The sequence below is a fragment of the Avibacterium paragallinarum genome (assembly GCF_900450705.1).
Taxonomy (GTDB): domain Bacteria; phylum Pseudomonadota; class Gammaproteobacteria; order Enterobacterales; family Pasteurellaceae; genus Avibacterium; species Avibacterium paragallinarum.
Map to the genome: position 1 here is coordinate 338,264 of NZ_UGHK01000001.1, position 57,671 is coordinate 395,934.

Sequence of the window (57,671 nt, forward strand, 5' to 3'; positions counted from 1 at the left end):
ATTATGGGCTTTCAAATGTGGCTTTTCCTTTGGGCACCCAATAACGGCGGGGCGTTAAGCGTTTCTCTTGGCTATTTGCTGCTCCCTCTTGTAATGGTGGCAGTGGGGCGATTTTTCTTTAATGAGCAAATTTCGCGATTGAAATTCAGTGCAATCCTGATCGCTGGTATTGGCATTCTCACCACGATTATTCTCAACGGCGGCTTTTCTTGGGAAAGCCTCGCGGTATGCACTTATGCCATTTATTTTATGTCGCGGAAATGGTTTGGCTTCAATGACATTACCAGCTTCGCCATTGAAATGGTGATGACGCTACCCGTCTGTTTCTATTTTGCCAGCCAAGTTGATTTGGCAGCAGTGCGGTTACAAAACCCGAATATTCTCACCTTGCTACTTTTGTTGGGCTTAATTAGCGGTGTTGCCTTTAACGCCTATATTGCCGCCAGTAGTTTATTACCTATCAATGTGTTGGGGATATTGGGCTACGCTGAACCTATAATGATGCTAGTGGTCTCTTTTGTCATTGGGGAAAAAATCGATCCTGACAACGCCCCTTTATTGATCTCTCTAATACTGGGAATGGGGTTGATTATTTTAGACGGCGTGCAATCGCTCAAGAAAAAAACACCCGCAAAAAACAGAGAAAGCTAAGGGGAAAATGCCCCTTTGTACGCATAAAAATTCACATTTAAAAGTGCTTTGATCTGCACCCCAAAAGTTGGACTAAATAACCAACTGATTAAGGTGCAGATTTTTTATGACTAAATATACTCAACGTTTCAAACAACAAGTGCTCGACTTTTATCATCAAAATGGAAAAAACCGTTCGCTTACTCGCCAGTATTTTCAGCTTCCCCAAAGCACGTTAGCACGTTGGATTGCGAAATTTAATCATAATGGAATCAATGGATTAGCTGTGTTAGGTAAAAAACGATGTTATTCTGTTGAGTTTAAATTAAAGGTTATTCAAGCTATCAAAAAAGGCCAGTGCTCCGCTGAAGCCGCCTGCTTTCGCTTTGATATCCCCAGTTCAGGGATAATTAGTCAATGGTTGCAACGCTTTGAAAAACAAGGTATAGATGGGTTATTACTCAAACCTAAAGGTCGTCCAAGTATGAAACTCAACTCACCTAAAATGCCACCAACGCCCAAAACAGAAGAAGAACGCTTGCGTTACCGAATTTTGGAATTAGAAGCGGAGAATGCAATGCTAAAAAAGTTGCAGGAACTCAACCAACAAAAAATGCAGAAAAAGCCGTCATCGTAAATGCCTTACGCTTGCGTTTCCCGTTGGAATTGTTACTCAGGCTAATCGGATTGGCACGCAGTTCGTTCTTTTATCATCTCAAGCCAAAGTCGGATAAAAATGTAGCGATTTCACAGAAAATAGAGGAAATTTATCGCAAAAATGACGAAAATTATGGTTATCGTCGAATTACCTTGGAATTAAGGAAATACTTGATTATCAACCACAAAAGGGGGCAAGCGATAATGCAACGTTTGGGGTTAAAAGGAAAAAGTAAGCAGAAAAAATATCGTTCTTACCAAGGCAAAGTGGGACACATTGCCGATAATCTGTTGCAACGGGATTTTACGGCAACGATGCCGAATGAGAAGTGGGTAACGGATATCACCGAGTTCAAATGTGCGGAAGGCAAAGTGTATTTATCGCCGATTAAAGACTTGTTTAATAACGAAATTATTGCTTATGATGTGGCGAGAAGTCCGAATTTTGAGCAGATAACCAGAATGTTGACCCAGGCGGTGAACCGATTAGCGGGGGAAAAACCGATACTGCATTCCGACCAAGGGTGGCAGTATCAAATGATGGGTTATCGGGAGATATTGAAAAAACACGGTATTACGCAAAGTATGTCGAGAAAAGGCAATTGCCTTGATAATGGTGCGATGGAAAGCTTTTTCGGGCGATTGAAGACGGAATGTTACTTTGGCAAGCGGTTTGAAACCTTTGAACAGCTTGAAAAAGTGATTCACGAGTACATTCATTACTACAACAATGAGCGTATTCAAGTGAAGCTCAAAGGACTAAGCCCTGTGGAATACAGAACTCAGTCCTTGAATGAAATTAGAATATAGTCTAACTTTTTGGGGGCAGATCATTTTTTAACCGCACTTTTATATTTAACTACAAAGGTTTAGCAATATTATTTTTCAATTTGCTCTTTGCTATGGAAGCCATCTTTAATAATGGTTTCTTCAACGTTATCTTTAGTCACTGCAATTGGTGCTAATAAATAGGCAGGCACATCTTTTAGTCCGTTATTTAATACTGCATTAGATTCTGGCTTTTCATTTTTACCAAGCTGTACTGCAATTTCAGCGGCCTTATCCGCTAATTTTGTAATTGGCTTATACACCGTCATCGTTTGTGTGCCTTGTATAATACGCTTAATTGCGGCGAGATCGGCGTCTTGCCCTGAAATGGCAACCTTACCAGACAACCCTTGTGCGCTTAATGCTTGAATAGCACCACCCGCAGTTGCGTCATTAGATGCAACAACGGCATCAATATTGTTTTTATTTGCGGTTAAAGCATTTTCCATAATTTGTAAGGCTTTCTCAGCTAACCAAGAATCTACCCATTGATCGCCAACCACTTTAATTTTTCCACTATCAATTAAAGGTTGAAGCACTTTCATTTGTCCTTTTCGGAATAATTTCGCATTATTATCAACAGGAGAACCTCCCATTAAAAAATAATTTCCTTCAGGCTTCACATCAACAATACTTTGTGCTTGTAATTCTCCTACTTTTTCATTATCAAAAGAAACATAAAAATCTAAATCTGCATTATTAATTAATCGATCATAAGCTAATACTTTGATCCCTTCACGTTTTGCTTCACCAATAATATTCCCTAACACTTCACCATTAAATGGAATAATCACCAAAACATCCACATTACGGTTAATCATATTTTCTATTTGTGAAATTTGTGCAGTGGCATCTCCATTTGCAGATTGAACAAATACTTTTGCACCTAAACTTTCTGCTTTTTTCACAAAAATATCACGATCTTTTTGCCAGCGTTCTAAACGTAAATCATCGATAGACATTCCTATGGTGAGATCTTTAGCGAAGACAGGATTAGCTAATAAGGTTAAAGAAGCCGCAAGAGAAAGAAAAAGATGTTTAATTTTCATAATAGCACCTCATACTAGGTTAAATTAATGATATTTAAGAGCAACAACTTATTCACTCATCTCTAGTTTGCTTAGATTAATTGAGGAATTCAATTAGGGGCTGTCCTAGATAACTAGACTAAACTCCCTTTAACTAATTGTTTTAAAATAGAAATTTGACTTTTTATGTTGCTGTAATTAAAACGCCATTCACATTCCTTTAAATAAAGCTCAAAATGCGCTTTTGGGATACCATTAAATTTGCGTAAATGGCGTTTTGCTTGGCTCCAAAAATTCTCAATTCCGTTAATGTGGTTATGATTTTCAGCAAAATGTGTGCTGTGATTGATACGAAAATGACTAAATTCACTCACATCAAGCACGTCATAACTACGATAATTATCGGTGTAAACAATACTATCAGGCTTTACCTGCTCCCGAATAATGGGTAACAAGGTGGCAGATTGCGTATTTGGAACCGCAACGGTATAAACCTTGCCATTGTGCTTGAGAAGCCCGAATACCGCAATTTTCCCTGCCGCACCACGACCACGTTTGCCTTTGCGAGCACCGCCAAAATAACTTTCATCGGCTTCAATTTCACCTTCAAACATCTCTAAGTGAAGGCTGTTTTGATAGATGAGTTGGCGTAAACGATGAAAGTAATATGCGGCAGTCGTTTTGTTTACATTGACTAACTCTGCTGCTGTCCTTGCAGTAACACCTGCAACAAATAGCTCAATGAGTTTATTTTGTTTGTGCTGACTTAGACGACTTTTTCTCATTGGTTCATTCTAACCTAAATAGATTTTTTAGTTGTTATCTAGGACAGCCCCTTCAATTATCAGATTTATTAATGCTATTATGTTTTTTCTTTTTTGTGATGAAGAACACAATAATAAAAAATTATCCGTATTATATAGAACTATTTCCTTTATCTATTTTAGGGCTGTCCTAGATAACTAGACTAAACTCCCTTTAACCAATTGTTTTAAAATAGAAATTTGACTTTTTATGTTGCTGTAATTAAAACGCCATTCACATTCCTTTAAATAAAGCTCAAAATGCGCTTTTGGGATACCATTAAATTTGCGTAAATGGCGTTTTGCTTGGCTCCAAAAATTCTCAATTCCGTTAATGTGGTTATGATTTTCAGCAAAATGTGTGCTGTGATTGATACGAAAATGACTAAATTCACTCACATCAAGCACGTCATAACTACGATAATTATCGGTGTAAACAATACTATCAGGCTTTACCTGCTCCCGAATAATGGGTAACAAGGTGGCAGATTGCGTATTTGGAACCGCAACGGTATAAACCTTGCCATTGCGCTTGAGAAGCCCGAATACCGCAATTTTCCCTGCCGCACCACGACCACGTTTGCCTTTGCGAGCACCGCCAAAATAACTTTCATCGGCTTCAATTTCACCTTCAAACATCTCTAAGTGAAGGCTGTTTTGATAGATGAGTTGGCATAAACGATGAAAGTAATATGCGGCAGTCGTTTTGTTTACATTGACTAACTCTGCTGCTGTCCTTGCAGTAACACCTGCAACAAATAGCTCAATGAGTTTATTTTGTTTGTGCTGACTTAGACGACTTTTTCTCATTGGTTCATTCTAACCTAAATAGATTTTTTAGTTGTTATCTAGGACAGCCCCATTCAAAATTATCTCTCGATCTAGATCGCAAAAAAATATAATAACTCTTTTCTTTATTACTTATTGCATTATCTTACAGAGCTATTCCATAAATCAAAAATAGTATCAATGTCATTAGCTATCGTTTACAGTCGTGCGTCAATGGGGGTTCAAGCTCCCTTAGTTACCATTGAGGTGCATTTAAGCAACGGAAAGCCAGGTTTTACCCTTGTGGGATTACCAGAAAAAACGGTGAAAGAAGCACAAGATCGCGTGCGAAGTGCGTTATTAAATGCCAATTTCAAATATCCTGCCAAGCGAATTACCGTGAATCTTGCCCCTGCGGATTTACCTAAGGACGGTGGACGGTTTGATTTGCCCATTGCAATTGGCATTTTAGCCGCTTCCGATCAAGTAAATCCTCAAGTGCTCAAACAATTTGAGTTATTAGGCGAGTTGGCTTTAACGGGACATCTGCGTGGCGTACACGGCATTATTCCTGCGATTTTAGCTGCAAGAAAGGTAAAGCGTCGTACCATAATTGCGAAATCCAACGCAAATGAAGCCGCCCTAGTCGCTGATCAAGAGAGTTACATCGCTCAAAATTTGCTTGAAGTGGTACAGTTTCTTAATGATACATTAAAACTCCCCCTTGCCTCAGATTTCACGACACCAAGTGCGGTAGATTTTTCTTGCAAAAATCCCCAAGATCTCACAGATATTATCGGACAACAGCACGCTAAACGAGCCTTAACCATTGCCGCAGCAGGGCAACATAATTTGCTCCTACTCGGCCCACCTGGCACGGGCAAAACAATGCTCGCCAGCCGTTTAACCACGCTGTTGCCTGAGATGACGGAACAAGAAGCCATTGAAACCGCTTCCATAACCAGTTTAGTGCAAAATGAGCTGAATTTTCATAATTGGAAACAACGCCCTTTCCGTTCGCCACACCATAGTGCCTCCTTACCTGCTTTAGTGGGTGGGGGAACAATCCCAAGACCAGGCGAAATTTCCCTAGCACATAATGGCGTACTATTTTTAGATGAACTGCCCGAATTTGATCGCAAAGTGCTTGACGCATTACGTCAGCCGTTAGAAAGTGGGGAAATTATTATTTCGCGTGCCAATGCAAAAATTTGTTTTCCCGCTAGATTTCAGCTTATTGCCGCAATGAACCCTAGCCCCACAGGGCATTACACGGGCGTACATAATCGCACCTCCCCCCAGCAGGTAATGCGTTATTTAAATCGCCTTTCGGGACCATTTTTAGATCGCTTTGATTTATCCATTGAAGTACCATTGCTTCCCAAAGGCACGCTACAACAAATTGAAAATAAAGGGGAAACCAGCGAACAGGTGAGAGCAAAGATTTTACAGGTTCGTGAACAACAATTCGCTCGTGCAGGAAAAATTAACGCCCATCTCACCAGTAAAGAAATCGCACGGGATTGTGCAATCTCCGCACAAGATGGGGCTTTTTTAGAAAACACCTTAACCCAATTAGGGCTTTCAGTGCGTGCTTACCACCGCATTTTAAAAGTCGCACGCACCATCGCCGATCTAAATAATGAAGCACAAATTCAACGCCCCCACTTAGCCGAAGCCCTCTCTTATCGAGCAATGGATCGACTACTACAAAAGCTATCTCGTAATCTAGGTTAAGTTTTCCTATAAAGGCTGAATAGGTTTCATTCTATACAGCCTTTGCATCAAAGCATTGCTCTAAAAGTCCCCTTTTATGGCAACAAAATCAATTTTGTCGATTATGATCAATCAATCGCTGGCACATAATTGCCGGCCACGATCGCATCTTTGATGTTATCGGCAGTTTCCAGCACTTGAGCGAGCAAGGCTTGCACGTTTTCAAGGGTGGCAATTGGGCTAAGGGTGGTCATTTTTAAGGCTTGTACGCCATTGACTTTCGTTACCCCAATATTAGCTTCACCACGGGCGAACAATTCATCTGCGATATTTTGATTGAGATTATCAATAAATTCCGCTGGGTAGTTCGCAGGATTGACACGGAATAACACCGAAGCGAACTGCGGTTCAACTAATAATTCAAGGCCTTCTGTGGCTTTGATGTAATCCGCCACTTCACGTGTGAGTTTTACCCCGTGGTCGATCATTGAGCCGTAAAGTTCTTCGCCAAGGGCTTCTACGGTGAACCATAATTTTAATGCGTCAAAACGGCGTGTGGTTTGCAGTGATTTTGCCACCAAGTTTAGTACGCCGTGTTCTTCGTCATATTCTGAATTTAGGTAGTCCGCTTTGTAATCAATAAAACGATAATTTTGCGGATCTTTAAGCAAAAACGCACCGCAAGAAATGCTTTGGAAAAAGTGTTTGTGGAAATCAAGGGTAACGGAATCTGCCAGTTCTAAGCCGTCTAACCAATGGCGATATTCATTGGAAAGCAGTAATGCCCCGCCCCACGCGGCATCAACGTGTAGCCACGCATCATACTGATCAGCCAATTTACGAATGTCTTTGAGTGGATCGATTGCCCCTGCGTCCGTTGTACCTGCGGTTGCCACAATGCACGCCACTAATTTTCCTTCCGCTTTGAGATTTGCCAAAATTTCCGCCAAGGCATTGACGTCCATTTGTGCATTTTCATTACAAGGCACGCTCACAACAGATTGGAATCCCATTCCCATCATTGCCATATTTTTTTGCACTGAAAAATGTGCATTTTCTGAACATAGCACTTTGACCCGTTGCAAGGCTTCGGCTGGCAAGCCATCTTGTTGCACCGACCATTCTTTGCCTTCGGCATTTTTCCAGTGTTTTGCTACGCAAGCATCTCGTGCCAGTAGCACACCCATTAGGTTCGATTGTGTGCCGCCAGAGGTGAACACGCCCGCATCGCCTTTGCCGTAGCCCACTTTTTCACGCAACCATTCGATCAATTGCACTTCCATTAATGAACCTGCTGGGCTTTGATCCCAAGAGTCCATTGATTGGTTGGTGGCGTTAATAAACACTTCTGCCACTTGGCTTGCCACCATAGTTGGGCAATGTAAGTGCGCTAAAGAATGAGGGTGATGCACTTTTAGGCTTTTATTTAAGAATAATTCCGTTAAGCGATCTAAGGATTTTTCTAAGCCAAAACCTTGTTCAGAAGGTTGAAAAGCTATTTCTTCGCGTAGCTGTTTAATGCTGCCGCCAGTGTACATTTTGTTATTTTTGAGCCAATTTCCTACCGCACTTATTGCTGTTGCCATATTTTTTTCATAATCAGCGATAGATTGTGGATCATTGCAAAGAAGGGATTGTTTGTGTTTTGCGAAATCGACCATTGAGAATTTCCTGAAAGATAATTGAGAGAAAAATAGCTAAAAGGGGCGTTACACACCCCAGTTAGCTAAATGAACAATTAGCCACGCACGGCTTTTAACGCGTCAGCAACAGATTGCGTAAAGCGTTTGATTAATTCTTCACATTCCGCTTGGGTGATGATGAGTGGGCAAAGCAGACGCACCACGTTACCACCACGACCGCCACGTTCTAACAATAACTTATTGTTAAAGCAGGCTTTTTGGATTGCCGCAGCCAGTTCGCCATCTGCTGGATAAGCACCAATGCGATCTTGTGGTTTACGCTCATCAACAATCTCAATCCCGATCATTAAACCACGGCCACGCACGTTGCCGATACAAGGATATTGCTGAGCGAGTTTTTTCAATTCAGTTTGTAAGAAATCCCCACGTTCCACCGCATTTTGTGCGAGGTTTTGCTCACGCATAATTTTGAGTGAAGCATAGCCTGTTGCCATTGCCATTTGGTTACCGCGGAAAGTTCCTGTGTGTCCTGCTGGCTGCCACGCGTCAAATTCTTTGCGAATGGCTAGCACGGCTAATGGTAAACTTCCACCTACCGCTTTTGACATCACCACGATGTCAGGCTCAATGCCCGCGTGTTCAAAGGCAAACATTTTACCTGAACGGCAGAAGCCCGCTTGTACTTCATCTAGAATTAACACAATGCCGTGTTTTTTAGTCACTTCACGGATTTTTTGTAACCATTTCACTGGCGCAGTAACCACACCGCCTTCCCCTTGAATGGCTTCAAGAATCACGGCTGCAGGTTTTACCACACCGCTTTCAACGTCTTCAATAAAGTTTTCAAAATAATAGGTTAAAGCATCAACACCTGCTTCACCACCTAAGCCTAATGGACAACGATATTCGTGCGGATAAGGCATAAATTGCACGCCTGCCATTAAGTTTTGTACCGCGTTTTTCGCGTTTAAGTTGCCTGTCATCGCCAATGAACCGTGGGTCATTCCGTGGTAACCACCAGAGAATGCGATAACATTACCACGCCCCGTGTAAGTTTTAGCAAGTTTTACCGCTGCTTCTGTGCCATCAGCACCAGAAGGGCCACAGAATTGCAAGCGATACTGATCTTTCGGGAAGAAAGAAAGCAGTTCTTCGGTAAATGCGTCTTTTAATGGCGTGGTTAAATCTAATGTATGAAGCGGTAAACCACTGCTTAATACGTCTTGAATAGCTTGGATCACCGCTGGGTGATTATGCCCGAGGGCTAATGTTCCTGCACCAGCTAAGCAATCTAAATATTCATTCCCTTCCACATCCGTTACCCAGCAGCCTTTGGCTTTGGCAATGGCGAGAGGGAGTTTGCGAGGATAACTACGAACGTTTGATTCCATCGCATTTTGACGGTTGAGATAATAATCGTTAGTTGCGTTGTTGATTGGATTTACAGGCGTGTTTGTCATTTAATCTATACCTTCAATAGGAGGTTAAAAAAATAAGTCGGGTGCCTTGCGGGAAGCCTAAGCTTTCTTATTCTCAAAATAAGATGCCATGGGGCATTTTGACTCGCTACTTATTAAAAAAAGCGTTTCAGCTTTTTTATTTTTTCCAATTTGGAAAACAGAGATTTCGTAAAGCCGAAGCCCTACAAAAGACGGCATATAGTACCCTTTTTTGCTAGAAAGAAAAGCAATTTTTGTGAGTTTGGGGAAAATAATCAAAAATTACACCGCACTTTCTCTTTTCCAGTAAGTTTTCTGGGCAAAAACGAATTTATTGCTGGTATGTTTGATTTCATCAAGCTCAATTTTCCATAAATCCGTGTTCATTAAACGTGCAAAGGGGTAACGCTCATAATAGCGTTTAAGGGCAGATTTTCAGGTATCTTCATTAAGCAAAATGGCACGCCCTTTAAATTGCACGCCTTCAATCTCGCTCACTTGATCCGTTTGAGTAGCGATCGTGCCAACAACCAGATCACTTTGCCGCATAATTTGTGCATGTTGGGTGGAAAGGGAAGAAAAGAAGATCAAGCTGATATTGCTGTCATCAAACACATAAAAGCAGTTGGCTGCCCAAAAGCCTTGTACGCTATGTACGGCAATGCTCATCACTGTTTGTTGTTGCAAAAATTGTTGGATATTATCTAGAAGTTTTATCATAAAGAAAAATGCCCCGAAAGACAGGGCATTGGGTTTACCTTAAGGATTTTTAGCTTCTGTGGTTTGTGCAAGTGCGGTGGAATTTTCTGGCGTTTTTTCCTTTTCTTCAGGGGCTAAGTTTTGCACCGACATAGCAGATTTCAAACTTTCTTGCTGAAGTTGTTTAGCCAATTCATTTTCACCGTTTTGCTCAAACACATAGGTTGCCATTGTCATATCATTTGGTTCAAGCTGTGATTTATTTTCCAGCACTTTCTTAAATGCGTCACTCGCTTTAGCAAATTCACCATTACGCACATACAAATAGCCTAAAGCACGGTTTGTACAACAACAGCCTTGATCTTTACTTTGTTTCGCCCGTTTTTCCATAATTTTCAGCAATTTACTGTTATCTACTGGTTGAACACGGGTAATTTGCGTGCAAAGTTGTTGTGCCAGTGGGCTGTTGTCGTCCACTTTTTTCAAGACTTCTAAGATCAATTTATAGGCGGTTTCGTGATCATCACTGTCAATTAAACGGCGAATTAATCCCACTTTCACATAAAGATCATTTTGACGTTTACGCGGTTGATCGTCCCACCATTTAAGCAAGCCGTCCACGCCTTCTTCATTCATTTTTTCATCAAGTAAGCCATCTTCAACACGATGTTGTAAGGTGGTAAATTCTTTGTCGGAATAAAGCCCTGATTTTTCCACTTGATCCAAAATTTTATCCAAGGCTTCGAAAGCGTGAGATTTTAAATAAATATTTACTGCTAGTTTTAACACTTCCTTATTACGGCTTGTCATCTCAAGCAAGCTGTCAATAGCACTGCGTGCGGCAGGTAATTTATTTTGCTGTAACAAAATTCGCGTGCGTGCAATCTCGACAAGCAGATTATCCGTGCCAGCCAGTTCGGTCGCTTTGATAAGGTAACGGTTAGCACTAAATTCATCACCACGCTGTTGGGCAGCTTCGGCGGCTTTAATAAAGTTCAACACCGGCTCATCAGAATGTTTGGCGTTCTTACCAATCAATTTCTCGGCTTTAAAATATTGCCCTTCGTCCATTAGCATTAAACCTTCAAGAGTTTGTTTTTGTGCTTTAAGACGTTTACGGCGAGAGAACCAACCATAAGTGCTGTTGCTTAAACGGCCGAATTTGGTAATGATCCACTCAATACCATACACCACCGCCATTGCGATCACAAAGAAAATCACAAGGGTGGTGATGGACATTTCAATGCTGTAGCTATTAGTTTCAATCAACACATAGCCTTGTTTGCCCGATAAATAAGGGCCTGCGATTAAGCCGGCAAGTAACACCAGCATTAAAAATAGGGTTCTAAACATTGCTATTTCCTCTACTGTTGTGGGGCTTCAGATTCTGGTGATTTTTCTACCGCACTTTTGTTTTCGTTGTTTGGTGTTTCGTTGCTTGAGCTGTCGCTATTTTGTTCCGCACTATTCGCTTCTGCCGCGGCGTTCACTGATTCGGCTGGGCTTTCAGTTTTGATTTCTTCTGTATTTTCTTTTGCGACCTCTTTATCAACAGAAAGCTCAATTTTTTGTACTTCTTGCGATGGTTTGTTTAGCAATTTATCAAGTAAATTCAAGCTGTTAAGATGGTTTGGCACATCAACATAGATAGATTGATCTGCCAATTCATCAATTTCATTTAAGAAATTTTGTGCGACTTCGGTATTGGTATCAAAATAACTTCTCACCCAAGAGGCAACCATTTCTAAAGACTGCTTATAAAGGTCATTTTGCTGACGAGGCACAGCCATAATTGCGAGCTGTAAACGCAGACGAATGTTCTCACGCAAATAAATATCTTGGTTTGGTGCAAGCAAGGCACGGCTATCGGCATTTTTTGGTGTAATGCGGATAAAATGATTCAAAAAAGACACCGCACTTTTTTCTGCATTTTCTTTCCAATCGTCCCAAGAACCACTTAATTTTTCGTTAGCGGGATTTGGATCATCAAAATTTACATTTAGCACGGTTAATTCATCCACGTTGTTCGCAAGCTGTGAAAGACGCTGCATAATGGCATTTTGATCGATGTTATTAACGGATAAGAGTTGCTTTAAATCGCTATTAATGGCAGTACGCACATTGATAACGCGAGGATCAGACACTTTACTCAGAGTTTCATCTGCTACTTTTAATAGCGAAACCGCGGTATCCACATCATTATCCAGCACTAATTTACGTAACGCATTGTTTAATAAGAAATCCGCTTCAGACAGTAACCAATCATTCGGCTGAGCAGCTTTTTGGGCGTTGCTCAACGTGCTGACTTGGCTTTGCAGAGCGGTGATTTGTTGCTCTTTAATGGCAACCATTTTTTCTAACGCGATGAGTTTTTCATTAGTGGCTTGGCTGGTTTCCGTCAGTTGTGCGATTTTCGATTGAGCTTGTTTCAATGTCGCCAACTCGCTATCCATCAAACCTTGCACATTAGCAGGCACAGCACGCTGTTCTAAGGCGGTGAGTCTGCCTTGCACTTGTGTTAAATGCTGTTCAGCAAAATAATAGCCCGCCCCGCCTAAACCTAAGGCGACGAGTAAAGCCCAAATAGCAATACCTTTGCCCCCTTTTTTGACGATCACCCTTTCAGCTTGAACAGGTGGTTCATTGATTATATTCGTTTGTTTTTCTTGCATTGGCTGTTCCTTTGTATTGTCTTGGGTTTGGGCATTGTCTATTGCGTTGTTTTCTTGCATCTCAGTTTGCGTCTCAGTGTTTTCCTCTATTTTTGCATCTACTGTTGCTTCTGCCTCAGTATCGGGCTGAGCGTTATCCGCTGTGCTATGTTGCGTATTCTCCGTAACGGGATTCTGCCCCGCTTTTTTTGCCTGATATTTAGCCATAATGTATTCCTTATGATTGTCAAAACGAATTAGGTTGCAATAAGGTGGCGAGCAAGGTGGGATTGTCGGCTCGAGGGGAAACAATCACCTTTTCCCAGCCCATTGCGTGAGCAAGATGTTTCAGACGTTTGCTCACGGTAATTACACTGCAAGAGGTTAGCCAATTATGTTCATTTTTTGGCACAAAATCCAGCAATGACGATAAAATTTCTGCACTGGTGACAATAATTCGGTTGATTCCTGCCCGTTTCAGCATACTGGTTTGTTCCGCCTTGTCATAGCTGATCGGCTCACGGCGATAACATTCTAAGGTATGAATGGTCGCTCCTCGTAGAATAGCTTGCTCAGCGAAAAACGCTCGCCCGCCATTGCCACGCAAAATCAGCACATTTTTCCCTTGTAAATCTGCCATTGCGGGCAAGGCTAGCACCCCCTCGCTGGTTTCTTGTGCAAAGGGATAGGCAATGCTCCGTTCTGTTTGACTGGCAAATGCCAACGCGGTTCGCCGTCCAACGGTAAAATAATGTAAATCCTCCCGCCAGGGAAAGCCCGCTTGTTGCAAGGTTTGATCACTATAACGAATGGCATTTTGCGACACAATGAACACATAATCCCCTGCGTTGAGCTGGTTTAACTGGCGGGGAAGCTGGTTGAGTTCCGCCCCTGCTTGAATGGAAAACAGCGGCATATACAAGGCGGCAATGCCCGCTTTGTTAAGCATTGCGAGAAGCTGTGTGCCTTTTTCATCAGGACGGGTAATTAACACTGCCATTTGCCTTTTCCCATAAAAATAAGGTGAAAAACCGACCGCACTTTTACACGCCGAGCGTGCGTAAAATGTCATCTGCCCCTTGTTGTAAGAGGCGTTCTGCCACTTGCACGCCTAATTGGTGCGAATTTTGCACCGCACTTTGTGCTTCGGCACGAATAATTTGGCTACCATCAACCTTGCCCACTAAGGCTTTAAGATACAGTTGATCGCCACGAACCACCGCATAGCCGCCAATCGGCACTTGGCAACCGCCTTGTAAGTGGTGATTCATTGCTCGCTCAGCCAAAACGCATGCGGTGGTTTCGGGGTCAGCAAGGGGGGCTAGCAATTGTTGTACCGCGACATCATCAAAACGGCACTCAATTCCCACTGCACCTTGCCCCGCTGCGGGGAGCGAGGTTTCGGTATCAATAAAAGAGGCGATGCGATCTGCCATTTCGAGCCGAATTAAGCCCGCCGCGGCGAGGATAATCGCGTCATAATCGCCGTTATCTAATTTGCTTAAACGCGTCCCCACATTGCCGCGTAACGATTGAATTTTTAAATCAGGGCGTAAGGCTTTGAGCTGGCATTGACGGCGTAGGCTTGATGTGCCAACCACCGCTCCCGCAGGGAGTTCTGCTAAAGTGCGATAAGTGTTAGACACAAAAGCATCTCGCGGCTCTTCGCGTTTGCAAATCACGCTTAATCCTAAACCAGCGGGAAAGGTCATCGGCACATCTTTCATTGAATGTACCGCAATGTCGGCTTCGCCTGTTAATAACGCATTTTCTAATTCTTTGACAAATAAGCCTTTTCCACCAATTTTTGCCAGTGGCGTATCTAAAATTACATCGCCTTTGGTTACCATTGGAACCAGTTCCACTTGCAGGTTCGGATAAAGCTGGGTTAAACGATCTTTAATGTAATTTGCTTGCCATAAGGCTAAGGGGCTACGGCGAGTTGCAATTTTGAGCAAAGTTTTTGTTGTCATTATGCCAAAAATCAGATTAGAAATAGTTGGCTTATCCTATCACTGTTACTGAAAAATGTCAGTTTTCATTTAATTTTTTTGCTTTCAGACGGGGCAAGTGATAGAGTAATACTTCGGTTTTTCCTGCACAATTGTGAGGAAATTCTTCAATTATCATTCTCTTTTTCCTAGGATATAAATTGAATTACGACATCAATAGTGCAAAAAAGCAAGTTGAATATTTGGATAAACGTCGCATTGAGCGAGCAATTTCAGGCAGCTCGCCACAATTTAATCAAGTTTTCCAAACCATTTCATTGTTGTTGCACTTAAATCACAGTGCATTGCCGGGCTATATTGAAAACGCCCCAGCAGGGATTGCTGATTTTGTGTTATCGGATTACCAACAGGATTTTCTCGCTCGTCAATTTAATTTAACCTTAGCGGAAGCGGAAAACTCGCCGTTTTCGCACCGCACTTTTTTCCCTATTCTTGGCGTGTATGTGATGGGCAGTATCGCCTCCATTAGCCAAACGTCCGCATCAGATCTGGATATTTGGGTGTGTCATCATCAGCAAATCAGCCCAACAGATCGCGATATGCTACGCCAAAAATTATTGGCATTGCAGGAATGGGCGATCTCACTTGGGGTTGAAATCAGCTTATATTTAATCGATCAGCAACGCTTCCGCTGTATCCGCTATGCCGATCCGCTCACCGCTGAAAATTGTGGCTCAGCTCAATATATGCTGCTGCTTGATGAATTTTATCGTTCTGCCATTCGCTTAGCGGGCAAGCCCTTGTTGTGGCTTCATTTAGCCGTGGAAAAGGAAAAAGAGTATGAAAATGAAGTACATCGCTTAATTGAAGAAAAGATCATTGATCCCAATGATTGGGTGGATTTTGGTGGCTTGGGGGCGTTGTCTGCTAATGAATATTTCGGGGCAAGTCTATGGCAACTCTATAAAGGGATCGATTCACCTTATAAATCAGTGTTGAAAATTTTGCTTTTGGAAACCTATTCCGTTGATTATCCCGACACTTATTTAATTGCTCAAGAATTTAAAGCTCGTTTATTGAGTGGGGATAAAAAACATCATTTTGATCCTTACCTCACAATGTTGGAACGAGTAACTAATTATTTAATTCACACTAACGACCTCCGCCGCTTGGAATTTGTTCGTCGTTGTTTTTACATTAAAGCCAATGAATACAACGTCAAAGTGAATAGACAAACGTGGCGATTAGCCCAGTTGCAAAACCTCGCTCAAACTTGGGGCTGGTCAAATGCCTTAGTACAGGAACTTAATCAGCGACCTTATTGGAAAATAAAACGAGTAAAAGAAAGCCATAATAATCTGATTAAATTTTTAATGTTTAGCTATCGGCATTTAATGCAATTTGCCCGCAAATATAAGGTCAATTCCAGCATAATGCCGCAAGATATTAGCATTCTAACCCGCAAACTTTACACTGCCTTTGAAGAATTACCGGGCAAAATTACTTTGCTCAATACGATGATTTCTTCTGATCTCTCAGAAAATACCATCACATTTATTGAGGTCAAAAACAACCGCACTTTTAAAGACGGCTGGTATTTGGTGAATCAAACCCCAGACATTCGTGGTTTTGAGCAACAACGCTATGTAGAATACAGTGAAAATCTCAACAAATTAGTGGCGTGGGCGTATTTCAACCGATTGCTCACGCCGAAAACGGAGCTGTACATTTTCAGCCCGAACGTGGATTTAGCCAAGCTCCGCCAATTTGTTACCAATTTGCGTTTATCCCTACCTGCCACCGTGCCAGTAGCAAGTAATGAGGAATTAAACCACAGTTGCGAGATCAAAAATTTGGTGGTGTCGATTAATCTTACCCGTGATCCAACTCGCCATTTGTCTGAAGCCAAAGCTACCATTGTTGCCAGCGATCTGTTCAGCTTTGGACCTGATGAAGAAAGTTTAGTGGGCAGCATTGATCTCACCTATCGCAATTTATGGAATGAAATCCGCACCTTGCATTTTGAAGGTCCAAATGCCATTTTATTGGCATTAAAAGTCCTCTCGAATAAAATTTATCGCGGAGCAACTTCACCACAAAGCGTGAATGTCTTTTGTTACAGCAAATATTATCAAAAAACCTTACGCAATATTGTTACAGCTCTGATTAATAAATGTATTAATATTCAAGTAGGTATTAGCGATATACCGCAAAATAATCTATTACGTGTTGCTGGAAAAAACTGGCAATTCTTCTTTGAAGAGCGAGGTATTAGCCTACAGGAAGTGCAAAATATTTCATTAATCGATAATGCCGATTTTGATGTGGAACCACAAGATATTATTGATAATACCGTGCTTCCTCAAACACGTCATCAATATCCTTATGAAATTGATACCTTTGCTAGTGAAGGTTTTTTACAGTTTTTCTTTGAAAATAATTTAGATAAAACCTTTAATGTTTATATTTTAGATGAAAAAAATCATATCGAAATTTATCGCAATTGTGAGGGGGAAAAAGAGCAAAAAATTCAAGAGATAAATTATATTTATCAATCAGCGGGGTTGGATGGAAACGAAAATCCGTATAAAATTGTGCCAAAAAATTTCAACTATCCACAGTTTTATCAAATATTACCTAGTGCAAATGGAATAAAAATTGTGCCGTTTTTTAGTCATTTGGTGTCATCATAAACAGGGGAAAATGAGAAAAATGTCAGATACAATGAAAGTTTTACTTATTGACGATCATCCATTAATACGTCGAGGCATAAAGCAACTATTAGAGTTAGACGATACGTTTAAAGTTATCGGAGATGCCAGTAATGGTACTGAAGGGATAAATATTGCATTAGCCACCTCTCCCGATTTAATTATTCTTGATTTAAATATGAAAGGTCTCTCTGGATTAGATACCTTAAAAGTATTGCGTGAAGAAGGCATTGATGCACGAATTATTATTTTAACCGTTTCAGATGCTAAAAGTGATGTTTTTGCTCTGGTCGATGCTGGTGCTGATGGTTATCTACTAAAAGATACAGAACCTGATGTACTCCTTCAGCAAATTAAGCTAATTGCACAAGGTGAAATAATTTTGAGTGATTCAATAAAAGATTTACTCTTAGAGCAACGTCCAGAACAAAACCCAATCGAAACATTAACAGAACGAGAAATGGAAGTGCTTAAACTTATTGCAACTGGTTTATCTAATAAACAGATTGCTACACGCCTCTTCATTTCCGAAGAAACAGTGAAGGTCCATATCCGAAATCTATTAAGAAAATTAAACGTACATTCCCGTGTTGCCGCAACAGTGCTTTACTTTGAGTATCTTGGGGGGGGGGGGAAGAATAACTCTTTCTAATTAAGAAAACAAGACGTTAAACAAAAAGAGTGTGGTAATATTCCATACTCTTTTTTATTGTTACTTCCATTTTCAGTCAGATTAAGTTTATCGAATCAATAGTAAAATATTGTCATTTATTTTATGAATGAAAAGCAGAGATATCGTTTTTCAAAAAATCGTCGTTCAAAACTACCGCACTTTTATACTTGCAACCAAAAAGTGACAGGTCCGTCATTGGTGAGGCTAACTTGCATATCAGCGGTGAATTTGCCAGTGGAGGTTGGGATTTTTTCACCGCACTTTTGCACAAAATAATTATAGAGCCGTTCCGCCTTTTCGGGCGTTGCCCCTTTGGAGAAACTTGGGCGTAGCCCTTTTTGCGTGTCGGCGGCGAGGGTGAATTGCGAAACCACGAGCAGTTCGCCTTGAATTTGTTGCAGGTTTAAATTCATTTTGCCTTGTTCATCGCTGAACACACGGTAATTCAGCATCTTTTCCATCAGGCGATCGGCGTGGCTCTCTTCGTCTTCTTTTTCGACTCCGAGCAACACCAGTAGCCCTTGCTGGATTTGTCCTGTGATTTCGCCATCGACTTCCACTTTAGCTTGGCGAACCCGTTGAATTAATGCGATCATTATTGCTCCTTAATTTGTTGTAATTCCAGTTTTCCTGTTTTCAGCAGCCGCATATCGCCGAGTACAGCGGCAAGTTGTGCACCAAGCAAAATGGCAATCCAGCTCAGTTGAATCCACAACAGCATAATCGGTAAAGTTGCCATTGCCCCGTAAATAAGCTGGTAAGATGGGAAATTGGTGATGTACCAAGTAAAGGCTTGCTTGCCGAGGGTGAAAAAAATCGCTGCCACCAACGCCCCTGCCGCGGAGTGTTTAATGCTCACTTTTTTATTCGGTACGACACTATAAATCAGGGTGAAAATAAACCAAGTGAGCATAAAGGGAATAAAGGAAAGCAATTTTAAGCCAAAGGGCAAGCCCATATCCGACTGTAGAAAATCCCTCGCCAACGCAGTTACATAGGAGCTGATCCCGATGCTGGTGGCAATGATAATCGGCCCTAAGGTTAAAATCAGCCAGTAAATGGCAAAGGAAAAAAGCGTTGGGCGAATGCTGCTATCTTGCCAAATAGAGTTGAGCGTGCGGTCAATGGTGTTGATGAGCATTAAGGCGACCACAATTAAGCTAACGATCCCAACAGCACTCATTTGCTTGGAATTATCCACAAACTGGTCAATATATTCCCCCACCATATTACTGGCATTCGGGGCGAAGTTATCAAAGATGAATTGTTTCAGCTCGCCCGTTACTTCATTGAAAACGGGAAAGGCGGAGAAAATGGAAAACACCACCATAATGAGCGGGACGAGGGCAAGCATCGTGCTATAAGTAAGGTAGCCCGCCGCTTGGTTGAGTTTATTTTGATTAAATCGCAACCAAAATACGTTAAAAAATAAACTTAGGTTTCGCCATAGAACTGACATAACATTACTCCACAACAATGTTTAAATTTTTTCCCCGAACCGCAAATGCAGGCTTGTTTCATCGCGGGCAAACCCACGGTGGGATCGGCAAAATACCAATGTTGCCCGATCTTCACAAATAAGGATTTCTCGTGGTGAATTTGCTCCCCTTGCTCAGTGGCAAATTTGGCTTTAAATTCCACCGCACTATGGTTTTTATCCAGAGCGGGCTGATGTGCTACAATCTCCAAACCTTGCCATTGGGTTTGAGCTGCCCATTGTTGCAAGGCGGCGATATCGAGCAGATTTTGCTGGCTCGGCACGGTGGTTTTTACAATATAATCAATCTGTTGCAGCACAAACGCCACATAACGGGAACGCATTAATTGCTCCGCTGTGTCTGCCACTTTTTGTCCGCAATGCAAGGGCTGACAGCAATCTTGATAACGCTGTCCCGACTGACAAGGGCAAAGTGCAACGGGAGCAAATGCGGTGGGATTAAATGCCGTTTTCAATCCAGTGTCCTTTTGTTCGTTGGATAATTTGGCTCAAGCATACCATATCAACGGTGAGATTTCATTTTCAGACATCAATCATTCATCTTAGCTGTTCAATAAGATAAATAGCAAAACTATTGACTAAAAAATGCATTTCCCCCATACCCCAACTCCTTTGAAATCGCCAAGGCGGTTTGTTGGATTTCACCTAAAAGGTAAGGAATGCCCATTTGTTTTAGTTTGTAGGAAGACATTGAAACGGATACGGCATATTCCACATTGCCTTGATAGTTAAAAATCGGGCAGGCAAGACAGACAACGCCGATTTCATTTTCTTCGCGATCCATCGCAAATTGTTCTTGGCGAATGTCGTTAAGCTCTTTTTCCATTAAGTGCAGATCCGTTACCGTATTGGCAGTAAGCGGTTTGATGTTTGCTTGCTGGCTGTGCCAGTAATGGGTGAGGTAATCGCTATTTTTCTCATAGGCGAGATAGAGTTTTCCCATCGCGGAGCAATAAAGAGGCAACCGTTGCCCGATATAGGCTTGGGTGCGGAGCATTCCTGTGGTGGGCTCTAGCTTATAAATCATTATCGCGTGTTCGTGTTCACGCTTGGAAAAATTAACCGTTTCGCCAATTTTAAGGTTCAATGCTTCTAAATAAGGGGCGGCGACGTTAATAATATTCAGGGAAACCAAAATTTTTTGCCCAATACTCAAACACTTGGTGGTTAAGCGGTAATTTCCTGCTGTGGAAGCAGGCTGTACATAGCCTTCACTTTGTAGCCCTTGCAGTAAACGGTGTACTGTACTTTTATTAAGCTGTGCCAGCTCTGAGAGCTTCGCCAAAGGGCAGCCGTTCGGATAATGGCTTAACATTTCGAGCAGTTTTAAACCACGAATTAAGCTTTGATTTCCATTTGTACGATCATCAGTCATCGTTTTTTCCCCCTCATTTTTTGTTCGTAAGTATAGCGAAATTTTCCCGTTATCTCCATTTCACATTGTGAAATATTATTTTGACAAATTGCGAAGTAGATCACAAATTCAGAAAAAAGATTTTAATCTATTGATTATAAAGAGTTTTTTATTTCGCCGTAAGATTGACTTTATTAGCTTCAATAATGTAATTTATGGAATATGGTTTCAAAATATGAAATAAGAGGGCATTATGTTAGTTTCCTATGAAGATCTAAAAGCCGAATTTAAACGCGTTTTACTTGCACGCAATGTGTGTGAAGAAATAGCAGAAGAATGTGCCTCTGCTTTTGCTGATACTACGCAGGCAGGGGCTTATTCCCACGGGGTGAACCGCTTTCCCCGTTTTATTCAACAGCTAGAAAATGGTGATATTGTGCCAGAAGCCGTGCCAACTAAAGCTTTGTCTTTGGGAGCGATCGAGCAGTGGGACGCTCATCAAGCTATCGGTAACTTAACGGCGAAAAAAATGATGGATCGGGCGATGGAAATTGCCTCGCAATATGGTATTGGGGTTGTTGCATTGCGAAATGCCAATCATTGGATGCGGGGCGGAAGTTATGGCTGGCAAGCAGCGGAGAAAGGCTATATCGGCATTTGTTGGACGAATGCTCTTGCGGTAATGCCACCTTGGGGGGCGAAAGAGTGCCGTATCGGGACAAACCCGCTTATTGTCGCCGTGCCGACCAATCCGATCACAATGGTGGATATGTCTTGTTCAATGTATTCCTACGGAATGTTGGAAGTGCATCGTTTAGCGGGACGACAAACCTTTGTTGATGCGGGCTTTGACGATGAGGGCAATTTAACCCGCGATCCTGCCACCGTAGAACAAAACCGCCGTTTGTTGCCAATGGGCTTCTGGAAAGGCTCGGGGCTATCCATTGTGTTAGATATGATCGCCACCTTGCTTTCTAACGGCTTATCCACTGCCGCCGTAACCGAAGACAAAGATGATGAATATTGCGTTTCGCAAGTGTTTATCGCCATTGAGGTGGATCGCTTGATTGATGGCAAAACGAAAGAAGAAAAACTCAATCGCATTATGGATTATGTGCGAACCGCAGAGCGTGCCGATCCTGAGGTGCCAGTGCGTTTGCCGGGACACGAATTCACCACCATTCTGGCTGAAAATAAAGCTAATGGCATTCCTGTTGATGATAGTGTGTGGGCGAAATTGAAATCCCTGTAATGTTGTGCCTGAACGGTGGATAAAAGAGGAGAGAGCGATGTATTTTGGACATATTCATAACGTGAATGACACGCAGTTTCCCAAAGCGATCCAAATCGCATTGGCTTATTTAAAACAAACGGATTTTGATCGGCTACCTGCGGGGACGTATGAAATCAAAGAGCGGTCTATTTTTGCTCAGGTTTTGGATTTACACACCAAACCCAAAGCCGATATTTTGCCTGAAGTGCATCGCCGTTATCTTGATGTGCAATATTTGCATTCAGGGCAAGAGCGGATTGGGGTCGCCGCTGATTTGGGCGAAAACCCCATCGCACAAGATTACAACACTGAGCGGGATATTTTGTTTTATCAATCGGCGAACAATGAAAGCGAATTGGTAATGCGAAAAGGCAATTTCGCCATTTTCTTTCCTGAAGATATTCATCGCCCTGCTTGTATTGATGACAAACCCTGCCAAATTCGCAAAGTGGTAGTGAAAATTGCACTCAGTGAGCTGTGAGGTGAAAGATGAAATCCCTAATCCAAATGATTGGAAAACTACTCAGTATCGCGGTAGTGGCGATTTTAGCCACGATGTCGTGTTTAGTTTTCCTCAATGTGATATTACGCTACGGCTTTAATAGTAGCATTAATATCAGCGAAGAAGTGTCGCGTTATTTGTTTGTATGGTTGACCTTTCTCGGTGCAATCCTTGCCTTTAATGAAAATCAGCACGTCAGCGTAACCCTTTTAACCAGCAAATTATCCCCTCTAGGTCGTCATCTTTTAAGCCTTATCACTGATAGCTTAATGCTCTTTTGTTGCTATTTAATGACCGCTGGCGGGTGGGTGCAATTTGAGCTAAACCTCAATAATTACGCCCCGATCTCAGGGCTTCCGCAGGGGATCACTTATCTCGCTTGCGTAGTCGCAGGCGGCTTCATCGGGCTGTTGTTGCTCGTTCGCCTCTGCACCAACTTCACTTTACTGATGAGAGGAGAAATTCAATGACCGTCGTGCTTTTCCTTTCCGTCTTACTTGGAGCGATTATTCTCGGCATTCCCGTTGCCTTTTCCCTCTTGATTTGTGGGCTGGCGTTAATGATCCATTTGGATTTATTCGACGCCCAAATTCTCGCTCAACAAATTGTTGGTGGGGCAGACAGCTTTTCGCTCATGGCAATTCCGTTCTTTATTCTCGCAGGGGAGATTATGAACGAAGGCGGGTTATCAAAACGCATTATTGATTTGCCGATGAAATTGGTAGGGCATAAACGCGGTGGTCTAGGTTTTGTAGCGATTTTAGCGGCGATGATTATGGCGAGCTTATCAGGTTCTGCCGTGGCTGATACCGCCGCCGTTGCCGCAATGTTATTACCAATGATGAAAACCACAGGCTACCCCATCGGACGTTCAGCGGGCTTAATCGGCACAGCGGGGATCATCGCCCCAATTATTCCGCCTTCTATTCCGTTCATTGTGTTTGGGGTTGCCAGTGGTGTATCCATTACCAAGCTTTTCCTCGCAGGCATTTTTCCCGGTGTATTAATGGGCTGTTGTTTGGCAGCACTTTGGTGGTGGCAAGCTAAACGGTTGAATTTGATGACCTTTTCTAAAGCGAGCAAAGAGGAATTATGTCTTTCTTTCAAAAATAGTATATGGGCGTTGTTGTTGCCTGTCATTATTATCGGTGGCTTCCGTTTAGGCATTTTCACCCCAACAGAAGCGGGAGCAGTTGCCACCTTTTACGCATTGTTCGTTTCGCTGTTTATTTATCGTGAGCTAAAAATCACCGCACTTTACAAAGTGTTACTTTCCGCCGCGAAAACCACGGGCGTGGTGATGTTTTTGGTCGCTGCTGCCAACGTAACAGGCTGGCTTATTACAATCGCCGAATTACCGCAAATGATGACGGAATTACTTGAGCCATTGATTGAATCTCCAACCCTATTATTAATGGTGATTATGCTTGTGGTGTTTGTAATCGGAATGGTGATGGATCTCACCCCTACCGTGCTGATTCTCACCCCTGTCCTAATGCCATTGGTGGAAGAAGCAGGGATTGATCCCGTGTATTTTGGCGTACTCTTTATTTTGAACACTTCCATTGGCTTAATCACCCCGCCCGTTGGCAACGTGTTAAACGTGATTACGGGCGTGTCTAAACTGCCTTTTGACGAAGCGGCCAAAGGCATTCTGCCTTATATGCTGATGATGATCATTCTATTGTTCACATTCATCTTTGTACCATCATTGATTCTTACACCACTCTCGTGGTTACAACCTTAGTAAATTCAAGGAGATTGCTATGAAATTATTGACAATGAAAACCTTAGCTACTGTTATCGCCAGTGCGGTAATGTTCAGTGCCGCAGCCAACGCGGCGACAACCTTACGTTTTGGCTACGAAGCACCACGCAGCGACACCCAACACATCGCTGCGAAAAAATTCAATGAATTACTCAAAGAAAAAACCAACGGCGAATTAAAATTAAGCCTCTTCCCAGACAGCACCTTAGGTAATGCCCAAACGATGATCAGTGCGGTGCGTGGCGGCACGATCGATCTCGAAATGTCAGGCTCACCGAATTTCACGGGCTTAGAACCCAAATTAAACGTGATCGACATTCCCTTTATTTTCAAAGATCGCCAACACGTTTACAAAGTGTTAGACGGCGAGATCGGGCAGGGGCTATTAAAAGATCTGGAAGCTAAAGGGCTGAAAGGCTTAGCATTTTGGGACGTAGGGTTCCGTGCCTTTTCCAACTCAAAACGCCCTGTAACCAAGCCTGAAGACATCAAAGGCTTAAAAGTGCGAACCAACCAAAATCCAATGTATATTCAAGCCTTTACCTTGCTTGGAGCAAACCCCGTGCCAATGCCACTTTCAGAACTTTATACCGCGTTGGAAACCCGTGCCGTTGATGCACAAGAACACCCGATTGGCATTTTTGGGTCGGCGAAATTGTATGAAGTGCAAAAATACTTAAGCCAAACCAACCACGGCTACACGCCGTTAATTGTGGTGATGAACAAAGCGAAATTTGACAGCTTAGCCCCAGAACTGCAACAAGCCATTGTCGAAGCCGCCAAAGAAGCAGGGCAATATCAACGGGATCTTAACGAGAAAAACGAACAAGACATCATCGCTAATTTACGCAAATCGGGCGTTGAAGTCATCGAAAAAGTGGATACCGCCCCATTCAAAGCCATTATTGAAGCGGATGTGCGTAAATCCTTTATCGAAAAACACGGCGACACCTTAGTGAAAGAGATTGATGCGTTAGCACAGTAATCAAAGTGCGGTCGAATTTTTCAAGATTTTTCGACCGCCTTTTATCTTTGGGAGAGCATAAATGACTTACTATCTTGGCATTGACTGCGGCGGGACGTTTATCAAAGCCGCATTATTCGATGCAAAAGGGACAATGCGGGCTTGCGTGCGGGAGGCGGTGGCATTAATCAGCGAGCAATCGGGCTACGCGGAGCGAGATATGCCGCAGCTTTGGCAATGCTGTGCGGCGGTGATTAAAACGGCAATTGAGCAAAGTGGCATTGCCGCAAAAGAAATTAAAGGCGTGGGGATTTCTGCACAGGGCAAAGGGGCGTTTTTGTTGGATAAGCAAAATCAACCCCTTGGGCGAGCGATTTTGTCTTCTGATCAGCGCGCCTTATCCATTGTGAAGCAATGGCAACAACAGGGCATTCCTGAGCGGCTTTATCCCCTCACAAAGCAAACCCTGTGGACGGGACATCCTGTTTCTATTTTGCGTTGGATTAAAGACTACGAGCCTGAACGCTACGCTCAAATTGGGGCGGTGCTGATGTCGCACGACTATTTGCGATTTTGCCTCACAGGCGAGCTGGGCTGCGAAGAAACCAATATTTCGGAATCCAATTTATACAACATCAACACCGCACAATATGATCCTCAACTCGCGGAGTTACTCGGCTTATCTGGCATTACGGAGAAGCTCCCGCCTATTATCAAACCGAACCAAATCGCAGGCTATGTTACAGCGGAGGCTGCACAATTCACGGGGCTAGCCAAAGGCACGCCCGTAGTCGGCGGGCTGTTTGATGTAGTTTCCACCGCCCTTTGTGCAGGCTTAGATGATGAACGTAAATTAAACGTGGTGCTTGGCACTTGGTCGGTGGTGAGCGGTGTTACGGATCGCATTGAAGACCACCCCGACATTCCCTTTGTTTATGGGCGTTATGCTCAAGCGGGCAAATTTATTATTCACGAAGCCAGCCCGACCTCGGCGGGGAATTTGGAATGGTTCGTGAAAGAATTTGGCGATCTCAGCTACCAAGCCATTAATGACGGCGTGGCAGCGTTGCCGATAAGCGAAAGTGCGGTACTTTTTGTGCCGTTTTTATACGGCTCGAATGCGGGGCTAGGAATGAAAGCGGGCTTTTACGGCATTCAGGCTCATCACAGCAAAATGCACCTATTTCAAGCCATTTACGAGGGCGTGCTGTTCAGTATGAAAACCCACCTCGACCGAATGTTGCAACGCTTCCCGCACACGGAAATTTTACGCGTTACGGGCGGACCTGCGAAATCGACTGTGTGGATACAAATGCTCGCTGATCTCACGGGAATGCGGGTGGAAGTGCCACAAATTGAAGAAACAGGCTGTTTTGGAGCGGCAATGATGGCAATGGAGGCTGACCTTGCTTCACAAGGCAAAACCACCAGCCAGCTAGCCCAATCCCTAAATTTACAATGCGTAATGCCAAACCCGCAACATTTTGCGGTGTATCAGGAAAAATTTAAACGTTATCAACAATTTATTCAATCACTTAAATCCCTGATATAACAAAAGTGCGGTATGAATTTTTAATGATTTTTAGGATAACAAGATGAGAAAACACAAACTCGGCATTTATGAAAAAGCCTTACCGAAAAATCTTAGCTGGCAAGACAGGCTGTCTATCGCGAAAGCCTGTGGCTTTGATTTTGTGGAGATGTCCATTGATGAAACCGATGAACGTCTAAGCCGTCTTGATTGGACGAAAGCCCAACGCCTCGAGCTGGTACAAGCGGTTCTCAACACAGGCATCACCATTCCTTCAATGTGCCTTTCGGGGCATCGCCGTTTTCCTTTTGGCAGCCACGATGAAGCCACTCGGCAAAAAGCCTATGAAATCATGGAAAAAGCCATTCAGTTGGCGGTAGATTTAGGCATTCGCACCATTCAACTGGCGGGCTATGATGTGTATTACGAAGAGCAAGACGCCGGCACAATCGAACGCTTCCAACAAGGGCTAGAATGGGCGGTAGAACTCGCCGCCAGCAATCAAGTTACCCTCGCTGTGGAAATTATGGACACCCAATTTATGAGTTCCATCACCCGTTGGAAAAAATGGGACGACTTGCTTCGTTCCCCTTGGTTCACCGTTTATCCCGACCTTGGCAATCTCAGTGCGTGGAATGACAACGTAGCAGAAGAGCTGAAACTTGGCATTGACAAAATTTCTGCTATTCACTTGAAAGATACCTTCAAAGTTACCCCAAGCTGTGCAGGGCAGTTCCGTGATGTGCCATTTGGCGAGGGCTGCGTGGATTTTGTCGCCTGTTTTAAAACCTTAGCAGAGCTGAATTATCGCGGTGCATTTTTGATTGAAATGTGGACAGAAAAAGCCGATGAACCGATTGCTGAAATTATCAACGCACGCCGTTGGATAGAACAAAAAATGTTAGAAGGAGGATTTCAATGTTAGCCGAATTACGCGAAAAAGTCTTGCAAGCCAACTTAGCCTTGCCAACACATCATTTGGTTACCTTTACTTGGGGAAATGTGAGCGAAATTGACCGCACTTTAGGGCTGGTCGCCATCAAGCCCTCTGGCGTGGATTATGAAACAATGACTGCAGACGACATCGTGATTGTGGACGTGAACACGGGCGAGCGAGTGTGGGGAACGAAAAAGCCCTCTTCCGACACAGCCACCCACCTTGAGTTATATCGCCAATTCCCCGAAATCGGCGGCATTGTGCATACTCATTCTCGCCATGCCACCCTATGGGCGCAAGCGGGACTTGATTTGCTCCCTCTCGGCACAACCCACGCCGATTATTTCTACGGCAGCATTCCTTGTACCAGACAAATGACCCCACAAGAAATCGCAGGTGACTATGAACTGGAAACGGGCAAAGTGATTGTGGAAACCTTCCGCACTCGTCAAATCGAAGCGAAAGATGTGCCAGCGGTGTTAGTCAATTCGCACGGGCCTTTTGCTTGGGGAACGGATGCCGATAATGCGGTGCATAATGCCGTGGTGTTGGAAGAAATTGCTTATATGAACCTTTTCAGCCGTCAACTCAACCCAAACCTCGCCCCAATGCAACAGGAATTATTAGACAAACATTATTTGCGTAAACACGGCAAAAATGCGTATTATGGGCAGTAAATAAACTAATAGAAACACTCAAGATAGTGCATAGCCTCCAAGAAGAGCTGGGGGTAAAGTGCGGTCGTTTTTGGCGATTATTTTTATACAACGACGATTTTTAAGGAAACGTGGAATATCTTTCATAAGAAACACAAAACCTATAAAAAACTAATTAAATTAATTGCTATTTTTTCACAATAAATGGAGTAGAATAGCCCAAATCCCTTTTACATTTGATAACTTTATAATTAGGAGAACAAAAATGTCGAATCGAAAAGAGTTAGCGAATGCTATTCGTTTTTTAAGTATGGACGCGGTGCAAAAAGCCAAGTCAGGCCACCCTGGTGCACCAATGGGAATGGCGGACATTGCGGAAGTGTTGTGGCGTGAGTTTTTAGTGCATAATCCAACCAATCCAAAATGGGCAAACCGCGATAGATTCGTGTTATCAAATGGCCATGGTTCAATGTTGATTTACAGCCTTTTACATTTAACAGGCTATGATTTATCCATCGAAGATTTAAAACAATTCCGCCAATTACATTCTAAAACCCCGGGCCACCCTGAATATGGCTATGCACCGGGTGTGGAAACCACCACGGGGCCATTGGGTCAAGGGATCACCAACGCAGTAGGTATGGCGATTGCGGAGAAAACTCTCGCGGCACAATTTAATCGCCCAGGCCACGAGGTTATCGACCACTACACTTACGCTTTTTTAGGTGATGGCTGTTTAATGGAAGGAATTTCCCACGAAGCTTGCTCATTAGCAGGAACGTTGGGCTTAGGCAAATTAATCGCCTTCTATGACGACAACAATATTTCTATTGATGGTGAAGTGGACGGCTGGTTCACCGATAACACCAAAGAGCGTTTTGAAGCCTATAACTGGCAAGTGATCGGGCAAATTGACGGGCATAACCCTGAAGCTATTGCAGAAGCTATTAAACAAGCGCAAGCGGAAAAAGCGCGTCCAACCTTGATTATTTGTAAAACCACTATCGGCTATGGCTCGCCAAATAAAGCAGGCTCGCACGATAGTCACGGCGCGCCATTAGGCGATGAAGAAATCGCATTAACCCGCCAAAATCTCGGTTGGAACTATGCCCCATTTGAAATTCCCGCGGACATTTATAGCCAATGGGACGCAAAAGAGAAAGGCAAACAAGCAGAAGCGGTGTGGAATGAAAAATGGACAGCATATAGCCAAGCTTATCCAGAATTAAGCGCAGAGCTTGCACGCCGTTTAAGTGGCGAATTGCCCGCAAACTGGGCGGCAGAAAGTCAAGCGTTTATTGAAAAATTACAAGCCAACCCTGCGAGCATTGCAAGCCGTAAAGCATCACAAAATGCCATTGAAGCCTATGCACCGTTACTCCCTGAATTTTTAGGTGGTTCGGCAGACTTAGCGGGGTCAAACTTAACCTTATGGTCAGGCTCACGCCCTATTCGTGCCACAGAAAATCAAGATGGTAACTACATCAACTACGGCGTGCGTGAGTTCGGAATGTCAGCCATTATGAACGGTATCGCACTCCACGGCGGCTTCATTCCTTATGGTGCAACCTTCTTAATGTTTATGGAATATGCCCATAATGCAGTGAGAATGGCAGCCTTAATGAAACAACGTGTGCTTTTTGTGTACACCCACGATTCTATCGGCTTAGGTGAAGACGGCCCAACCCACCAACCTGTGGAACAAACCGCTTCTTTACGTTTAATTCCGAACCTAGAAACTTGGCGTCCGTGTGACCAAGTGGAATCTGCCATTGCGTGGAAAGCAGCGATTGAGCGTAAAGATGGCCCAAGTGCGATGATTTTCAGTCGTCAAAATCTTACTCAAATGGACAGAACGCCTGCGCAATTGGCTGATGTGGCGTGCGGTGGTTATATCTTAACCGATAGCGAAGGCACACCTGATTTAATCTTTATTGCGACAGGTTCTGAAGTGGAATTAGTGGTGAAAGCGGCGGAGCAACTTCGTCAAGAAGGCAAAAAAATCCGTGTGGTATCAATGCCTTCCACTAACGTGTTCGATAAGCAAGATGAAGCCTATCGCGAAAGCGTATTGCCAAGCAGCGTAACCAAACGTGTTGCAGTTGAAGCGGGCATTAGCGAGTTCTGGTACAAATACGTTGGCTTCGGCGGACGCATTGTGGGAATGAACACCTTTGGTGAATCCGCCCCAGCAGGTGAATTATTCAAACTCTTCGGCTTCACCGTAGAAAACGTAGTGGCTAAAGCGAAAGAAATTTTATAATTACTACTTATCCTAAACAATCATAGGCACTTTGTTCAGAAAGGATTTTGCGGACTCCGATCTTCTTGATGAACTAGTGCCTAAGTTTTTCGCCAAATCAATCAAAACCTGTAATCAATATATTCACCTTAATAAGACAAAAATCGCCTTCTTCTTTTTAATTATAATAATCAGATAAATTTTATTGCTTAGAGAATAATAATATTAGATATAATTATGATGTTAATATAAAAAATGAGATTGTATAAATGATACGCTTTGACAATATCAGTAAAGCTTATTTAGGTGGGAAACAAGCTTTACAAGGAATCAGTTTTCATCTTCCCGTAGGAAGTATGACTTATTTATTAGGTCATTCTGGTGCCGGGAAAAGCACATTATTAAAATTAATTATGGGAGCTGAACGAGCTAATGGCGGACAAATTTGGTTCAATGGTTATAATATTACGCGTTTATCCACACACGAACTACCTTTCTTACGAAGACAAATTGGTATGGTACATCAAGACTATCAATTATTAACAGATCGCTCAGTGGTCGATAATGTTACACTCCCCTTAATCATCTCTGGGTTCAGACCTAAAGAGGCGTTATCGCGTGCTTTAGCAGCTCTGGACCGTGTAGGATTACGCGAAAAAGCAAATTATTTACCAGTACATTTATCCGGAGGAGAGCAACAAGGCGTAGCTATCGCACGTGCAATAGTACATAAACCTCTATTATTACTTGCCGACGAACCAACCGGAAATTTAGATAATATAATCTCTAGGAATATTTTTAATCTCTTTGAAGAATTTAATCACTTAGGAATGACAGTACTCATCGCAACTCACGATACCAACATTATCCATCAAAAACCAAAACCTTGTTTAGTTCTAGAACAAGGCTATTTACGTTGAGGAAACATCAATGCATTCTCGTTCTATAACTCGCTCTTGGACAAGACAAACCTGCTATCTATTAAAAATGGTGCTTAAAGATTTAATTAAAAAAAAATACGCCACATTATTTACGGTATTAGCTATTGCTTCATCCTTGACTTTACCTTCTGTGAGTTACTTACTATGGAAAAATATTTATTTAGCTAAAATACAATTTTATCCCAAAACTGAACTGACTATTTATTTACACAAAAATCTTTCTGAATCAGATTCTCACTTAATTGTTGATAAAATTCGTAAGCAAGAAGGTATAGAAGACCTAAAATATATTTCTAGACAAGAAAGTTTAGAGGAATTCAAACATTGGTCAGGTTTTGGAGAACATTTAGATATTTTAGATGGCAACCCACTACCAGCCATAATTATTATTAAACTAGCAGACACCTATAATGAAAGAGAAAAAATCAATGAACTACAAAAACAATTAATCAAAATAAAAGGAATAGAAGACATTCAATTAGATAATAATACATTAGAAAAACTTACCGCTCTTTCTTGGCTAGTCGCACATATTGCCTTAATTTGTACAATTTTAATGATCATTTCCGTATGTTTAGTTATTGGTAACAGCATACGTTCAGATGTATATAGTCAGAGATATAGTATTGATATAATGAAATTACTCGGAGCTACAGAGCAATTTATCATCCAACCTTTCATTTACACAGGTATAATTTACGCTGTACTTGGAGGATTTATCGCCTCCATCTTTAGTGCCGTAATTACCAACTATCTTGCAAATTCAATACAATATATCACAACTATTTTTTCTGTAAATTTTGAGTTACAGGGTATAGAATTCAGCGAATTATTGTGCCTACTTATAATATGTACTTTCATCGGTTATATTTCTGCGTGGTTTTCTGCCAAAAAATATAGCTAAGACTAAACTTATAAAATTACTTATACCTTCATCACAATAATGCCATTAGGACATTCGGAATAATTCTAGGAGAAATAATCAATATTTGTTTATGCCGATTGAGTTCGCCTTTTTCAAGAACAATGTGGCTTTTCGGTACTTTAAAAATTTTGCTTAGGAATTTGAGCAAGTGTGCGTTAGCCTTTCCATCAATTGGCGGAGCGGTGATGGTGATTTTTAGCTCGCTATCGTGCAGCCCAACCAACTGATCTTTGCTAGCTTTCGGTTGCAGTATAATCCTCAACCGAAGCCCTTGTGGGGTTTGTTCAACAGCCTTCATTAGGCAAATTGCCATAAAATTGGGGCGATGTCATACATTACTCGATTACCGTAAAACAGGATAAACGCTAAAAGCATTGGGGAAAAATCAATCATTCCTGTGTTAGGCAAAATGCGGCGAATTGGGTTGAGCAGTGGCTCAGTAAGCTGATAAAGCGTGTATTGTAAAGGGTTTTGTCCGCGATTAAACCAGCTTAAAATGGCTTGGATAAACAGCACATAGATAATAGTTTCGCCTAAGGTTCTCAAACTGTGTAGCAATCCGATAAAAACATAAGTCAGTGGGGCGGCGGCGATTTGTTCTGAGCCGAGCAAGCTGATTAATGGATATTTTGCCGTGCCAAGTAGGATACAAAGGACAAGGGCAGCGGTGTTAATGCCCTTGAAAGTAGGCAACATTTTTTGCATTGGAGCAAGGATCGGCTGAGTAAATTTGACAATACTCTGTGAAAGCGGGTTGTAAAAATCTACGCGGCTAAACTGAAACCACGCACGCAAAATTACGACAAAACTGTACACATTAATCAGAGTGTACAACAAAAATTGAAGGGAATTTAAGCCCATTGTGTTCTCCTTAAAACTATAACCAGCCTTTGCGTTTAAAATAAATATAAGGCGTGAGAGCGGCGACAATCATTAAGCCAATCGCCATTGGGTAGCCATATTTTAAATGCAATTCTGGCATAAACTCAAAGTTCATTCCATAGGTAGAGGCAACCAGCGTAGCTGGCAGGAACATTACCGACACCACCGAGAAGAACTTCATAATTTTATTCTGTTCGATATTAATATAACCCATCGCCGCTTGCATTAAGAAATTCACCTTTTGGAATAGGGATTCATTGTGCGGTTGGAGGGATTCAATATCGCGTAAAATATCCCGTGCTTGCTCTAATTGGTTGGTTGGCAAGCGGGTTTTTCGCACTAAAAAGCTCAACGCACGCTGAGTATCCATCAAACATAAACGCACTTTGGAGCTGGCATCTTCTTGCTCTGTGAGCGTGGCGAGGGCTTCGTCAAAAGCTTCCCCTTGCTTACCTTCTAAAATAACGTGACTTAATTTTTCCAAATCCGCATAAACATTTTCGATTACATCTGCTAATTGCTCGATTTTAGTTTCAAATAAATCTAATAGCACTTCATAGGCGTTACATTCCACCAATCGTTGGCTACGCGAACGCATTCGATAAAGGCGGAATGCAGGCAATTCACGATCACGCAGGGTGAATAAACGCCCATCACGCAAAGTAAACGCCACACTGGCAATATCAGCATAATCATTTTCATCTTCACAATAAAAAAAAGAGTGCAGATGCAAGCCATCTTCATCTTCGAAAAAACGTGCAGATGCTTCAATATCTTCCAGTTCAAGAAATGATGCTAAACTCTGCCCGAGTCCCTGCTGCAACATTTCACGTTCTTCACTTGAAGGTTCTAATAAATCAATCCAAATAGCGGCATTGAGATTTTCATCGCCGTCATCAAGCCGAATTAAACGTGCTTTCTCTAATGCAAAAGCATTAATCATTTTGTCATACTCCTTGGGGGATTATGAACAAACCCGATGAACAAAAGAAAACTAAATAATCGATATAAAAGTGCGGTGTAAATTTTGATTATTTAATTAAAGATACCTAATATTGGTAATGAAACTTACCTGCGAAATCCCGCCGATAAGTTGAGGACGAGATTTATATTAAAGATATTGGTATCGACTATGACTGTCCAAAGTGTGTGTCCTCTTGTTGCTAAATCGTGCGGAATGTTACGCTTCAATCGCTTATTCGTCAAGGGGATAGATAATAAAAACAGAAAGAAAAAGACGAGATAAAATGCGGTATTATATAGAGAAAGAATATAAAACTAATTATTCCCTCAAGTGGCAAGATGAGCAAATTACTGACTAAGTAGAACCAGATGTATGCCTTATATAAGCTCTACTACTTACTTCTGCTCTTCTATCTAGGCAAACTCAATCTTATCATTAAATTTTCGTAAAAAAACCGCTGATTTTCATCAGCGGCCTAAAATTTGGCTCCTCCTGCTGGACTTGAACCAGCGACATATGGATTAACAGTCCACCGTTCTACCGACTGAACTAAGGAGGAGTAGTGGTGCCTCGAGGCGGAATCGAACCACCGACACGGGGATTTTCAATCCCCTGCTCTACCGACTGAGCTATCGAGGCAACTCATCAGTGGTGCGTATTAAACGATTTTTCCCGTTTTAAGTCAATCATTAATTTCAACTTTTTTGCATTTTTTTATTCGTTTGAATATTTAACATTCGAAACGCGTAGAAATAAAACAAAAATCGCCTAAAAAACACAACCGCCGAAAAAAAGCTAACGTCTTACACGATAACTTTTTTGTGCTTTATCCACTTTGATCAGATAATTTCTTGCCTGTGCCGATGGGTGTGATGTGGTTAAAATACGGTACACTTGCTCAGGATATAAGCGGTTGATTTGGGCAATCGCCCTCTCTTTATCTTCGTGGAAAACTCGCAATACCGCACCCGCCCCACTGTTATAGGCTGAAATCATTGCAAAACGTTTTGAGGTTGGGTTGGTAATGCCATCTAAATATTTATTTTGTAACAGCCATAAATATGAAGCTCCTGCATCAATATTTTTTTCAGGATCAAATAAATAGCTTTTTGATGGCTGGCCACCACGCCCTTTCATTTGGAACACATCACGTCCTGCGGTATGTGGCACAACTTGCATTAAGCCGATGGCATTTGCATAGCTAATCGCATAAGGGTTAAAGCTTGATTCTGTTTGCATAATGCCAAGAATAAGGCTTTCATCAAGGTTATATTTTCTGGCGGCACGGCGTACCATTGGAATGTATTTTTGTGCCCGCACAGCAACGTGGTTGGCAATCATTGGGATTACCACGAATTGCACTAATCGCCCATTACTTAAACGGCGAGATTGAAGTTTATTACTAATTAAATAATCAGCGAAGTTGCCCGCGACAAATTCATTAGTAATTTGCTGCCCGAAATTATCTACCACCTGCCCCGCTAAGAAAGGACGAGAGCTAATCGGCACATCGCCAGAAGCAAATAAATCAATGCCTTTAGCATCAGACCCCATTAGTAGCGTATGCACAATCGCATTATGCAAACGTGAGGTATCCTGCTGAGATTCAACGGTAATCACGCCCTCATCAAAACTAACGTGGCTACGGGTGTAATAACTATCGGTATATTTCACATAATCCTTACGGCTCGCCACCAACAGTTCGTTTACCCCCCAAATCTGATCGATATTATGGGAAAACTGTCCCGTTAAAATATCCAGACCCTGCGTGTCTTTGGAAAAGGGTTCATCGTAATCCGTTCCTTTATGGTTCGACCCTCCACAGGCAAACAAAAAAGGAATAATCAAAGCAACAACGTATTTTTTCATAAATTATTTTTCTGCGGGTGGAACATAGCCATCAATCTGAACCTCTTTGCCTTCAAAAAGAAAATTCACCATTTCTTGCTCTAATAATTGGCGATGTTCAGCATTCATCATATTTAATTTTTTCTCATTCACCAGCATTGTTTGTTTTTTGAGCCACTCGCCCCAAGCCTGCTTGCTGATATGATCGAAAATACGCTTGCCTAATTCCCCAGGGTAAAGCTGAAAATCAAGCCCATCCGCTTCTTGTTTTAAATAAGCACAAAATACCGTTCTTGCCATTATGTGTTTCCTTTTGGTAATTGTAATAAAAGATTTTTGACTGGCGTTGCCAGCCCGATTTGATCTGGATTGTGCGGATCATACCAATATTTGACCGCACTTTGTATAGAAGATTCATACTTCGCGTGATTTTCCCCAACCTTCTGCCAATCCGTGCGATCGCAATCTTCGGGCTGTTCATCACCTCGCACATAAATCGGGTGAATCATCAAATGAAAATGGCTAAAGGTATGGCGGAACGCTGTCCATTCTTGGTAAAACTTCACGCCTCGGCTCGCTAAAAAATCCAGCAACGCCGATTTATTTTCAAATTGAGGGAAGCAATATAGCCCGCCCCACAGCCCCGCGTTTTCCCGCTGTTCCAGAATCACTTTCCCCTTTTCCTGCCAAATTAAAAAATAACTTTGTCGCTCAGGAAGGGCTTTCTTCGGTTTCTTTGCGGGATAATCCTGCCAATTTTGCTGTAAATTTGCACCGCACTTTGTAGCTAAAGGGCAAAGCTCGCATTTCGGCTTACTTCGTGTACACACCATCGCCCCAATATCCATCATCGCTTGGTTAAAATCCGCCACCCGTTCTTTTGGCGTAACCTCCGCACTCAACTGCCACAGTTGATTTTCCACCTTTTTCTCACCCGCCCAGCCTTGCACAGTGAAATAACGAGATAACACACGCTTCACATTGCCGTCTAAAATCGGATAGGGGGCATTCAAACAAGAAGATAAAATCGCCCCCGCCGTGCTTCGCCCAATGCCTTTCAACGCCTGCACCTGCTCAAATTCCGTAGGAAAATTGCCTTGATACTGATCGCGAATCACTTGTGCGGATTGATGCAAATTCCTCGCCCGAGCATAATAGCCTAAGCCTGTCCACAGGTGCAAAACCTCATCAAGCGGGGCATTCGCAAGGGCGGTGATGGTGGGAAAGGTTTGCATAAAACGCTCGAAATAAGGAATCACCGTCGCCACTTGGGTTTGTTGCAACATCACCTCCGACAGCCATACGCCATACAAGGTTTTATTCTGCTGCCAAGGCAACTGCTTACGCCCAAATTTATCATACCAAGCAAGAACAGATTGAGCGAAAGGGGCGTTTTTTGAAGATTGGGCTAATTGCATAATGATGATAGATTAAAAAATTAAAAAACGAAGTGTATCATAGGCAAAATTTACCTTGCAAAATAATTGTAATCTAAAAGATAACGTTATTTTTTTAGTTAAAATAACATTTTTAAATTTTCTGATATTCTAAAAAACTAAAGTAACTATAGTGCTATATATAACTCTCTTCTAATAACAAAGACTCACTTCTATCTACAACTACTATAAATTGATTTTCTAAATCTAATGCAATCCGGAAATAAAAAATAGAGGGGCTGTCCTAGATAACAACTAAAAAATCTATTTAGGTTAGAATGAACCAATGAGAAAAAGTCGTCTAAGTCAGCACAAACAAAATAAACTCATTGAGCTATTTGTTGCAGGTGTTACTGCAAGGACAGCAGCAGAGTTAGTCAATGTAAACAAAACGACTGCCGCATATTACTTTCATCGTTTACGCCAACTCATCTATCAAAACAGCCTTCACTTAGAGATGTTTGAAGGTGAAATTGAAGCCGATGAAAGTTATTTTGGCGGTGCTCGCAAAGGCAAACGTGGTCGTGGTGCGGCAGGGAAAATTGCGGTATTCGGGCTTCTCAAGCGCAATGGCAAGGTTTATACCGTTGCGGTTCCAAATACGCAATCTGCCACCTTGTTACCCATTATTCGGGAGCAGGTAAAGCCTGATAGTATTGTTTACACCGATAATTATCGTAGTTATGACGTGCTTGATGTGAGTGAATTTAGTCATTTTCGTATCAATCACAGCACACATTTTGCTGAAAATCATAACCACATTAACGGAATTGAGAATTTTTGGAGCCAAGCAAAACGCCATTTACGCAAATTTAATGGTATCCCAAAAGCGCATTTTGAGCTTTATTTAAAGGAATGTGAATGGCGTTTTAATTACAGCAACATAAAAAGTCAAATTTCTATTTTAAAACAATTGGTTAAAGGGAGTTTAGTCTAGTTATCTAGGACAGCCCCTATTTTTTATATACTAAAGGACAAGGCAGAAACTGACGATTATTTAACGTAATAGCATTAATAATTGGCGAATAGGAAGGGGTAAATACACAGATTTTCTCGCCTATTTGGGTAAATTCACGCAAATAAATTGAAATAGCTTGAATAATTCGTGGACAAAAAACAATTTCATCATTTTTCACCTTATAACTATAGTGTCTTTCAAGATAGTTTCGTACTACATCAAAATAATTTTCTGGTAATTGCGTATAACCGTAAATACCCATATGATTAAACGTCGCAAGCTGTTCAATCAATGCTTCTGGTGCTGGTAAATCCATATCGGCCACTGACATAGAAATAAAATCAGGATGTATTGAAGATTGGTTTTGCCATTTAGCAGAAAAAGTGCCCGCACGATCAATTATTTTATCAAATATGAACATTTCCATAGCGCTCTCCCTCATTAAAATAAAACAAAATTTAGAACAGACTACAACAATTTACTATTATCAAATCTAATATTCCCATTATGTTTTTTCTTTTTTGTGATACAGCACACAATAAACAATAATCTTAATTGGTAAATAAAATAACGTAATTGCGCCTCCCTTCTTTTTGGTTAATGATTTCTACAAATTTTATGCCATAAGGAGAAACGATGATGACAAACTATTTTGATAAAATCACAAAAGTTCGCTATGAGGGCGTTAATTCCACCAATCCATTTGCTTTTCGTTATTACAATGCCGATGAGGTCATTTTAGGCAAAACAATGGCAGAACATCTACGTTTGGCGGTATGTTATTGGCACACATTCTGTTGGAATGGTAATGATATGTTTGGAGTTGGTTCACTTAATCGCCATTGGCAAAAAAATAACGATCCATTAGCTGGTGCTAAACAAAAAGCGGATATTGCTTTTGAATTTTTTACAAAATTAGGTGTTCCTTATTATTGTTTTCACGATGTTGATATTGCCCCCGAAGGAAATTCTTTTAAAGAATATCTCTACAATTTCCATACACTTATCGATGTCTTAGCACAAAAACAAGCAGAAACAGGCGTTAAGCTCTTGTGGGGAACAGCAAATTGCTTTAGCAATCCTCGTTATATGTCTGGTGCTTCAACCAATCCCAACCCAGAGATTTTTGCTTGGGCGGCAGCACAAGTTACTAATGCAATGAATGCAACACAAAAATTAGGCGGAGAAAACTATGTTTTATGGGGAGGACGTGAAGGCTATGAAACCTTGCTGAATACGGATCTAAAACGTGAACGTGAACAAATCGGTCGTTTTATGCAAATGGTCGTTGAACATAAACATAAAATTGGCTTCAAAGGAACATTACTGATTGAACCTAAACCACAAGAGCCAACTAAACATCAATATGATTATGATGTAGCAACGGTTTATGGCTTTTTAAAACAATTTGGTTTAGAAAATGAAATTAAAGTGAACATTGAAGCAAATCATGCAACGCTTGCAGGACATTCGTTCCATCACGAAATTGCAACTGCTTACGCCCTAGGCATTTTCGGCTCAATTGATGCAAATCGAGGAGATCCACAATCAGGTTGGGATACAGATCAGTTCCCAAATAGTGTGGAAGAAAATACGCTCGTGATGTATGAAATTCTCAAAAATGGTGGTTTTGCTACAGGCGGATTTAATTTTGATGCCAAAATTCGTCGCCAAAGTATTGATCCTTACGATTTATTCTATGGACACATTGGGGCAATCGATGTCCTCGCTCTATCATTAAGACGTGCCGCCGATATGATTCAAGATCAACAACTACAAAAACTTGTTGAACAACGCTATTCTGGCTGGGACAGCTAGTTAGGAAAAGCGATTTTATCTGGCAATACGTCATTAGAAGACTTGACACAGTTAGTGGAAACACAAAATCTGAATCCACAGCCTGTATCTGGTCAGCAAGAATATTTAGAAAATCTCATTAATCGTTATATCTATCGTTAATTTTTCTAACAAAAAGGCTTAGAGAACAATCTACAAGCCTTTGCTCATACAACAAGGAGCAAAATTATGTATATTGGTATCGATCTCGGCACATCTGGTGTAAAAGTGGTATTACTTGATGAAGAGCAACATATCCTTGCTACTAGCCATAAGGAATTATCTATTTCTCGTCCGCAAAACCTGTGGTCAGAACAAGATCCTGAAGATTGGTGGAATGCCACTCATTACGCGATGCTTGAATTATCACAACACCACGATTTAAAATCGGTCGAAGCTGTTGGTTTAACTGGGCAAATGCACGGTGCAACCTTACTAGATAAAGCAGATCACATCTTACGCCCTGCTATTTTATGGAATGATGGTCGTAGTGGAATAGAATGTTCTGAGCTAGAAAATCTTGTTCCCCAATCTCGTCAAATTACGGGCAATTTAATGATGCCAGGCTTCACCGCCCCCAAATTAAAATGGGTGCAAAGAAATGAACCTCATCTCTTCAATCAAATTCATAAAGTGTTATTACCTAAAGATTATTTACGTCTAAAGATGACGGGTGAATACGCTTCTGATATGTCAGACGCTTCTGGCACAATGTGGCTTGATGTGGAAAAACGGCAGTGGGATAACACAATACTTGAGGCAACAGGCTTAGAGCTAGATAAAATGCCGAAATTATTTGAAGGCAATCAAATCACAGGCTATTTACGTCAAGAAATTGCACAACAATGGGGAATGAATTCTGTTCCTATTGTCGCAGGTGGCGGGGATAATGCCGCTGGTGCTATTGGTATTGGTCTATATCAAGCAGGGCAAGCAATGCTATCCTTAGGCACTTCTGGCGTCTATTTTGTCGTAACCGATAGGTTCACCGCCAATCCACAAAAAGCCGTGCATAGTTTCTGCCACGCCTTACCTGAACGCTGGCATTTAATGTCTGTCATTTTAAGTGCTGCCTCTGCAATAGACTGGGTAAAAAATATTATAGGGAACAACGATATTAGCCAGTTATTTCAACAAATGGCACATTGTACAACATCATCTCAAGCCCTGTTTTTACCTTATCTCTCTGGAGAGCGAACCCCACATAATGATCCTTATGCCACAGGTGTATTCTGGGGGCTAAGCCATAATGACAGCAATATTACATTAGCTAAAGCGGTACTTGAAGGGGTAAGTTTTGCACTTGCTGATGGGATTGATGTATTACATGAAACAGGGGCAACGGCTGAAAGTATAAGCCTCATTGGTGGTGGCACAAAAAGTGCTTACTGGCGACAATTATTAGCAGATATTACAGGCAGAACACTTGAATACCGCACAGGTGGTGATGTTGGCCCTGCATTAGGTGCGGCAAAATTAGCACAAATTGCATTAAACCCGAAAGAAGAGATTTCCACCTATTGTCGTAATCTACCATTGGAAGAAGTTTATACACCAAACGCTCAAGTCTACGAACAATACCAACAAAAACGAGAACGCTATCATCAACTTTATCAGCGATTAAAAGGATTTTAACTAGATAAACATTAAGTGCGGTATAAAAATTCAAAAAATTTACACCGCACTTTAACAGAAACAAGGTTTAAATTTTTCTAAATTCCGTTATGCTATTAATGTGGTTTGAGCGACAGGAACGAATAATATGCAAAACATAGGAAAGTTTTACCGCATTGCTTTGCTTTTTAATGCAAATAAAGTTTATGATCGTCAAGTTGTAGAAGGTGTTGGACAATATCTACAAGCCTCGCAATGTACCTAGGATATTTTTATGGAAGATGATTTTGTGTACCATAAAAAAACTATCCAAAGTCTTTCTATTGATGGCATTATTGCTGATTTTGATGATCCTGAAACAGTGGAACTACTTGAAAATATTAATGTGCCAATTATTGCAGTTGGAGGTTCCTACCAAAATCCTGATTTTTATCCACATTTTCCCTATGTAGCCACAGATAATTACGCTTTAATTGAAACCGCCTTTTTACATCTTAAACAAAAAGGGTTAAATCACTTTGCTTTTTATGGATTACCCACAGAAAATCGCCAAAAACATTGGTCTATAGAACGACAAAATGCTTTTGTTGATTTAATGAATAAATATGCTTACCCAATACATATTTACCAAGGTGAACAAACAAATTCTCAAAATTGGCGTCAAGCTCAAACTAATCTAATTCAATGGATTCAATCCTTACCACAGCATACAGGCATCATTGCGGTAACAGACGCAAGAGCAAGACATCTACTACAAGCCTGTGAAACAGCTAAAATTGCCGTTCCTGAGCAATATTGCGTTATTGGCATTGATAATGAAGAACTTATCCAATATCTTTCTCGCATTTCTCTTTCATCTGTAGCCCAAGGCACGAAACAAATTGGTTATCAGGCCGCAAAATTATTACATCGCCAATTAAATGGCATTACCCTTAATAATAAAACCATATTAATTCAACCTTTAAAAGTTGAGGCTCGAAGCTCGACAGATTATCTTTCCCTTAGCGATCCATTAGTAATGCAAGCTATGCACTATATTCGCCAACGAGCCTGCCAAGGTATTAAAGTAGAACAAGTGTTAGATCACTTAAGAATCTCACGCAGCAATTTAGAATTACGCTTTAAAGCAGAAATGAATAAAACGATTCATCAGGTCATTCATCAGCAAAAAATGGCACGAGCAATTTCACTTTTAAAATACTCAGATATTTCAATTCAAGAAATTGCAGATGTTTGTGGTTACCCTTCCCTGCAATATTTTTATTCTGTATTTAAGAAAGAACAAAAGCAGACACCAAAAGAATTTCGTTATTTTTGGAAAAAAGAATAACTTTTTTTACTTTATACGCTATTTTTCAATCGTTACTTTGACTTTTATAAGGTATGCTACGCATAATATTAAACTACTGAAAAATAAAAAATGAATAATTTCAAATTAAACTACCATAAAGCACATTTTCTCACTAGTGCCCCTAATATAAAAATGCTTCCTGAAGACAGTGGTATAGAAATTGCATTTGTTGGACGCTCTAATGCTGGAAAATCTACCGCTCTAAATGCGTTAACTAATCAAAAAAACTTAGCTCGTACATCTAAAACTCCAGGAAGAACACAATTAATTAATGTATTTGAAATTGAGCCTCTCTGCAAATTGGTTGATTTACCGGGTTATGGCTATGCTGCTGTACCTGAACAAATGAAAATTCAATGGCAAAAAGCACTTGGAGAATACCTACAAAAACGAGAATGCCTTGCTGGCGTAGTGATTTTGATGGATATTCGCCATCCACTGAAAGATTTAGATCAGAAAATGATTGAATGGGCAGTTTCTGCCAATTTACCTGTATTATTACTTCTCACGAAAGCAGATAAACTGAGCCAAAATGTTACAAATAAACAGGTAAAAATAGTACGAGAAGCCATATTGCCTTTCCAAGGAGATATTCAGGTTGAAGCTTTCTCAGCATTAAAAAAACAAGGTATCGATCGTCTCTCTACTAAATTAAATAATTGGTTTAATCCCATATTCTCTAGCTCAAACTTACAAATAAAGAATTCTGAATGTACAGAATTTAGCGAATAAACCAAGCTATTTATTAGGCATAGAGAATGTAGCTTAATCCTTATAATACAAGAATTAAGCTACAGACCTTACCCAAATATAATGTTCCACATTATTTAGCAATAATGCTAACTAGGAACATTATCCTTGCTGGTAGTCTTTTGCTGCCTTGATAAACCCAGCAAATAACGGATGCCCATCACGCGGTGTTGAGGTAAACTCAGGGTGGAACTGACAAGCTACAAACCAAGGATGATTTGGCACTTCAATAATTTCCACTAATTTTTTATCCGCCGATAAGCCTGTGACTTTTAATCCCGCTTTTTCGATTTGTGGTAATAAGATATTGTTCACTTCATAGCGATGGCGATGACGTTCCTCAATAGTTTCTGCACCATATAATTCGCGTGCAAGACTACCCTCAGCAAGGTGGCATTGTTGAGCTCCTAAACGCATTGTACCACCCAGATCAGACTTATCACTACGGGTTTCAATCTTGCCTTCCGCATCTTGCCATTCAGTAATTAAACCTACCACAGGTTGTTTACAGTCTTTATCAAATTCCGTGGAGTTAGCTTCCGTTAATCCCGCTTTATGACGTGCATATTCAATTAATGCCACCTGCATTCCCAAACAAATCCCTAAGTAAGGAATATTGTTCTCACGGGCATATTGTGCTGTACGAATTTTCCCCTCTACACCACGATATCCAAAGCCTCCCGGCACTAAAATTCCATCTAACCCAGCTAACACCTCCGTGCCTTTACTTTCTACATCTTCAGAATCGATATATTTAATATTTACATTCAAACGATTTTTTAACCCGCCGTGTTTCAATGCTTCATTAACCGATTTATAAGCATCAGGCAATTCTGTATATTTCCCTACCATACCAATAGTAACTTCGCCTGTTGGGTTAGCTTGTTGATAAAGCACTTGTTCCCATTCGCTTAAATCAGCTTCTGGACAATCTAAACGAAAACGCTGACAAATAAATTCATCTAAGCCTTGGGATTTCAATAAGGCTGGAATTTGATAAATAGAATTCACATCTTTTAAAGAAATTACCGCACGCTCTGGCACATTACAGAACAGTGCAATTTTGCTTCGCTCATTTGGTGGTATCATACGATCTGAACGACAAATCAACACATCAGGCTGAATACCGATAGACAACAACTCTTTCACCGAATGCTGAGTCGGCTTAGTTTTCACCTCACCCGCCGTCGGGATATAAGGCACAAGAGTCAAGTGCATAAAAATGGTTCGCTCACGCCCAACATCAACAGCTAACTGGCGTAACGCTTCTAAGAACGGCAATGATTCAATATCGCCCACAGTACCGCCCACTTCAACGATAGCCACATCGTGTCCCGCTGCTCCATCAATTACGCGGGCTTTAATTTCATTGGTGATATGCGGAATCACTTGAATGGTTGCACCAAGATAATCACCACGACGCTCTTTGCGTAACACTTCTGAATAAATTTTTCCAGTGGTGAAATTGTTGCGTTTGGTCATTTTGGTACGGATAAAACGCTCATAATGCCCTAAGTCCAAATCTGTTTCCGCCCCGTCTTGAGTAACAAACACTTCACCATGTTGGGTTGGACTCATTGTACCAGGATCGACATTGATATAAGGATCAAGCTTCATAATAGTTACATTCAAACCACGTGCTTCAAGAATTGCCGCTAAAGAGGCTGCCGCGATCCCTTTACCAAGAGAAGAAACCACACCGCCCGTTACAAAAATATAATTGGTAGCCATAATAGAACCTAATTGTTGAGATGAAAAATTGATAATTCTAAATAGTAAGACGGGACATTAGTTTACAGCAAAGAGCAATTTAACTCAATGACCAGAAGAGTCATTTTGAAATGATTACATTTTTTAAGCTATAGGAAAAACACATATGATATAGAGCCCCATAGAATTAGTAATGAAGGAAAAATGAAAACACCCTTAAGGTCTACATTTAGATTGATAAATACCTAATAAGGTGTTTAAAAAATGCAATGAATGCAAGATAAAACTAACCCTCAAGCCGTATTTTCTTCTAAAAAAGTGATTAAACTTACCAAACCAAAGTGCGGTGTAATTTTGTCAGATTTTTTCTGATATAAGTACATCTTATAATACTCATCTAAATGATATTTATAGCTACTAGAACTTTCTCAAAATCAACTGAGGTAAATCCCATTAGCCTATTTAAAGGATAAAATGCAATATCCAGTAAGCCCAAAAATACAAGAAAATATAAACATAAGAAACAACAAAAAACACCATCGAGTTCCCTCAATGGCGTTCTTCTTTCATTCAAAACCTGGCGGTGTCCTACTCTCACATGGGAAATTCCCACACTACCATCGGCGTTACAGCGTTTCACTTCTAAGTTCGGCATGGATTTAGGTGGGTCCACTGCACTTTCGCCGCCAAGATAATTCTTTAAATTCTTTACATTCTTTATCTTTTCTATTCGTTCTTTACTTCTTTAACAAAAACAAGCCAAAACCCTTGAGCGTTGTATAGTTAAGCCTCTCGGGCAATTAGTACTGGTTAGCTCAACGGCTCACACCGCTTACACACCCAGCCTATCTACGTCGTCGTCTCCAACAACCCTTACTGACTTTAAGTCAGGGAGAACTCATCTTGAGGCAAGTTTCGTGCTTAGATGCTTTCAGCACTTATCTCTTCCGCATTTAGCTACCCAGCAGTGCCTCTGGCGAGACAACTGGTACACCAGTGATGCGTCCACTCCGGTCCTCTCGTACTAGGAGCAGCCCCTCTCAATTCTCCAACGCCCACGGCAGATAGGGACCGAACTGTCTCACGACGTTCTAAACCCAGCTCGCGTACCACTTTAAATGGCGAACAGCCATACCCTTGGGACCTACTTCAGCCCCAGGATGTGATGAGCCGACATCGAGGTGCCAAACACCGCCGTCGATATGAACTCTTGGGCGGTATCAGCCTGTTATCCCCGGAGTACCTTTTATCCGTTGAGCGATGGCCCTTCCATTCAGAACCACCGGATCACTATGACCTGCTTTCGCACCTGCTCGACTTGTCTGTCTCGCAGTTAAGCTTGCTTATACCATTGCACTAACCTGACGATGTCCGACCGTCATTAGCAAACCTTCGTGCTCCTCCGTTACTCTTTGGGAGGAGACCGCCCCAGTCAAACTACCCACCAGACACTGTCCGAGTACCCGTTTCAGGCACTTCGTTAGAACATCAAACGTTAAAGGGTGGTATTTCAACAACGACTCCACGATAACTGGCGTTACCGCTTCACAGTCTCCCACCTATCCTACACATCAAAATTCAAGGTTCAGTGTCAAGCTATAGTAAAGGTTCACGGGGTCTTTCCGTCTAGCCGCGGGTACACCGCATCTTCACGGCGATTTCAATTTCACTGAGTCTCGGGTGGAGACAGCCTGGCCATCATTATGCCATTCGTGCAGGTCGGAACTTACCCGACAAGGAATTTCGCTACCTTAGGACCGTTATAGTTACGGCCGCCGTTTACTGGGGCTTCGATCTGGAGCTTCTCTTTCGATTACACCATCAATTAACCTTCCAGCACCGGGCAGGCATCACACCCTATACGTCCACTTTCGTGTTTGCAGAGTGCTGTGTTTTTAATAAACAGTTGCAGCCAGCTGGTATCTTCGACCGGTTCAACCTTCGTGAGCAAGTCACTACAATCTACGCCGGCGCACCTTCTCCCGAAGTTACGGTGCTATTTTGCCTAGTTCCTTCACCCGAGTTCTCTCAAGCACCTGAGTATTCTCTACCTGACCACCTGTGTCGGTTTTCAGTACGGTTTAGTAAAGCCTGAAGCTTAGTGGCTTTTCCTGGAAGTGTGGTATCAGTTACTTCAGCACCTTAGTGCCTCGTCATCATCTCTCAGTGTTAACGGTGAGCCGGATTTGCCTAACTCACCCACCTACCAACTTAAACGACCATTTCCAACAGGTCGATAACCTAACCTTCTCCGTCCCCACATCGCAACTTTACCAAGTACGGGAATATTAACCCGTTTCCCATCGACTACGCTTTTCAGCCTCGCCTTAGGGGCCGACTCACCCTGCCCCGATTAACGTTGGACAGGAACCCTTGGTCTTCCGGCGAACGGGTTTTTCACCCGTTTTATCGTTACTTATGTCAGCATTCGCACTTGTGATACGTCCAGCAATCCTCTCGAACCACCTTCTTCCGCTTACACAACGCTCCCCTACCCAACAGACGTATCACTAATATCCCTCTTCGATTCTTTGCCATTACACTCAACGTGTTTTTCGCTTTACCCACTTGCTTCGCAAGTGGTTAATCGTTAAGGCGTATTAGTGATACGCCTGATGCCGCAGCTTCGGTACTATATTTTAGCCCCGTTACATCTTCCGTGCAGGCCGACTCGACTAGTGAGCTATTACGCTTTCTTTAAATGGTGGCTGCTTCTAAGCCAACATCCTAGCTGTCTAAGCCTTCCCACTTCGTTTCCCACTTAATATAGATTTTGGGACCTTAGCTGGCGGTCTGGGTTGTTTCCCTCTCCACGACGGACGTTAGCACCCGCCGTGTGTCTCCTGTGCATTACTCTTTGGTATTCGGAGTTTGCATCGGTTTGGTAACCCAGGATGGGCCCCTAGCCGAAACAGTGCTCTACCCCCAAAGGTATTCACACAAGGCTCTACCTAAATAGATTTCGGGGAGAACCAGCTATCTCCCGGTTTGATTGGCCTTTCACCCCCAGCCACAAGTCATCCGCTAATTTTTCAACATTAGTCGGTTCGGTCCTCCAGTTAGTGTTACCCAACCTTCAACCTGCCCATGGCTAGATCACCGGGTTTCGGGTCTATACCTTGCAACTCAACGCCCAGTTAAGACTCGGTTTCCCTTCGGCTCCCTTATTCAGTTAACCTCGCTACAAAATATAAGTCGCTGACCCATTATACAAAAGGTACGCAGTCACCCTTGCGGGCTCCCACTGCTTGTACGTACAGGGTTTCAGGTTCTATTTCACTCCCCTCACCGGGGTTCTTTTCGCCTTTCCTTCACAGTACTGGTTCACTATCGGTCAATCAGGAGTATTTAGCCTTGGAGGATGGTCCCCCCATCTTCAGACAGGATTCCTCGTGTCCCGCCCTACTTCTCGTAAGCTTAGTACCACAGCCTGGATTTTAAGTACGGGGCTATCACCCTGTGTCGCTTGCCTTCCCAGACAATTCCTCTATCTCTGCTGCTATTACTTACTGGCTCCTCCGCTTTCGCTCGCCGCTACTCACAGAATCTCGGTTGATTTCTTTTCCTCGGGGTACTTAGATGTTTCAGTTCTCCCGGTTCGCCTTACGAGGCTATTTTATTCACCTCGCAATGATAGGCTCTTCGCCTATCGGGTTTCCCCATTCGGACATCGTGGGTTAAACGCTTCTTATCAACTCACCCACGCTTTTCGCAGATTAGCACGTCCTTCTTCGCCTCTGATTGCCAAGGCATCCGCCCTGTACGCTTTCTCACTTAACTATACAACCTCAAGGATTTTTCCCCGAAGTTGTTCTCTCGCTGAGAACGCTTACTTGCTTTTGTTCAAGTAAGTCTTTTTACTCAGACTTTTTCAATTTAATCAGAAAGCAGTTCTATTACTCTCACCACTCCCTCATTAGCTTGAAAGTCTCTTCAGTTTTCAGCTTGTTTTTCTATTGTTAAAGAGCAAATTCGATAATTTTCATTATCATTGGTAAATATTCTCTCTTACTCGGTTATCTAATATGAGAATACTTAGCAATGATTTTATTAAATGGTATGATTTGGTGGAGATAAGCGGGATCGAACCGCTGACCTCCTGCGTGCAAGGCAGGCGCTCTCCCAGCTGAGCTATATCCCCAATTCTATTCCTAAACCGCCCCTCATTCACTCAATCATGGATATTGCCCAGCAATGAGTGGTGGGTCTGAGTGGACTTGAACCACCGACCTCACCCTTATCAGGGGTGCGCTCTAACCACCTGAGCTACAGACCCACAAGGGTACCGCAAGTGCGGTCTTTTTTTCGGTTTTTTTTTCGTTGCTTTCACAACGATACTGTCTATTTGCTATTTATTGTCTAACAACCATCACGACAATCTGTGTGAGCACTCATCTATTCTATTTGGTAAGGAGGTGATCCAACCGCAGGTTCCCCTACGGTTACCTTGTTACGACTTCACCCCAGTCATGAATCATACCGTGGTAAACGCCCTCCCGAAGGTTAAGCTATCTACTTCTGGTACAACCCACTCCCATGGTGTGACGGGCGGTGTGTACAAGGCCCGGGAACGTATTCACCGCAACATTCTGATTTGCGATTACTAGCGATTCCGACTTCATGGAGTCGAGTTGCAGACTCCAATCCGGACTTAGATGCACTTTCTGAGATTCGCTCCCCCTCGCAGGCTCGCTTCCCTCTGTATGCACCATTGTAGCACGTGTGTAGCCCTACTCGTAAGGGCCATGATGACTTGACGTCATCCCCACCTTCCTCCAGTTTATCACTGGCAGTCTCCTTTGAGTTCCCACCCGAAGTGCTGGCAACAAAGGATAAGGGTTGCGCTCGTTGCGGGACTTAACCCAACATTTCACAACACGAGCTGACGACAGCCATGCAGCACCTGTCTCTAAGCTCCCGAAGGCACTCCCGTATCTCTACAGGATTCTTAGGATGTCAAGAGTAGGTAAGGTTCTTCGCGTTGCATCGAATTAAACCACATGCTCCACCGCTTGTGCGGGCCCCCGTCAATTCATTTGAGTTTTAACCTTGCGGCCGTACTCCCCAGGCGGTCGATTTATCACGTTAGCTACGGGCACCAAGCCTAAAGCCCAATCCCCAAATCGACAGCGTTTACAGCGTGGACTACCAGGGTATCTAATCCTGTTTGCTCCCCACGCTTTCGCACATGAGCGTCAGTAGCTTCCCAAGGGGCTGCCTTCGCCTTCGGTATTCCTCCACATCTCTACGCATTTCACCGCTACACGTGGAATTCTACCCCTCCCTAAAGTACTCTAGTAAACCAGTCTGAAATGCAATTCCTAAGTTAAGCTCGGGGATTTCACATCTCACTTAATTTACCGCCTGCGTGCCCTTTAAGCCCAGTTATTCCGATTAACGCTCGCACCCTCCGTATTACCGCGGCTGCTGGCACGGAGTTAGCCGGTGCTTCTTCTGTGGCTAACGTCAAATCAGTGTGCTATTAACACACCAACCTTCCTCACCACCGAAAGAACTTTACAACCCGAAGGCCTTCTTCATTCACGCGGCATGGCTGCGTCAGGGTTCCCCCCATTGCGCAATATTCCCCACTGCTGCCTCCCGTAGGAGTCTGGGCCGTGTCTCAGTCCCAGTGTGGCTGGCCATCCTCTCAGACCAGCTAGAGATCGCAGGCTTGGTGAGCCTTCACCTCACCAACTACCTAATCCCACTTGGGCTCATCTTATGGCAGGTGGCAAAAAGTCCCACCCTTTAATCTTCCGATTCTATGCGGTATTAGCCATCGTTTCCAATGGTTATCCCCCTCCATAAGCCAGATTCCCAAGCATTACTCACCCGTCCGCCACTCGTCAGCATTGAAAGCAAGCTTTCAACCCGTTACCGTTCGACTTGCATGTGTTAAGCCTGCCGCCAGCGTTCAATCTGAGCCATGATCAAACTCTTCAGTTTAATCTTTCTCAATTCGTACACTAACAAAGCTCTGTGATTTCATTTAAAATCACGATGAATTTCAGTTACGCACTCATTGTTTATAAATCTTTAATTTTTTCAGAATTCAACAAGTGCCCACACAGATTGTCTGATTGATTGTTAAAGAGCAAAAAAGAACGACGCGAGGTGTACTTTCAAACTATTTACAACGTCGCGTCGTTGTGTGCGGCATATTATAGGGATTTTTGAAATCGATGCAAGTCTTTTTTTATCAACTGCACAAAAATCAAACACCCTAATTCAATTTGCTATCTTTTTATTAGTAATATTAATCCTTTATTAAATTTATCTGCCTCATTCCCTCATTAGCCAATAAATCATTAAGCAACTCTAAAGCGTTATCTTTTTCTTCTTGCGTCAATAAGGTAAAATGCTTATTTAGATATGCTGCTGTCAAACTCCAAAAAAAAGCTAAATTTACAGAGAATCCTCTCTTGCGAAGCTCTATATAACAATGAGCTGGTCCAACCTCAAAAAAAGTTTCAACTGAATCAACATCAATCTTGTGGAGTAATCGCTCATGTTTAATAGATAAGTTAATAAGATTTTTAATACTCCCCTCCTTAGATAAAGCCTTTTTCTTCTGTTCAGACTCGACTTGTTCAATCGACCATAAAACAAGAGATTTATATAATTTTTTAGGGGCTGTCCTAGATAACTAGACTAAACTCCCTTTAACCAATTGTTTTAAAATAGAAATTTGACTTTTTATGTTGCTGTAATTAAAACGCCATTCACATTCCTTTAAATAAAGCTCAAAATGCGCTTTTGGGATACCATTAAATTTGCGTAAATGGCGTTTTGCTTGGCTCCAAAAATTCTCAATTCCGTTAATGTGGTTATGATTTTCAGCAAAATGTGTGCTGTGATTGATACGAAAATGACTAAATTCACTCACATCAAGCACGTCATAACTACGATAATTATCGGTGTAAACAATACTATCAGGCTTTACCTGCTCCCGAATAATGGGTAACAAGGTGGCAGATTGCGTATTTGGAACCGCAACGGTATAAACCTTGCCATTGCGCTTGAGAAGCCCGAATACCGCAATTTTCCCTGCCGCACCACAACCACGTTTGCCTTTGCGAGCACCGCCAAAATAACTTTCATCGGCTTCAATTTCACCTTCAAACATCTCTAAGTGAAGGCTGTTTTGATAGATGAGTTGGCGTAAACGATGAAAGTAATATGCGGCAGTCGTTTTGTTTACATTGACTAACTCTGCTGCTGTCCTTGCAGTAACACCTGCAACAAATAGCTCAATGAGTTTATTTTGTTTGTGCTGACTTAGACGACTTTTTCTCATTGGTTCATTCTAACCTAAATAGATTTTTTAGTTGTTATCTAGGACAGCCCCATTTTTTATTCTGTCTAATTTTTTCAGTCAGAAGATAGTAGTTATCTCCATAAATAGCTGGGGTATCAGTATGTTCCATATAAGATATGGCTCCTTGTTCCTCCAGATATATAGCAAGTTTACCAACACCTCTCAAATAAAAATGATTATCTTGGTATAATCCAAACATTAATTTTTTGTGAAAAATACCATACCCATTGAATACACCTTTCGCTGAAACTTCTCCAATAAGTTCTCTAAGTTCATTTTGAATCTCAAAAGTTACTTTATCAGCAATATTCATCATTACACCTCCGATTAGTGATATAAAACAACAATGATTCTATTTGAAAGCATGTAAATTTGTACTATATAAAATAAACTAAAATAGATATTTTTGCCCTCGTATTTTTGCGACGTAGATCGTAAATCAGAACAAAAAATATACCTAAAAAAGGTAAATATAAACAGATACTAACAATTCTAAGTTCAAATATTAGACAGTATAGTATTTATACCTTTATTCAAGAAGGCTTTCAAGATTTATGCTAAAAAATCGCAATAAACTGAAGCATTTTAGAGACAAGGGTTATTTTTGAAGGATAATTTAAACTTAAATTTTTATAAGATAGCTTAAATTAAGGGGCTGTAGTAGATTAGCCCTAAATTTCACACCATTTTCGCAATATTTTTAACTGCTCTTTTGGTGTCCCAAAGTTAAACCGAAATTCACATTCCTTCAAGAATAAAGGAAAGTTTTTTCGGTTAATTCCATTATATTTTCGCAGTATCCGCTTCGCCTGATTCCAAAAATTTTCAATGCCATTAATATGATTTTGTTTCACCGCAAATAGCTCGGAATGATTGATTCGTTCGTGGTGAAATTCACTCACATCAAGTGCATCATAACTGCGATAAGTGTCCGTATAAACCCAGCTATCAGGCTTGATTTTTCTTTTAATAACAGGGAGTAATGTTTCACTCTTGGTGTTTTCAACCACAACAGTAAATACCTTTCCTTGTCGTTTTAGTAACCCAAAAACAGCAACTTTTCCAGCCGCTCCTCGTCCTCGTCCTCGTTTTCCCTTTCGATGACCACCAAAATAGCTTTCGTCTAGTTCAATTTCCCCCTCAAAAATCTCGTTAACTTCAAGGGATAAATGATAGCCAATCACAAGCCTGATTTTATGGTAGAACAAAGCGGCTGTATTCGGTTGAATATCTAGCAAATTTGCTGCTGTTCTTGCAGTAACTTCTGCGACAAAAAACTCAAGTAGTTTTTTCTGTATGGATTTCTTTAATTTACAATATGTTATCTTCATTTTTGTAGTATAGCATTGTTGCTAATCTACTACAGCCCCTAAATTAATTATTGAAAATAAAGGCTCTAATAAATTACGAGGTCTAGTTGATTTGTTGAGTTCAAAGCTTAACCAAACATAAATATCCCCAACGAATATAACTGCGATGTCACAAGTTCAAATGCTGCTTGTCAAACGATCTTCTTAAACCAAAGAATGAGTCTGAGATAAATCGTGTTCAACAAGCTAAACTCAGCAGGTAAATCACGCTGAAGGCATTCCATACGAATACAGCACGAAATCCCTTCAAGCCTATTACGATATTTAAGTTTATTGTAAACAGATCCTAATAATATTAATGATTTTTGTGACTTGTACTGTACAAAATTTTATCCGTATAAGCCATTGCAATGGCAGATACGAGGAAGCCAAGATGGAGCAAAAGTTGCCATTTCATTGTGGCTTCGGGCATATTGGCGGCATTGACAAAAGTTTGTAGCATATGAATGGAAGATATGCTGATGATCGACATTGAGAGCTTCACTTTCAGCACAGAGGCATTCACGTGGCTGAGCCATTCGGGTTCGTCTGGGTGGCCTTCGGTATGCAGCTTGGATACGAAAATCTCGTAACCGCCCACAATCACCATAACCAACAAATTAGCGATCATCACCACATCAATCAGGTTTAACACGGAAAGCATAATGGCGTTGGAATCCAGCTCTTGTAGGTTGCTGATAAGTTCCCAAAGGGATTTCATAAATTTGTAGGCGTAGATCCCCTGCACGACGATTAAGCCCAGATAAATCGGCAGTTGTAACCAACGGCTGGCGAAAATAATTTGGCTAAAGATCGCTGGGGTTTTGTATTTTACTTTATTATTTAACGGCTGTTGTTGCATATTTTCCCTATTCAAATAATGTTATCGCGGGCGGTGAAATTACCCGCTTTTCCTTTAAATAGCAATGATTTTATTCATCGCGTTGTGAATGAAGTTGTGTTTCAGAAATGGCACTGAGTTTTGCTAGATCTAAATCGTTATGCAGTAATTCCACCTGTGGCATCACTTTATTGGCTTTGGCAGAAAAATCTTTAAATCGTTCAATTTTTCCTGCCAAGCCTTGTTGCCCTGCAAAGGCGGTAACCGTGTGGTTGTAATGTCCGCTCACGGTGGCGAGGCTGTTGCCCAGTTTGGCTAGACGCTCTGCCACGAGGCACATTTGATTATAAATCTCCCCCGCTTTTCCGCTGATTTCACGAGCTTCAGCGTTGCCTCGTTCAATTCGCCATAAATTCGCCACGGTGCGTAAAATCGGCATTAAGGTGGTGTGGGAAACCAAAATCACGTTTTTTTCATAGGCATAATTGAACAGATTGTCATCTTGTTTCATTGCTTCAATATAGGCAGGCTCAACGGCGATAAACATCAAGACAAAATTCGGGCTATGCACGCCAATTAAATTGCTGTAATCCTTGCGGGATAAATCATCAATATGATTCTTGATCGCTTTGTGATGCTCACGCAAAAACTGTTGTTGGGCTTGTTCATTGTCGGCACTCACCGCATTTTCATAGGCAACTAACGACATTTTGCTGTCGATAATCAAATGTTTATTATCGGGCAAATACACCACAAAATCAGGGTAATTAGCTTTGCCCTCCGCATTGCGGAAATGCTCTTGTGCCTTGTAATGATCGTTTTCCACCAAGCCTGCTAATTGCAAGGCGCACTCAAGCTGAATTTCGCCCCAGTTGCCGAGGGTTTTCTTTTCCCCTTTTAAGGCAGAGGTAAGATTATTCGCTTCTTGCGACATATTCAGCCCGATTTCGAGGACTTTTTTAATTTCCGCTTCTAAATTGGCATTCCCTTTTAAAGATTCCGAATGAATATCGTTCACCCGTTTTTGGAAGCCCTCAATTTGCTCACGGAACGGCTTCAATAACGCATCGAGGCTGGCTTGATTGGTTTGCTCGAAACGCTGGCTTTTTTCCTCTAAAATACGATTGGCTAAATTTTGAAATTCCACGCTAAGTTGTTGTTTGGTTTTAATAAAATCTTCTTGTTGCTGAGCAAAATGCTTTTCTTTCTCGCTCAAGCTGGTTTTTAGCTCCGTGAGTTGCTGTAAAAGTGCGGTGGATTTTTCGCTTAAATTTGCACATTCTTGCTGTTTTTGGCTGAGTTCTTCGCGGTTGCGGTTGAGCTGGGTTTGCAAGCTATGCACTTGGGCGGTGGCAATACCAAAACGCTCTTTCATTGTGGAAACTTGCGAGGTGGCATCATTATGGCGTGCCTGCTCTTCGTCCAATTCTTGTTGCAAATAGGTGATTTTTTCATCACGCTCCCCAAGCCGCACTTGCAACCCCTCCGCGTTGGTTTCCGCTTTCACTTTATCTTGTTCAAGCTGATTTTTAAGCTGTGAGAGGGTTTCATATTTTTCAAGTAGCTGATTGAAATCATTGATATTTTTATTTAAATCCTGTGCTAATTCTTGTTTATCACGCTGATGTTTTGCACTAACAAAAAACAGCACGAGGCAGACTATCAACAAAAAAATCGCCACATAAAGCCATTGAGATTGGGTTAATTCGATCATTCTTTTTCCTAAAATGCGAGTGATGAAATAATGCTGAAAATTCACACCGCACTTTTGGTTAAATAAAAGTGCGGTGGATTTTTCAGATGAAATTTCTAGCAAACTATAATAAAGTATAGCCTTATTTTAGCATTTTTTAACGCGGTAATTATGTCAAACCCACAACTTTATCTCGCCTCGCAAAGCCCACGCCGTTTGCAACTTTTACAGCAGTTGGGGCTATGCGTTGCCACCTTTAATGCTGATATTGATGAAACGCCGAAAATCGATGAGCTACCTGCGGATTATGTCGCCCGAATGGCTTGTGA

48 protein-coding genes, 4 tRNA genes, 3 rRNA genes and 2 pseudogenes (2 of these 57 running past the window's edge) are annotated in these 57,671 nt (G+C 41.8%); 22 read left to right on the plus strand and 35 right to left on the minus strand.

Going from position 1 to position 57,671, the window contains the following annotated elements; genetic code table 11:
• Positions 1-651, plus strand: partial view of an EamA family transporter RarD gene (gene rarD, locus DXZ23_RS01895; RefSeq protein WP_017806319.1) — the 3' portion only. Its footprint begins 240 nt before the window's first position; the window shows 651 of its 891 coding nt (coding positions 241-891); the start codon falls outside the window, past its left edge; it ends in the stop codon at positions 649-651.
• Positions 652-757: 106 nt separating this feature from the next.
• Positions 758-2,097 (plus strand): IS3 family transposase gene (locus DXZ23_RS01900; protein WP_114995390.1). Its coding sequence is split into 2 segments (ribosomal slippage): positions 758-1,208 and positions 1,208-2,097, totalling 1,341 coding nucleotides; the frame shifts between segments, so codons are not numbered across the junction.
• 68 nt (positions 2,098-2,165) lie between these two features.
• Here the strand turns inward: DXZ23_RS01900 and xylF are convergent.
• From xylF to DXZ23_RS01915, 3 genes are all read right to left on the minus strand, one after another.
• On the minus strand, positions 2,166-3,164 hold the full coding sequence (xylF, locus tag DXZ23_RS01905; protein ID WP_017806318.1) for a D-xylose ABC transporter substrate-binding protein: 999 nt from the start codon (positions 3,162-3,164) through the stop codon (positions 2,166-2,168).
• Positions 3,165-3,277: 113 nt separating this feature from the next.
• Complete coding sequence (locus DXZ23_RS01910) at positions 3,278-3,928, minus strand: IS1595-like element ISHpa1 family transposase (RefSeq protein WP_035695512.1); 651 nt, start codon at positions 3,926-3,928, stop codon at positions 3,278-3,280.
• A gap of 177 nt (positions 3,929-4,105) precedes the next feature.
• Positions 4,106-4,756, minus strand: a complete 651-nt coding sequence (locus DXZ23_RS01915) for an IS1595-like element ISHpa1 family transposase (protein ID WP_017805439.1) — start codon at positions 4,754-4,756, stop codon at positions 4,106-4,108.
• 159 nt (positions 4,757-4,915) lie between these two features.
• Here DXZ23_RS01915 and DXZ23_RS01920 point away from each other — a divergent pair, with 159 nt between their 5' ends.
• A complete protein-coding gene (locus tag DXZ23_RS01920) occupies positions 4,916-6,451 on the plus strand; it encodes a YifB family Mg chelatase-like AAA ATPase (protein WP_021723493.1) in 1,536 nt (511 codons plus the stop codon).
• 107 nt (positions 6,452-6,558) lie between these two features.
• Here DXZ23_RS01920 and DXZ23_RS01925 read toward each other — a convergent pair whose 3' ends face one another.
• The 7 genes from DXZ23_RS01925 to hemC all read right to left on the minus strand — a co-directional run bounded on the left by DXZ23_RS01925 (position 6,559) and on the right by hemC (position 14,835).
• Entirely contained in the window at positions 6,559-8,091 is a 1,533-nt protein-coding gene (locus DXZ23_RS01925) for a pyridoxal phosphate-dependent decarboxylase family protein (RefSeq protein WP_017806315.1), read from the minus strand.
• A 77-nt stretch (positions 8,092-8,168) separates the two neighbouring features.
• Positions 8,169-9,533, minus strand: a complete 1,365-nt coding sequence (locus DXZ23_RS01930; RefSeq protein ID WP_017806314.1) for a diaminobutyrate--2-oxoglutarate transaminase — start codon at positions 9,531-9,533, stop codon at positions 8,169-8,171.
• Between the two features lie 414 nt (positions 9,534-9,947).
• Positions 9,948-10,232, minus strand: coding sequence for a PNPOx family protein (locus DXZ23_RS01935; RefSeq protein ID WP_017806311.1), 285 nt, complete (start codon positions 10,230-10,232; stop codon positions 9,948-9,950).
• 39 nt (positions 10,233-10,271) lie between these two features.
• Positions 10,272-11,564 (minus strand): heme biosynthesis protein HemY, encoded by a 1,293-nt coding sequence (locus DXZ23_RS01940; RefSeq protein WP_017806310.1) that lies wholly within the window; start codon positions 11,562-11,564, stop codon positions 10,272-10,274.
• 11 nt (positions 11,565-11,575) lie between these two features.
• Positions 11,576-13,090, minus strand: coding sequence for a uroporphyrinogen-III C-methyltransferase (locus DXZ23_RS01945; protein WP_017806309.1), 1,515 nt, complete (start codon positions 13,088-13,090; stop codon positions 11,576-11,578).
• Positions 13,091-13,109: 19 nt separating this feature from the next.
• Positions 13,110-13,862: a uroporphyrinogen-III synthase gene (locus tag DXZ23_RS01950; protein ID WP_021723492.1), complete on the minus strand. Its 753-nt coding sequence runs from the start codon at positions 13,860-13,862 to the stop codon at positions 13,110-13,112.
• Positions 13,863-13,905: 43 nt separating this feature from the next.
• Positions 13,906-14,835, minus strand: coding sequence for a hydroxymethylbilane synthase (gene hemC / locus DXZ23_RS01955; RefSeq protein ID WP_017806307.1), 930 nt, complete (start codon positions 14,833-14,835; stop codon positions 13,906-13,908).
• 179 nt (positions 14,836-15,014) lie between these two features.
• Here hemC and DXZ23_RS01960 point away from each other — a divergent pair, with 179 nt between their 5' ends.
• Complete coding sequence (locus DXZ23_RS01960; protein ID WP_017806305.1) at positions 15,015-17,507, plus strand: class I adenylate cyclase; 2,493 nt, start codon at positions 15,015-15,017, stop codon at positions 17,505-17,507.
• A 19-nt stretch (positions 17,508-17,526) separates the two neighbouring features.
• The gene (locus DXZ23_RS01965; RefSeq protein ID WP_114995392.1) at positions 17,527-18,177 is read left to right on the plus strand and encodes a response regulator; all 651 of its coding nucleotides are present in this window, start codon (positions 17,527-17,529) and stop codon (positions 18,175-18,177) included.
• Between the two features lie 182 nt (positions 18,178-18,359).
• On the opposite strand, the gene dtd is transcribed toward DXZ23_RS01965, so the two are convergent.
• From dtd to DXZ23_RS01985, 4 genes are all read right to left on the minus strand, one after another.
• Entirely contained in the window at positions 18,360-18,794 is a 435-nt protein-coding gene (gene dtd / locus DXZ23_RS01970; RefSeq protein WP_017806303.1) for a D-aminoacyl-tRNA deacylase, read from the minus strand.
• Positions 18,794-19,657, minus strand: coding sequence for a virulence factor BrkB family protein (locus DXZ23_RS01975; protein ID WP_017806302.1), 864 nt, complete (start codon positions 19,655-19,657; stop codon positions 18,794-18,796). The genes dtd and DXZ23_RS01975 overlap by 1 nt, the downstream gene beginning before the upstream one ends.
• On the minus strand, positions 19,633-20,151 hold the full coding sequence (locus DXZ23_RS01980; RefSeq protein ID WP_017806301.1) for a YchJ family protein: 519 nt from the start codon (positions 20,149-20,151) through the stop codon (positions 19,633-19,635). Before DXZ23_RS01980 ends, DXZ23_RS01975 begins: the two co-directional genes overlap by 25 nt.
• A 116-nt stretch (positions 20,152-20,267) precedes the next feature.
• Entirely contained in the window at positions 20,268-21,071 is an 804-nt protein-coding gene (locus DXZ23_RS01985) for an IclR family transcriptional regulator (protein WP_017806300.1), read from the minus strand.
• 232 nt (positions 21,072-21,303) lie between these two features.
• On the opposite strand from DXZ23_RS01985, the gene yiaK reads away from it, so the two are divergent.
• The 11 genes from yiaK (at position 21,304) to ftsX (ending at position 32,768) form a co-directional block, all read left to right on the plus strand.
• The gene (yiaK, locus tag DXZ23_RS01990; protein WP_017806299.1) at positions 21,304-22,302 is read left to right on the plus strand and encodes a 3-dehydro-L-gulonate 2-dehydrogenase; all 999 of its coding nucleotides are present in this window, start codon (positions 21,304-21,306) and stop codon (positions 22,300-22,302) included.
• Positions 22,303-22,339: 37 nt separating this feature from the next.
• Complete coding sequence (locus DXZ23_RS01995; protein ID WP_017806298.1) at positions 22,340-22,804, plus strand: NanQ anomerase/TabA/YiaL family protein; 465 nt, start codon at positions 22,340-22,342, stop codon at positions 22,802-22,804.
• An 8-nt stretch (positions 22,805-22,812) separates the two neighbouring features.
• Positions 22,813-23,295, plus strand: coding sequence for a TRAP transporter small permease (locus DXZ23_RS02000; protein ID WP_017806297.1), 483 nt, complete (start codon positions 22,813-22,815; stop codon positions 23,293-23,295).
• Positions 23,292-24,572, plus strand: coding sequence for a TRAP transporter large permease subunit (locus DXZ23_RS02005; RefSeq protein WP_017806296.1), 1,281 nt, complete (start codon positions 23,292-23,294; stop codon positions 24,570-24,572). The genes DXZ23_RS02000 and DXZ23_RS02005 overlap by 4 nt, the downstream gene beginning before the upstream one ends.
• A gap of 19 nt (positions 24,573-24,591) precedes the next feature.
• Complete coding sequence (locus tag DXZ23_RS02010) at positions 24,592-25,578, plus strand: TRAP transporter substrate-binding protein (RefSeq protein WP_017806295.1); 987 nt, start codon at positions 24,592-24,594, stop codon at positions 25,576-25,578.
• A 61-nt stretch (positions 25,579-25,639) separates the two neighbouring features.
• A complete protein-coding gene (locus tag DXZ23_RS02015) occupies positions 25,640-27,109 on the plus strand; it encodes an FGGY-family carbohydrate kinase (RefSeq protein WP_017806294.1) in 1,470 nt (489 codons plus the stop codon).
• Between the two features lie 43 nt (positions 27,110-27,152).
• On the plus strand, positions 27,153-28,013 hold the full coding sequence (locus DXZ23_RS02020; RefSeq protein WP_017806293.1) for an L-ribulose-5-phosphate 3-epimerase: 861 nt from the start codon (positions 27,153-27,155) through the stop codon (positions 28,011-28,013).
• Positions 28,007-28,702 carry an L-ribulose-5-phosphate 4-epimerase gene (gene araD, locus DXZ23_RS02025; RefSeq protein WP_017806292.1) on the plus strand — a complete coding sequence of 232 codons (696 nt, stop codon included), beginning with the start codon at positions 28,007-28,009 and terminating at the stop codon, positions 28,700-28,702. Before DXZ23_RS02020 ends, araD begins: the two co-directional genes overlap by 7 nt.
• Positions 28,703-28,931: 229 nt before the next feature.
• A complete protein-coding gene (gene tkt, locus DXZ23_RS02030) occupies positions 28,932-30,944 on the plus strand; it encodes a transketolase (protein WP_256593702.1) in 2,013 nt (670 codons plus the stop codon).
• Positions 30,945-31,192: 248 nt separating this feature from the next.
• Positions 31,193-31,843 (plus strand): cell division ATP-binding protein FtsE, encoded by a 651-nt coding sequence (locus DXZ23_RS02035; RefSeq protein WP_017806290.1) that lies wholly within the window; start codon positions 31,193-31,195, stop codon positions 31,841-31,843.
• A 10-nt stretch (positions 31,844-31,853) separates the two neighbouring features.
• Positions 31,854-32,768, plus strand: a complete 915-nt coding sequence (gene ftsX, locus DXZ23_RS02040) for a permease-like cell division protein FtsX (protein ID WP_017806289.1) — start codon at positions 31,854-31,856, stop codon at positions 32,766-32,768.
• Between the two features lie 31 nt (positions 32,769-32,799).
• Here the strand turns inward: ftsX and yggU are convergent, their stop codons facing one another.
• The 8 genes from yggU to mutY all read right to left on the minus strand — a co-directional run bounded on the left by yggU (position 32,800) and on the right by mutY (position 37,901).
• Positions 32,800-33,087 carry a DUF167 family protein YggU gene (gene yggU, locus DXZ23_RS02045; RefSeq protein ID WP_017806288.1) on the minus strand — a complete coding sequence of 96 codons (288 nt, stop codon included), beginning with the start codon at positions 33,085-33,087 and terminating at the stop codon, positions 32,800-32,802.
• Positions 33,087-33,650: a YggT family protein gene (locus DXZ23_RS02050; protein ID WP_017806287.1), complete on the minus strand. Its 564-nt coding sequence runs from the start codon at positions 33,648-33,650 to the stop codon at positions 33,087-33,089. Before DXZ23_RS02050 ends, yggU begins: the two co-directional genes overlap by 1 nt.
• A 16-nt stretch (positions 33,651-33,666) precedes the next feature.
• A complete protein-coding gene (corA, locus tag DXZ23_RS02055; RefSeq protein ID WP_017806286.1) occupies positions 33,667-34,614 on the minus strand; it encodes a magnesium/cobalt transporter CorA in 948 nt (315 codons plus the stop codon).
• A 504-nt stretch (positions 34,615-35,118) separates the two neighbouring features.
• Positions 35,119-35,194, minus strand: a tRNA-Asn gene (locus tag DXZ23_RS02060).
• 4 nt (positions 35,195-35,198) lie between these two features.
• Positions 35,199-35,274, minus strand: a tRNA-Phe gene (locus DXZ23_RS02065).
• Positions 35,275-35,430: 156 nt separating this feature from the next.
• Positions 35,431-36,504, minus strand: coding sequence for a membrane-bound lytic murein transglycosylase MltC (gene mltC, locus DXZ23_RS02070; RefSeq protein WP_017806285.1), 1,074 nt, complete (start codon positions 36,502-36,504; stop codon positions 35,431-35,433).
• 3 nt (positions 36,505-36,507) lie between these two features.
• The gene (locus tag DXZ23_RS02075; protein WP_017806284.1) at positions 36,508-36,783 is read right to left on the minus strand and encodes an oxidative damage protection protein; all 276 of its coding nucleotides are present in this window, start codon (positions 36,781-36,783) and stop codon (positions 36,508-36,510) included.
• Positions 36,783-37,901, minus strand: coding sequence for an A/G-specific adenine glycosylase (gene mutY / locus DXZ23_RS02080; RefSeq protein ID WP_017806283.1), 1,119 nt, complete (start codon positions 37,899-37,901; stop codon positions 36,783-36,785). Before mutY ends, DXZ23_RS02075 begins: the two co-directional genes overlap by 1 nt.
• Positions 37,902-38,205: 304 nt before the next feature.
• On the opposite strand from mutY, the gene DXZ23_RS02085 reads away from it, so the two are divergent.
• Entirely contained in the window at positions 38,206-38,856 is a 651-nt protein-coding gene (locus DXZ23_RS02085; RefSeq protein ID WP_017805306.1) for an IS1595-like element ISHpa1 family transposase, read from the plus strand.
• Between the two features lie 16 nt (positions 38,857-38,872).
• Here the strand turns inward: DXZ23_RS02085 and DXZ23_RS02090 are convergent, their stop codons facing one another.
• On the minus strand, positions 38,873-39,304 hold the full coding sequence (locus DXZ23_RS02090; RefSeq protein WP_017806282.1) for a beta C-S lyase family protein: 432 nt from the start codon (positions 39,302-39,304) through the stop codon (positions 38,873-38,875).
• A 212-nt stretch (positions 39,305-39,516) separates the two neighbouring features.
• Between DXZ23_RS02090 and xylA the strand changes: the two are divergent.
• From xylA to yihA, 4 genes and pseudogenes are all read left to right on the plus strand, one after another.
• Positions 39,517-40,836 (plus strand): annotated as a pseudogene (xylA, locus tag DXZ23_RS02095) (xylose isomerase).
• A gap of 66 nt (positions 40,837-40,902) precedes the next feature.
• Positions 40,903-42,348 carry a xylulokinase gene (xylB, locus tag DXZ23_RS02100; protein WP_017806280.1) on the plus strand — a complete coding sequence of 482 codons (1,446 nt, stop codon included), beginning with the start codon at positions 40,903-40,905 and terminating at the stop codon, positions 42,346-42,348.
• 127 nt (positions 42,349-42,475) lie between these two features.
• A pseudogene (locus DXZ23_RS02105) lies at positions 42,476-43,657 on the plus strand (XylR family transcriptional regulator).
• Between the two features lie 90 nt (positions 43,658-43,747).
• On the plus strand, positions 43,748-44,410 hold the full coding sequence (gene yihA, locus DXZ23_RS02110) for a ribosome biogenesis GTP-binding protein YihA/YsxC (RefSeq protein ID WP_017806277.1): 663 nt from the start codon (positions 43,748-43,750) through the stop codon (positions 44,408-44,410).
• A gap of 120 nt (positions 44,411-44,530) precedes the next feature.
• Here yihA and pyrG read toward each other — a convergent pair whose 3' ends face one another.
• The 12 genes from pyrG to DXZ23_RS02170 all read right to left on the minus strand — a co-directional run bounded on the left by pyrG (position 44,531) and on the right by DXZ23_RS02170 (position 57,363).
• Positions 44,531-46,159, minus strand: a complete 1,629-nt coding sequence (pyrG, locus tag DXZ23_RS02115; RefSeq protein ID WP_021723480.1) for a glutamine hydrolyzing CTP synthase — start codon at positions 46,157-46,159, stop codon at positions 44,531-44,533.
• Positions 46,160-46,713: 554 nt separating this feature from the next.
• A 5S ribosomal RNA gene (gene rrf, locus DXZ23_RS02120) occupies positions 46,714-46,829 on the minus strand.
• A gap of 88 nt (positions 46,830-46,917) precedes the next feature.
• Positions 46,918-49,918, minus strand: a 23S ribosomal RNA gene (locus tag DXZ23_RS02125).
• Between the two features lie 285 nt (positions 49,919-50,203).
• Positions 50,204-50,279, minus strand: a tRNA-Ala gene (locus DXZ23_RS02130).
• A gap of 58 nt (positions 50,280-50,337) precedes the next feature.
• Positions 50,338-50,414 (minus strand) — tRNA-Ile (locus tag DXZ23_RS02135).
• Between the two features lie 132 nt (positions 50,415-50,546).
• Positions 50,547-52,087: ribosomal RNA gene (locus DXZ23_RS02140) — 16S ribosomal RNA — on the minus strand.
• The 16S, 23S and 5S rRNA genes sit together here with 2 tRNA genes alongside, the layout of an rRNA operon.
• 310 nt (positions 52,088-52,397) lie before the next feature.
• Positions 52,398-52,736, minus strand: coding sequence for a TfoX/Sxy family protein (locus tag DXZ23_RS02145; protein ID WP_082188670.1), 339 nt, complete (start codon positions 52,734-52,736; stop codon positions 52,398-52,400).
• A 51-nt stretch (positions 52,737-52,787) separates the two neighbouring features.
• Positions 52,788-53,438 carry an IS1595-like element ISHpa1 family transposase gene (locus tag DXZ23_RS02150; protein WP_017806567.1) on the minus strand — a complete coding sequence of 217 codons (651 nt, stop codon included), beginning with the start codon at positions 53,436-53,438 and terminating at the stop codon, positions 52,788-52,790.
• A 34-nt stretch (positions 53,439-53,472) separates the two neighbouring features.
• Positions 53,473-53,775, minus strand: coding sequence for a TfoX/Sxy family protein (locus DXZ23_RS02155; RefSeq protein WP_081603178.1), 303 nt, complete (start codon positions 53,773-53,775; stop codon positions 53,473-53,475).
• A gap of 355 nt (positions 53,776-54,130) precedes the next feature.
• A complete protein-coding gene (locus DXZ23_RS02160) occupies positions 54,131-54,790 on the minus strand; it encodes an IS1595 family transposase (RefSeq protein WP_021723635.1) in 660 nt (219 codons plus the stop codon).
• Positions 54,791-55,124: 334 nt separating this feature from the next.
• Positions 55,125-55,670, minus strand: coding sequence for a TIGR00645 family protein (locus DXZ23_RS02165; protein ID WP_017806753.1), 546 nt, complete (start codon positions 55,668-55,670; stop codon positions 55,125-55,127).
• 70 nt (positions 55,671-55,740) lie between these two features.
• Complete coding sequence (locus DXZ23_RS02170) at positions 55,741-57,363, minus strand: DNA recombination protein RmuC (RefSeq protein WP_017806752.1); 1,623 nt, start codon at positions 57,361-57,363, stop codon at positions 55,741-55,743.
• Between the two features lie 150 nt (positions 57,364-57,513).
• Here DXZ23_RS02170 and DXZ23_RS02175 point away from each other — a divergent pair, with 150 nt between their 5' ends.
• On the plus strand, positions 57,514-57,671 hold the start of the coding sequence (locus DXZ23_RS02175; protein ID WP_017806751.1) for a Maf family protein. Its footprint extends 442 nt past the window's final position; 158 of the gene's 600 nt are visible here — the first part of the coding sequence; its start codon is at positions 57,514-57,516; the stop codon falls past the right edge of the window.

Coding starts and splice junctions, on each gene's coding strand:
- DXZ23_RS02075 (WP_017806284.1), bottom strand. CDS start 36,783: ATGGCAAGAACGGTATTTTGTGCTTATTTAAAACAAGAAGCGGATGGG.
- DXZ23_RS02035 (WP_017806290.1), top strand. CDS start 31,193: ATGATACGCTTTGACAATATCAGTAAAGCTTATTTAGGTGGGAAACAA.
- pyrG (WP_021723480.1), bottom strand. CDS start 46,159: ATGGCTACCAATTATATTTTTGTAACGGGCGGTGTGGTTTCTTCTCTT.
- xylF (WP_017806318.1), bottom strand. CDS start 3,164: ATGAAAATTAAACATCTTTTTCTTTCTCTTGCGGCTTCTTTAACCTTA.
- xylB (WP_017806280.1), top strand. CDS start 40,903: ATGTATATTGGTATCGATCTCGGCACATCTGGTGTAAAAGTGGTATTA.
- DXZ23_RS02015 (WP_017806294.1), top strand. CDS start 25,640: ATGACTTACTATCTTGGCATTGACTGCGGCGGGACGTTTATCAAAGCC.
- DXZ23_RS02000 (WP_017806297.1), top strand. CDS start 22,813: ATGAAATCCCTAATCCAAATGATTGGAAAACTACTCAGTATCGCGGTA.
- DXZ23_RS02090 (WP_017806282.1), bottom strand. CDS start 39,304: ATGGAAATGTTCATATTTGATAAAATAATTGATCGTGCGGGCACTTTT.
- DXZ23_RS01910 (WP_035695512.1), bottom strand. CDS start 3,928: ATGAGAAAAAGTCGTCTAAGTCAGCACAAACAAAATAAACTCATTGAG.
- DXZ23_RS02005 (WP_017806296.1), top strand. CDS start 23,292: ATGACCGTCGTGCTTTTCCTTTCCGTCTTACTTGGAGCGATTATTCTC.
- DXZ23_RS01920 (WP_021723493.1), top strand. CDS start 4,916: ATGTCATTAGCTATCGTTTACAGTCGTGCGTCAATGGGGGTTCAAGCT.
- mutY (WP_017806283.1), bottom strand. CDS start 37,901: ATGCAATTAGCCCAATCTTCAAAAAACGCCCCTTTCGCTCAATCTGTT.
- DXZ23_RS02165 (WP_017806753.1), bottom strand. CDS start 55,670: ATGCAACAACAGCCGTTAAATAATAAAGTAAAATACAAAACCCCAGCG.
- DXZ23_RS01940 (WP_017806310.1), bottom strand. CDS start 11,564: ATGTTTAGAACCCTATTTTTAATGCTGGTGTTACTTGCCGGCTTAATC.
- yggU (WP_017806288.1), bottom strand. CDS start 33,087: ATGAAGGCTGTTGAACAAACCCCACAAGGGCTTCGGTTGAGGATTATA.
- DXZ23_RS01945 (WP_017806309.1), bottom strand. CDS start 13,090: ATGGCTAAATATCAGGCAAAAAAAGCGGGGCAGAATCCCGTTACGGAG.
- DXZ23_RS02160 (WP_021723635.1), bottom strand. CDS start 54,790: ATGAAGATAACATATTGTAAATTAAAGAAATCCATACAGAAAAAACTA.
- DXZ23_RS02150 (WP_017806567.1), bottom strand. CDS start 53,438: ATGAGAAAAAGTCGTCTAAGTCAGCACAAACAAAATAAACTCATTGAG.
- DXZ23_RS02170 (WP_017806752.1), bottom strand. CDS start 57,363: ATGATCGAATTAACCCAATCTCAATGGCTTTATGTGGCGATTTTTTTG.
- DXZ23_RS01975 (WP_017806302.1), bottom strand. CDS start 19,657: ATGTCAGTTCTATGGCGAAACCTAAGTTTATTTTTTAACGTATTTTGG.
- DXZ23_RS01930 (WP_017806314.1), bottom strand. CDS start 9,533: ATGACAAACACGCCTGTAAATCCAATCAACAACGCAACTAACGATTAT.
- yiaK (WP_017806299.1), top strand. CDS start 21,304: ATGTTAGTTTCCTATGAAGATCTAAAAGCCGAATTTAAACGCGTTTTA.
- DXZ23_RS01925 (WP_017806315.1), bottom strand. CDS start 8,091: ATGGTCGATTTCGCAAAACACAAACAATCCCTTCTTTGCAATGATCCA.
- DXZ23_RS01965 (WP_114995392.1), top strand. CDS start 17,527: ATGTCAGATACAATGAAAGTTTTACTTATTGACGATCATCCATTAATA.
- DXZ23_RS01950 (WP_021723492.1), bottom strand. CDS start 13,862: ATGGCAGTGTTAATTACCCGTCCTGATGAAAAAGGCACACAGCTTCTC.
- DXZ23_RS01985 (WP_017806300.1), bottom strand. CDS start 21,071: ATGACTGATGATCGTACAAATGGAAATCAAAGCTTAATTCGTGGTTTA.
- DXZ23_RS02050 (WP_017806287.1), bottom strand. CDS start 33,650: ATGGGCTTAAATTCCCTTCAATTTTTGTTGTACACTCTGATTAATGTG.
- DXZ23_RS01995 (WP_017806298.1), top strand. CDS start 22,340: ATGTATTTTGGACATATTCATAACGTGAATGACACGCAGTTTCCCAAA.
- DXZ23_RS01935 (WP_017806311.1), bottom strand. CDS start 10,232: ATGATAAAACTTCTAGATAATATCCAACAATTTTTGCAACAACAAACA.
- DXZ23_RS02085 (WP_017805306.1), top strand. CDS start 38,206: ATGAGAAAAAGTCGTCTAAGTCAGCACAAACAAAATAAACTCATTGAG.
- mltC (WP_017806285.1), bottom strand. CDS start 36,504: ATGAAAAAATACGTTGTTGCTTTGATTATTCCTTTTTTGTTTGCCTGT.
- yihA (WP_017806277.1), top strand. CDS start 43,748: ATGAATAATTTCAAATTAAACTACCATAAAGCACATTTTCTCACTAGT.
- DXZ23_RS02020 (WP_017806293.1), top strand. CDS start 27,153: ATGAGAAAACACAAACTCGGCATTTATGAAAAAGCCTTACCGAAAAAT.
- ftsX (WP_017806289.1), top strand. CDS start 31,854: ATGCATTCTCGTTCTATAACTCGCTCTTGGACAAGACAAACCTGCTAT.
- hemC (WP_017806307.1), bottom strand. CDS start 14,835: ATGACAACAAAAACTTTGCTCAAAATTGCAACTCGCCGTAGCCCCTTA.
- araD (WP_017806292.1), top strand. CDS start 28,007: ATGTTAGCCGAATTACGCGAAAAAGTCTTGCAAGCCAACTTAGCCTTG.
- corA (WP_017806286.1), bottom strand. CDS start 34,614: ATGATTAATGCTTTTGCATTAGAGAAAGCACGTTTAATTCGGCTTGAT.
- DXZ23_RS02010 (WP_017806295.1), top strand. CDS start 24,592: ATGAAATTATTGACAATGAAAACCTTAGCTACTGTTATCGCCAGTGCG.
- DXZ23_RS02155 (WP_081603178.1), bottom strand. CDS start 53,775: ATGATGAATATTGCTGATAAAGTAACTTTTGAGATTCAAAATGAACTT.
- dtd (WP_017806303.1), bottom strand. CDS start 18,794: ATGATCGCATTAATTCAACGGGTTCGCCAAGCTAAAGTGGAAGTCGAT.
- DXZ23_RS01915 (WP_017805439.1), bottom strand. CDS start 4,756: ATGAGAAAAAGTCGTCTAAGTCAGCACAAACAAAATAAACTCATTGAG.